This is a genomic window from Microcoleus sp. N9_A2, assembly GCF_036701775.1.
In the GTDB taxonomy this organism is placed as follows: Bacteria; Cyanobacteriota; Cyanobacteriia; order Cyanobacteriales; family Microcoleaceae; genus Microcoleus.
Genome location: NZ_JAUBRH010000048.1, coordinates 1 through 52,407 on the forward strand (window position 1 = coordinate 1; position 52,407 = coordinate 52,407).

A 52,407-nucleotide genomic window follows, 5' to 3' on the forward strand; every position below is an offset into this window, starting at 1 on the left:
TTGTTGACTGCTGCCTAATTTTATTTTTTGATTTTGGGGGTGGTTTTTCGTCTTCTTTATACCCCCTGAACGCTTACTCAAAATCACAGGCTTAAATTTGATTGATTCTAACTCTGCCAACTCTTGAGCCGACTCTTCTAAAACATCGATCGCGTGATTGATGATATTCAGAAAAGCTTGATTGAGCAGACCTGCGTAACACTCAATCTGTGGCAAATTGCCGAATTGTTTCATCACTTTGATGTCTCGCCTTCCCTCGCGAGCCGGCAAGCGGTGCTGCAACAACAACAGAGTATTTTCTAAACCGTCGGAAACATCAAATAACTGCCAGCCCGATCGATCGCTGCGGGAAAAATCCTGTAGCGACAAGATTATTTGGCGGATGCGATCGCTCCCGGTACGCATGGAACTCACAATTTTTAATAAATCGTCGAGTACGAATTCCACATCCATATCTTGTTGTTTTTGCAGAATTTCCGATCCGGGATTGACTAGCTCTTTTTGATACAATCGCAGCAGTTCAATTAAATCGGTTGTGTAGCTTTGGACGTGAGTTAGATTGCTGTAAATAAAAGTAATTGGGTTGTTAATTTCGTGGGCTATACCCGACACCAATTCGCCCAAACTAGACATTTTTTCTGTTTGCAGAATTCGATCGCGCGACAGATCCAATTCTTGCTGGGTGAACTCCAACCGCGCCCTCAACTCGTGCGATCGCTTAGACGCGCGCACCCGCGCCAATAATTCCTGCTTAACAATCGGTTTAAACAGAAAATCGTCAAAGGGCGCATCCAATTCTTGGATTTCATCAAATTGCTCCGGTGTTGTCAGCAGAATAAAATAGGCTGTTGCCAATTCTCGTGAAGCGAAGCTATCCCGTAGGGAATCGACTTTCACCAGCCGGCACACCTCCAAAAAGTTGATTTGAGGGGAAGTCCCGTCGCAAATTATCGCATCGGGGGAAAATTCCCTCGCCAAGTCTAAACCCTCCTTGTCGTCGGGAACGACTCTCACCTGATGTCCCTCTTGGCTGAGTAACTCTTGCACAACTTGAAAAGTCACAGTATCCCCGATGATCGCCAGAATCTTTGCCATACTTCTACCAACTCTACAAATTACTTTTTAGGATACAACCGCCAGAATTGCGCTGACAGATTTAAAATTCCAAAATAGTTCAATTACATCAAAAAACAACCGATGCCCGCTTCCTCAAAACCCCAAATCGCCCATACCATTTTAGATTTTATATTTTAGATCAAAAAATTGGGAATGATTTACTGTATAATAGTTGGGAGCTTGCCTAAAGTTGCAAATTTTTTGGGGAATGGTATCACTAGAAGGTATAATTTTAGACGGGCAATGCAAAAATGCAAATTTTCTCCTTCGTAATTAATGGTACATCAGAGCTTTCTGCCGAAAGACTGCTGAGGGCGATCGCAGATACTTTCTCAAATTGCGCCAGGAAACAATAAAAAACTTTAAAATCAATTAATAGTATCGTTAAATTCACCTTCTCGGTCAGCGCCTGAGAATGCCAATTACCAACACCACCTCAACTTTGATTCAAGCCGAAACACTAGAACTATTAGAATGGCCGCGCCTGTGTCAGCACTTGGCTACCTTCGCGGCCACCAAACTCGGCGTTGCCGCCGCCCTCGACCTCGAAATCCCGGCAACTCAAGCTCAAACAGCAGAACTCCTAGCCCAAACTCAGGAAGCTTATCAGTTAGAGAGCCGCGCTGGCGGTGCTTTGAGTTTTGAAGGAATCCAAGACATCGGCACTTCCCTGCAGCGAGCCGAACTGCAAGGTTTGCTCAGCGGCGAAGAATTGCTGGCAATTGCTACTACCCTCGCTGGAGCAAGGCAATTGCGCCGGATAATTGACTCTCAGCCAGATGTGCCGACGCTCAAAGAACTGGCAGCTCAATTGCGGACTTATCCCGAACTAGAGCAAGAAATCCATCGCTGTATAGACGATCGCGCTCAAGTAGCAGACAGAGCCACTCCTAAATTAGCAGGAATTAGAGTTCAAATGCGACAGTTGCGCGATCGCATTTATCAAATATTGCAGGGGATTTTGCAGCGCCAATCCAACGCCGTACAAGAACAGCTAATTACCCAAAGAAGCGGACGCTTTGTCATTCCCGTCAAAGCTCCCCAAAAAGATGCCATACCGGGCATCGTTCACGACTCCTCGGCCAGCGGCGCGACACTGTACGTAGAACCCCACAGCACAGTCAATCTTAACAACCAAATGCGGCAGTTGCTCAGGCAAGAACAAGCCGAAGAAGAAGCAGTCCGCCGCGCCCTCACGGAGCAAGTCGCAGCAGTAAAACCAGATTTAGACAGATTGGTGGTGGTAGTTACAACTTTAGATTTAGCGGCCGCTAAATCGCGTTATAGTTTTTGGTTGCAAGCAAATCCGCCGAAATTTATCGAATTGGGAGAGCCAGAATTAGCACCAAAAAATCCCGAAACAGAAGATGAGGAAAAAGAAGATGAGGAAAACTCAGAAAACAGTCAATTATTAATTCGTAACCTGCGATCGCAAATTACCCTGCGCCAGTTGCGCCATCCTTTATTAGTTTGGCAGCAACAATACGAGCAAGGCTTTCCAGTCGTGCCGGTCGATTTAACGATCGGGCCGCACATCCGCGTCGTCGCCATCACCGGCCCCAACACCGGCGGCAAAACTGTCACCCTCAAAACCTTGGGATTGGCAGCTTTAATGGCGAAAGCAGGAATGTTTGTCGCCGCCCGCGAACCCGTAGAATTGCCTTGGTTCGACAACATTCTTGCCGATATCGGCGACGAACAATCTTTGCAGCAAAGTTTGTCTACTTTCTCCGGCCACATCCGCCGCATCAGCCGCATTTTAGAAGTTTTGACTAATAAATTGCAGCCTGAAAAGGCAGAAAATTCAAACGTCCCAATTCCGAATACTTCGGCTACTTCGGATTCTATCAATACAAATACGCTCAGTACAAATTCCCCAGCCCCCATACTTCGGCTAGGCACTTCAACGGAGCTCAGTACAAGCTCAGCACAAGTGCCCCATGCCCCATGCCCCATTCCCAAATCTTTAGTTTTGTTAGACGAAGTAGGAGCGGGGACAGACCCCTCAGAAGGCAGTGCATTGGCGATCGCCCTGTTGCAATACCTCGCCCAACATTCCCTATTAACAGTTGCAACTACCCACTTTGGCGAACTCAAAGCCCTCAAATATCAAGACTCCCGCTTTGAAAATGCCTCAGTAGAATTTGACGACAATTCTATGCAGCCAACCTATCGGTTGCTGTGGGGAATTCCCGGACGTTCCAACGCTCTCACTATTGCCAAAAGACTCGGTTTGCTAGCAGAAATTGTCGAAGAAGCTCAAACCTATGTCGGGGGAGCCTCTCAAGATGTCAATCAAGTAATTGCTGGACTCGAAGCACAGCGCCGGAAACAGGAAACCAAGGCCAGAGAAGCAACTCAACTGCTACACCAAACCGAAAAACTGCACAGAGAGGTTTCTCAAAAAGCAGCCGCTTTGCAAGAACGGGAGCGAGACCTAAAAATAGCTCAGGAAGTGGCAGTAAATGAGGCGATCGGGTCGGCAAAATCAGAAATTGCTCAAATTATTCGGAAATTGCAAGCGGGCAACCAAACGGCTCAAAATGCCCAACAGGCGACAGATACTTTAAATCAAATTTCCCAAAAACATCTCCCCTCGCGCCAACAACCGGCTAAACCCAAACCGAGTTTTATGCCGAAAGTGGGCGATCGCATCCGCATTCCCAGCTTGGGCCAAACCGCCGAAGTCCTCAGCGGCCCCGATGCTAACGAAGAGTTGAGCGTTCGGTTTGGGATTATGAAAATGACTGTCAAACTAGGAGAAATTGAATCCCTCGACGGTCAAAAACCGGAAACTAAAGCTCAATTAGCCAAGGCGGCCGCCCAAGCACAAGCACTCGCTACGGCTAAAGCTAAGCAAGCAGCGGCGGAACCTGCAAAACCCAATCCCGAAATTGCCATTCGCACTGCTAATAATTCGATCGACCTCCGGGGTGCGAGAGTCTCAGACGCAGAAATCGAAATAGACAGAGCTCTTTCCAAGGCCGTGGAATACGGAGTTCTGTGGATAATTCACGGCAAAGGTACGGGACAGTTGCGGCGCGGGGTTCACGAGTTCCTCGCGAATCACCCGCAGGTTTCCCGCTTTGAGTTGGCTAGTCAAAAAGAAGGGGGTGGAGGTGTAACGGTGGTTTATTTGAAATAATCAAAATTTACGCATTTCCGGTTGACTCGTAATTATAGCAATCCTCGCATCATTGGTGAATTTCTTACTCCCTCCCCTTGGTAAGGGGAGGGTTGGGGTGGGGTAAAAAATTTACGAGTCATTTAGGATTGCTATATATATAGTTCTATGCAGCCAAACAAGTCGCAACGAACATATCATACTGATGCAACCGGAATGGATACTATACTGCAAATGTGGAATAATTAAGAGTTTATTTCCCACTTTATTAACTGCCTGACTAATGAAAAAAACTCCCTCAAATGAAGTTTTGGTTGGCGACTGTCGTGAAGTGATGAAGACATTGCCAGAAAATTATATTTCTGCTTGTATCACTGACCCACCTTATAATTATGAATTTATTGGTCATAAATGGGATGACTCAGAAATTCAAAGGCGTATTGAAAGAGTCAATGGCAAGGGAAATAAAACCCTTGTTAAAAACATTCCCTATGGCAGTGGTTTAGCAGGTGGAGTCAGAAACGAAAAATGGTATCAAAGGAATCGTAACAACACTCTGGATTATGAAAAGTGGTGCTTGGAGTGGGGCGAGCAGCTTTTTCGGATCTGCAAACCGGGTGCGACAGTTTTAGTTTTCAACAGCACGCGGACTGTTGCTCACGTACAAGTAGCACTTGAAAATGCCGGTTTCTATGCGAGAGATATTCTTGTTTATAAAAGATCGAGCGGTATCCCTAAAGGTGTCAATATCAAACAACAGTTCGAGAAGAAAGGATATGAAAATCCTGAACAATGGGATGGTTGGCACAGTTGTCTGAGGAATGAATGGGAAGCAATCTGCGTACTTCAAAAACCACTGATCAATAATTACTTGGAAACTCTACAGGAGTATGGTACTGGTGTATTTTATACTAAAGATCAGTTTGGTGGTTTTCAATCAAATATTTTAGAAGGTATACAGCGTGAGAAAACCGAGGAGTTTAACGTCCATTGCACAGTTAAACCAATCGCTCTCATGAGAAAGCTAGTTGAAATATTTGTACCGCGTTTGGAAAATTCTATTCTAATCGATCCTTTCGCAGGATCGGGAACCACATTGCTGGCGGCGCAAGAATTTGGCATTAGGTATGTTGGTATTGAAATAGTACCTGACTACATAGAGATTATCAACAAGCGCCTTGATAGTTTCAGCGGTATACAGGGAATTCTCCCACTTTTTCAATAAGAAATGACTTTAAATCAAACCCGCTTATTGTTTGTATAAACTCAAACGAATCGTCCCCTGTGTAAACTTTCCAAGTCCCTGCTTGGCACGCTGTAATAGCTGCAGGCAAATTATCTTGTCTAATACCAATTTTAAAAAAGAATGCAACAGTATTCTTGTTCCCCCCCTTTGCAAGGGGGGGCTAGGGGGGGTCGAAGATTGTTGCACGATTTTAGAGAAATGGTCTAAGTATTAAAAAGACGGGCTCGTAATTAAGATTACGAAGTAGTGGGCCATAAGATTTGAACTTCTTCAGTGTTCCCGAGTCTCCTGAGCCAATACGATATTTTGTATCTATTGCGTACCCATCAACAATCAGATCGCACGGCTCATCGCTTCCAACTTTAAATGCTGGCTGAAAGCTACTGCAATATGTTTTACACGTTTCAGTAACTAACAATTGCCAACACATACCTAACTCACGTCCCCAATATTGCCTATTTTCTTTTTTTATTATTGGAGCAATACCAAACACATCCATTAAAACATCGTGTTCTTCATTCTCTTCTGCATAAACTTTCTCGGTAAATGAGTTTTGGTATCTTGCTAAAATTTGCTCTAGTCTTCTTTCAGTCATCATCAGTTACCAGTTCAGCTAGACTAACGGATAATGCTTTGGCTATTTTGTTTGCATTAAGCAGCGTTATATTCCTTTCTCCTCGTTCAACTGAGCCAATATAGGTGCGATGTAATTCAGATAGTTCTGCAAGCCGATCTTGGGAAAGATTTCTGAGTTTTCTGAAATGTCTAACTTTTTTACCAAATTGCTCCGTAATATCCATAGATTGCGGCAGATTAAGCAATGACAACTATAATCTGACAGACTATAAGTAGCGACAGACTATAAGTAGCATTAGAAAGCGCTAGGATCTTTGCATTGATATAAGTCCCGATAGTTTCAAAGCACTGATTTGATTTCGGTCACTCTGTGGCGTAGCATGGTTAGGGGTGAAAATCTATGGGTTTTGCTGCTGGGGATCGATCGAACTTTTCACCCGCAACTTTTCACCCGCAACTCCGTCCAGCAGTTAGGATTGCCGGAATCAAAGCAACGAGCTATGGAGACAAATTAACAGATGTGCTGTTGCCCACAGGCCGCAAAGCTTTAATCACTGCATACTGTTTGATATCCTGCCTCAACCAGTCTTAATTTCCCGTGCTGAAGCCATGCGCTCGACCGTAAAGTCCTCCGCTCCCACAAACGAAACGGGCCCATCTCCCAACTGGGAAGAATTGACCCAAAAAGCACCAGAACCTACCCAGTTGGACAACATTAAAGCCCAACTGGATTTAGTGCTGTTAGCCCTAGAAGCACTGGCAGAAATTGGCTCAGAGGCGATGCTCAAGGTAGCAGCCGAACTGAATTTAGAGCCAATGGTAGCCGATCGGGTAGCTTTGTGGCGGCTGCGCCAATCTAACCCGCTGCGGAAAGGGCACGGAGGGCGCAAAAAACTCGATGTGGAGGAAGCTCGATCGCTCGTTTTGATAAGCTGTCATTTGGCAAAACAGCACCAAGCTTTAATCCGGCGCGCTGTTGCTTTGCTGGAACAAATGGCTGAGCAAAACCGCGAACCTCACACAGTCGCTTTGCTGGGAGACTATATTGATAGGTTCAGCAACACTTATGCCGATCGTATGGAAGATGCAGAAAATTTATCCGCCCGAGAACTGACTAATTTGGCGCTCAAACTCCTGATCGATTTGCTATTTTACAGCAGTCCCGGCGGTCACAGGCGACTCTGGCTGGCTCTTCTAGACCGCGCTAAGAATTAAACAACAGTCATTAGTCATTAGTCATTAGTCATTAGTCATCAGCCAACAGTCAACGGTCAACAGTCAACAGTCAACAGTCAACAGCCAACAGCCAACAGTCAACAGTCAACAGTCAACAGACTTCCTGCTATGGTTCTCAAACGGTTCACGCCCCCCACTTGCACGCTGGAAATTACAGCCAAAAGTTCGCCTCTATCTCGCTGGGCGGGCCAACCGGTGTTTAAATCTTTAAGTTTCGAGCTGCGACTCGACGACCCCAGGCTGCCAGATACCCAACACGTTACGCTTAGGGGCGATCGAATTCAACTCGAAACCCTCCACGAAGCTGTCAGCAACTACGTCCAAAACTTGCTCAGCGAATCCCGCGATTGGGAAAGCAACCTCAACTCTCAAACCGGGCTTACCGCAGCAGGCCCAGACTCGCCAGAAGTCGCGCGTAATGCCGTTATATTCGATCGAGCCGTCAACACCTCCGAACTAGCAACTTCCAACCCCTACTCTCTCCCAACTTCCTACCTTCCGGTTCCCCCCCGCTTAGAGCCCCGCGGCTTGCTCGCCCACAACTTGTTTTTAGGATCTTTGAGCGCCGTAGAATCCGGGCCAGTAGTTCCCTTGAGCACCCTGCAACTGTTTGACTTGGCCACAGCACTAGATGACTGCGCCGCCGAAGTGATGGCGCTTCCCAACCTCAACCGCGAGTCCCGAAGGCCACTGTCCTCACCCTGGCTCAAGGTGGCAGCAATGCTTGTCGCCAGCGCCGGTTTGACGACGGGAATTGTTAAAATGCTCGATCGGGCCGCCACCTCCCCGCAAACCGCCTCAGTCCCCGCCACCGCCCCCGCCAATCCACAATTCGCCCCCGTTCCTGGAAACCCCCAGCTAGCTGCAGGCGTTTCCCCCAGTCCAGTTCCCGCCCTACCGACACCCCCAGCACCAACACCCCCAGCCACACCCGGTTTACCGCCCCTGCCGCCCCCACCCATCAACACCGCCGCCTCCCCCAGCCCCAGCTTGCCCCCCATCGCCATCGCCCCAACCTCCCCAACCAACAAACCCAGCCCCATCCAGCAGCCACCCCTGCTATTTCCCGCCAACGGCAGCGCACCCAGCGCCCCACAGAGCGCTCCAGCATTCCCTCAAGGACAAACAATCACTATTCCCGCCCCCCAAGAACCGCCCATTTCCGACCTCCAAGCACCCGCACCAGTACCCTACCTGCTGCCCCCCTTACCGCCGAGACTAGCTCCCGCCGTACCGCCCCCCCTGCCGCCCTCCCTGTCTGCTTCCCGATTTCCCGTTCCCCCGCTGCCGCCCTTCCCCCGCTCCATCGAGCCGATTGTCCCCCCCGCCAGTACCGAACTCCCACCCCTTGAGGACGCTCAACCAACCACCGAGTCCGAGGACAACAACCAGGCTGCGGCGAGCAAAAAAAACCGCACTTTATTTGATACAATTCCTCAAGTTTCAGAAGCTAGAACTTACTTTGAGGAACGCTGGAAGCCTCCAGAAGGAATGGAACAAACTTTGGAATACAGCGTGCTGATCGATGAAAATGGGTCAATTCAAAGTATTGTGCCGATGGGAAAAGCAGCAGCAGATTATATCGAGCAAACTAATATGCCATTAGCCGGCGAGCCGTTTGTTTCTGCCGTTTCCAATGGAAAAAACCCGAAAATTCGAGTTGTTTTGCGACCCAACGGTCGAGTACAAACCTTTTTGGAAGAGAGTGATTAAACGCTCTCAAACACATTGTCGAGATGAGAAATCCCGGTAAATTGCTAATCTTAAACAAGTTCAAAAAAAATTAAATTTTAACTGCGGCAGCAGCAGCCAGCATATTGACAGTTGCTCCAGTTTATGCTACCCATATCTCTTTACCCATGCGGGCAGAGTCACCATTGACAAAAGTTGCTGACACTCGTCAACCGATGCTCATTGCACACCCTACAAACTTCCTTCTTCCTTCTTCCTGACATCCGTTACATCCGTTACAGAATCCGTTGCCGAACTTCCTTCTTCCTTCTTCCTTCTCTATCATCAATGCCCTTTTGTTCTATCCCAAACTTCTCCAATCCAATAAAAAACTGCAATCCCGCAAAAACTAAATAAAAAATCTTCAATACTAGCAGTACGATTTGGTAAAATCGCTTGCAGCATTTCTTCCGCCGCAGTGAACATAGTAAAAATTGCGGGTCCGAAAGGAATAGAATAATTAAACAAATTCATCTTTTTTTTGCCAGTTGCTCTATGGCACAAAAAAGATGCTATTCCGTACAAAATGAAGTGGCCGAGTTTGTCATAAGGCGGATGAGCGAGAGGAAAGTTGACTAAATTCCCCGTATCTGCTAAAAGCATGATACTGAGAAGAATTAAAACGTACAAAACACAGGCGATAATCCACAGTTTGCGTGATGGTTTCATCTTCTTAAAAATCAATTCTCTCTGTCGAACTCTTGATTCGGTTAAAACTGACATCTTGCACCATTCTCAATTACTTGTTTAGGAACAGGCAAGATGCCTGTTCCACAAGGAAATTTATCTCTTGTGTAACAGGCATCTTGCCTGTTCTTGACAATGGTGCAACATCTCAGTTTTAACCGACTTGCAGCTCTGATGCGGGGGTTTAAACCCCTCCGGGCTGAGGAAAAACGCGCAGTTTTTAATATCTCCTATAAAAACCTAAGTCTTTCAAAAAACCGACTAATTTTTAATGTTCAATTTTCCTGAGTTTTCACTGTCAAAACTTGCGGCGGTGACGCATCGGGCGGATAAATAAAATCCACTTCTACCAGCCGCTTTTCTCCCGATTTCATCTCTAATTTTACCAAAGGTTCCCCCTGCTGTCCCCGCCGCTGCACTAAATGCACGTAGCGAGTTTGAGGCACTTTATTGTCATCAGTATACCGCACTCTGACCGTCCCCCTAAAAAAAGTTTGAGGTGCCGGAGGTTCTAAAAAACTCAGTCCTCCTGAAGTTAATTTGTCTGTCTTAATTGGAGTTTGAATTGCGACAGTTACAGTTTGGTTGTTGCGGGTAGAATTGTACAGCGGCAAGCTGAGACTGTATTGAATTCCGTAATTGCCGTGGGCGCGGTATGCTGTATCTGGGTAGCGGACTAGCATTCTCGCACTTTGCACTTGATTTGTGCCCAGCATTCCGCGCGGAAGGGTGCTTAATGGGTAGGAAAATGCTGTTCCGGGTTGGGGAATTGCTAGGTTTGAGGTGGCTGGGTTGTCTGAGAGAAGTGCTCGCCATTCTGAACCTAATGCTACACCGGCAACTCGGCCGTAGATTATTTGACCTTCGGTGATTTCTGGTGGTGTGGGAGTTCGATCGCGCGGCCCGGCTATATTACCATTGTCTAATAAGTTTTGCCATTCTGTCAAATTGGGCGATCGCTCGTTTCCCTGTGCGTCAACTCGGGCAAACATCGCCAGACTGGCAACATAGACTATACCATCGCTCTGCAACCGCATCAAGGTCGATCGACCGTTAAGCGGCGGTACCAATCCCCGCACCGGTATCGGATGATTCATCAACAGTTGGCTTTTTCCCGGTGGAATAATTAACCCCGGCCCAAAGTCAGACTGTCTCCTTCCTCTCAGAATATCATTCACAGCGCGGCTTCCCGGCCCCGCGTAAATATTGCTATCAGAATTATCGACTTGCGGCGGCAATTCAATAAAAGGTGCATCGGGTTGACTGAGATAACTCGCAGCTTGCAATATATCTAATTTTACTGGTTTATTACCTGGATTATAAACAATTACTCCTTGATATAAGGTTCGCAAATCTTCCGGCGAAGGTGCGCGGGCGATGTGGTGGGTAAATATGTCGAAACGTCCTTGAAACGGAAAGTTTAAATGTGCCGCCGGAAATCTTTTACCATCCGGGGCAAATGTCGAAAGCAAAATTCCTTCTTGCAGCACTAATTCTGGACTGTTGCTGTTAAATACTGGTATGTTGTCTAACTGTCCGGGGAGATGTCGCACTTCTTGGATTTGGAGGATTTCTTGAGGTGCGGGAGGGGTTTGGGCTAAGGGGATAATTGATAGAATTGGCAGCATTTTTGAGAGGAGTTTTTTTTACCGCAGAGGGCGCAGAGGGCGCAGAGGAAGAGAGGGAAGAGAAGGGCCCGCAAATATTCGCGTTAGGGTGGGTTTTGTACGGAGATTTTGCTCGCTTATAGCAGATATTGTGATTTTTACCTCGCCCACTGTTGTAATATGTATTTGTAAAATTGGGCGGTGTCTACTTGATCCATTGCTTGAATTTTTCGACCTCCCGTTTTAACTTTTGTGCGTCCTTGGCTGATGCCTTCGGTGATAATTTCTGTTTCCCATTCTCGCAGTTGGTAAAATTCTGGATGCGCTAAATAAGCAGTTGCCAAAATGTCCCAAAAATAGTAATCTTGAGATATTGCTAGGGCATAACACTGTCCTGCTAAGTCGGAAATTGGATATTTGCGCTGTTTTGCTAAGAGATTGGAAAATTCTACAGTCAGCGGTACATTATTGGTGATATCTAAAGGACACATGACCACGGGAATTTGGGTTTGCCAAATTCTCTCGATTGCTATCGGGTCCCAGTAAGCATTCCATTCCGCCGACATATCTTGTCCGGGTTCCATATCTTTGCTAACATTGCCGATAACATTGAGGGCGCCTCCCATCCAGACAATTTCTTGAATTTTGCTTTCAATTTCTGGCGCGATATCTAAAGCTTGCGCTACTGTTGTTAAGGGCCCCGTTACCATTAATGTGACTGGTGCGGCTGCATCCCGCAAAACTCGCACCATAAAGTTTTGTCCGGGTTCTGATATTAAAGGCGTGTCAATGGTTCCTTTTTCATTTAGAATGGGAAGTCGATCGCACGCAAAGGAATCTCGCCGAAACAACACCGGAAAAGGGTTCAGTCCCCGCACCGTACTCGCCGCCACCGGAACTTCAGAACGCCCCATCAAATCAAGGATTTTGCGCGTTGCACTCACGGCTGGTTGAATGTAGCAGTCGGCGGGAGTGACAATTACTCCCAGAGTTTCCACTTCCTCCATTGTCATCAGCAACACGACTGAGAGATAGTCGTCAACTGCACCGTCGTGATCCATTAGTACGAGTTTTTTAGACATTTTGCTTCCCCGGTGACTGAATTACTGTAAACTACAAATATTAATTTTTTTGTTCGAGAAACACAACTGCCTCAACTATATGAATACAGTATCACCTTACGGCTCTTGGAAATCACCTATTTCTTCTGATTTAATTGTTTCTGGAACTGTCGGACTCGGACAAATTGCGATTGACGGCAATGATATTTACTGGGTTGAGGGAAGACCTTCGGAAGCGGGGAGAAGCGTCCTCGTGCGGCGCACTCCCGATGGTAAAATCAGCGACGTGACACCGCCTCCTTTTAATGTTCGCACTCGCGTTCACGAATACGGCGGCGCTGCTTTTGCCGTTGCTGGCGGTGTTGTCTATTTTTCTCATTTTGCCGACCAACGTATTTATTCTCAAGCGTTAGATTCTCAACCCAAACCTCTGACACCTGCTGCTAATTCTTGCTATGCAGATGTGATAGTTGACAAGCAAAGAAATCGCCTGATTTGCGTGCGCGAAGACAATGCAGGTGAGGGCGAAGCTGTCAATAGTATTGTTAGCATTAATTTAGATAACGGCGAAGATATTCAAATCTTAACTCAGGGCAATGATTTTTATGCTTCCCCTCGTTTAAGTCCAGACAATTCTCTACTTTCCTGGATTTGTTGGAACCATCCAAATATGCCGTGGGATGGCACAGAATTGTGGGTTGCAGAAATTAATGCTGATGGTTCTTTAGGTGAAAAATACTTAGTTGCTGGCGGTGTTGAAGAGTCGATTTTTCAACCGGAATGGTCGCCCGATGGAGTTTTGTATTTTGTTTCTGACAAGTCTAACTGGTGGAATTTCTACCGCTGGCAATCTAGAACCCCCCTCAATCCCCCCTTGGTAAGGGGGGAAGCAGAGATAAAAACCAGCTTGTGCGAAATGGCGGCTGAATTCGGACTTCCTCAGTGGGTTTTTGGAATGTCTACTTATGCCGTTGTCTCGGAAAGCAAAATTATTTGCACCTACACTCAGCAAGGCCAGTGGTATTTAGCGAGTCTTGATTTAACGACAAAGCAGTTGACAACAATTGAAACGCCTTACACTGATATTTCGTCGGTCAAAGCGCGGGGAGAAACTGTTGTTTTTCTCGCAGGTTCGCCGACTGAATCTACGGCTATTGTACAACTAAATTTAGCAACAAGTCAACTACAAATTTTGCGGAAATCGAGCGATTTAAGCATCAATTCTGGTTATTTATCTGTACCGGAACCGCTCGAATTTCCCACGGAAAACGGTTTGACTGCTTTCGGTTTCTTCTATCCCCCAAAAAATCAAGATTTCGCAGCACCTACGGGTGAAAAACCGCCGCTTGTCGTCAAAAGTCACGGCGGCCCAACTGCTGCTACTTCTAGCAGCATGAATTTGAAAATTCAATATTGGACGAGTCGCGGTTTTGCCGTGCTCGATGTTAATTACGGCGGTAGCACTGGTTACGGCCGAGAATACAGAAGAAGACTGCAAGATAGTTGGGGAATTGTCGATGTTGACGACTGCGTTAACGGTGCTAAATATTTAGCTCAAAAGAATTTAGTTGATGGCGAAAGAATGGCGATCGCCGGAGGCAGTGCAGGGGGGTACACTACTCTGTGTGCTCTTACTTTTCGCGATGTGTTTAAGGCCGGTGCAAGCTATTATGGAGTTAGCGATTTGGAAGCTTTGGCAACGGATACTCACAAGTTTGAAGCGCGCTATCTGGATGGATTGATTGGGCCTTATCCTGAACGAAAAGATTTGTATGTAGCTCGTTCTCCCATTCATTCTGCCGAACGTTTATCTTGTCCTGTTATCTTCTTTCAAGGATTAGAAGATAAAGTGGTTCCGCCCAATCAAGCGGAAATGATGGTAGAGATATTGAAAGCTAAAGGTTTGCCGGTTGCTTATGTTGCTTATGAAGGGGAACAGCACGGTTTTCGCCGCGCTGAAAATATCAAAAGAACTCTTGACGGCGAATTCTATTTCTATTCCCGGGTGTTTAAGTTTGAGTTAGCTGAACCTGTGGAGGAAGTACAGATTTACAATCTTTAGAAAAAATTAAGTTTTCAGTTGTTCTGTTTGCGCTCAAACGCAACTGCAATCCTTAACATAATTGGGAAATATAAAATGTGATTTAGTTCACAATTTTTGCTGTTGGCTATCACAAATTTTTACTGTTTATTGTCACACCTTTTAAGGGAATATACTTACAAAATATAAGAGTGCGATCGCCCTCTGTTACCGCAGAAAAGACCGATCGCGCGATCGTCAAGTTGAGACTCAATCTCTATGCAAACTCCTGTCAACCTGATTCCATCTGCTTTGGGCGAGCTGTTTGCCGAAGTGAATCATACAGGCTACATTACTTTAGCTGATAGATACGGTTTGATGGCGGCTATTTTTGACGAAACTTTAACTGAGGAAGATAAACGCTCGATCGATCGCCTCCTGCGTTCTGTGTGCCGGGGAAGGATAAAATTAGTTAACGAACTGTCTAGGATCAGGTAAATGTCGATAATTTTCCTTAACTCTAATTTTAAACATCTCAATAATCAAAAAAAAGTCCCAATTGTCTCGTAATTGAGACTTGGAGCGAGGAAACTATTTTTAATTTTTTATCGAGATAGGACTAAGGCAAAAAAATAGTCTGACGCGCTACATAAAGTCGTAGGGTGCGCACTGCGCACCTTACATAATTAGGTTCCGCGTCCAGCACTGAACAAGTTTAACGTACAGACATAGCTGTAGCGAACTGCAACTTGCTCAAACTTTCTTCAGGCCCAAAATCCATCTGATAAGTGAGTGCCGAAGGAATCCCGAGCACGCAGCAGGGAAAATTATTGCCTAGTTCCCTAACCAGCCGATGGTTGCCAGAACCACAGCCCAAAAACAGTAAATTTGCTGATTCTAATTCAACCACATTTCTCAGTTCTGTAGCAACCCGCCCAATGCGTAAATGAGCTTTGAATAAACCGCGCCACTCCTCAGCCAAACAGCGCGCTTGCCACAGCAACTTATCTGCTACCTCGTACTCATTATTTTGACCATAAATTGCTTGGAAATAATGCGGATCGATCAAAGTTTTTTGCTGGGATACCGATGGGATTTCGGTTGGTAAGGCGAGCCCAGGCGCTGCACAATTAAGGGCGAATGTTTCCTCTAAATCAGACACTTTCTGCTGTGCGGCCAAGGCATTTGCTACAGCAAATTTGCAAGTATCTTCGCGGTAACTTTTTGGCGATTCGTCGATTACGTATACGACTTGAACCGTGACTTCTTTAGTTGTTACTAAACGAGTTTGATGCGCCATCCAAAGGGTAATATCTAGAGCTATTTGACTTTGGGGATAACTGTTGTAACCGACAATAAAATTGATTGTTTTTGCCTGTTTTGGCGATTTTGATTTCTTAGAAACTGGTAATGTTGGCTCCGGCAGCAACACCATTTGTTCTGCTAAATTTTGATATCCCAATGCACTTTCAAAACGCGCTAACATTGTTTTGAGCTTCACAGGCTTGACCTCTCTTAAGTGAATTGTTTGGTCTGTCCGTCGGGCGTTATTCGTCTTGGGTAAAGTAGCGATCGAGAAAATTCAAAGCATAGTTGCGGAGTTCGTAATAATCCTTCGATTCCCGCAACTCCTGGCGATCGCGCGGGCGCGCAAACGGCACTGACAAAATTTCACCTATCGTCGCAGCCGGCCCGTTTGTCATCAGTACAATGCGATCGGACATATAGATAGCTTCATCCACATCGTGAGTAATCATCATTGCAGCTTGTCTGTGATTTTCCCAGATGTCCAGCACCTGTTTCTGCAACTTGCCACGAGTCAGAGCATCCAGCGCTCCAAACGGTTCGTCCATTAATAACATTTTCGGTCGAATCGCCAAAGCTCGCGCAATCCCAACCCGCTGTTTCATGCCCCCTGAAATTTCGTCTGGATATTTATCGGCTGCCGATGTTAAGTTTACCATTGCTAGGTGTTCGTTGACAAGACTAATCTTCTCAGAACGGCTAAGACTTTGCAAAACTTCATCAACTGCCAGCCGAATATTTTCCCGCACCGTCAGCCAAGGCAGCAATCCGTAGTGCTGGAATACCATCATGCGATCGGCTCCAGGTTTGCGAATTTCTTTTCCTTCCAGTGTCACCATTCCGCCGCTCTGTTTTTCCAAACCCGCCACTATTTTTAGGAGCGTTGATTTGCCACAGCCAGAGTGACCGATTACCGAAATAAATTCGTTTTCTCCAATACTTAAGTTGATATTTTCCAAGACGCTAAATTCGCTGCCGTCAGGATTTTTATACGACTTGAACAAGTTGTCAATTTCCAGAAAATTAGGGTGATTCTTGACTGGGCTGCTGGCTTCGATAGAAGTAGAAAAGTATTGAGTCACGGTATTCTCCGATAAAGTAGTAAAGTGTTAATTTGATTTTCTTCCGGTTGCACAAGCGGTAAAGTGCAGCGTGCATCGCCCTACCTATAGAGGTTCTGCGTTCAGGAATGTAGAAATTAAGACTGAAAAAAAGACTGAGGGCGGTTTGCTCGAATTTCAAAACTATTCAAATAACCCACCGGATCGCTAGGATCAAATGCCTTTTTATCAATGAAAGCTTCCGCAGGTTCCACTTTGTAATCCTCCTGGGGACAATCGATCGCCATTTCGGCAACAATCTTGCGGTAAAGGTCGGTTTTCCAAGCTTTTTTAGCTAATTCCTCAGCATTTTTGGGAACTTCTTTAATCTGTCCCCAGCGAGCGGCTTGAGTCATCAACCACAGACTCTGAGACTGCCACATAAATGTTGAATGATTTCCCGGTATTTGAGGCAAATTATTAGGAATGTCATAGAAAATAGTTGCATCTTCCGATTCTATGGTGCGGTCTATTCCGTCAAACCCTCCATAGTTGTAGTCGCCAACTATGGAGGGTCGCGTAAATTTGTCGATCGCCCCTTTTTTCGGTTTCGCCCCCGTAAACGATCGCTCAGTCAGCAGCGCCGATATTTCACTGCGATTTTCCGGCTTGCTGCAATACTGACAAGCTTCCACCATTGCCTTAACCAGCGAGTAATAAGTCTTCGGATTTTCCTCAATGAATGATTGCATTACTCCCAAAAGGCGATCGGGATGTCCCAGCCAAACTTCCTTGCCTTGCACGAAGGTAAAACCCACTCCCAAATTGCCTTGAATTGCCCGCGTATTCCAAGGTTCGGCCACCATGTAAGCCTGCATAGCGCCAATCCTGATATTAGTTACCATCTGCGGCGGCGGCACAATAATTACCCGAAATTCTTTCAACGGATCGACACCGGCAGCCGCCGATATGTAGCGGACAAAGTATTCGTAAATCGCAGAACTGAGGACAACTGCCCAAACTCTTTTTTCCGACGGCTGACTGTCAAAAAAGGCTCGAAATTGTTTGCCAAATTCTTCAAAATTGCCGTTGTATTCGTGCCACGGCCGTAAACCGAAATCCCACATCGCTTTGTTCATGGTCATCGCGTTGCCGTGGCGGTGAATTGTCATTGCCGCGCACAGGGGTGCGTGGCGCGCTCCTTCTGCGCCAATTCGGGCGTTTGTGACGGCGCCGGATACGACTGGGGAGGCGTCGAGGCGGCCGAAGATGAGGCCGTCGCGGGAGGTTGCCCAGCTTGCTTCGCGGTTGAGTTTGACGTTTAAACCGTATTTGCGGAAAAAGCCTTTTTTCCAGGCGATCGCAAATGGTGCACAATCGTTAACTGGCACGTATCCTACGGTTAAATTTGGTTTTTCTAAGGTTCGGTAATCGACAACCGGCTTTACGGCTGAGGCTTCTTCTGTGAGTCCTTTTGCCGATCGATCCGCGCTAATTCCACAACCAGATAAAGCCATTCCCGCCACCGCCGAGCCCATTCCTTGCAAAAACTCGCGGCGCTTCCATTCATTGGAAAACTTGTCACTCATATTTAATTTGACTAATGACTGTTAACTGTTGACTGTTGACTGTTGACTGTTAACTGTTGACAACTGACAACTGCTTTCCTAACAACTGCAAACTGCAAACTGACTAATGATTAATAACCGATCGATGCGTTACCAATTCCTGAACTTTGTCAACAGCAGCGTCGAGCAACAATCCAGTTAAGCCAATTACCAACACCGCTAAAAATACCGAACTCAGGTTCAAACGGCTCCATTCATCCCACACAAAAAAGCCAATTCCCACACCGCCTGTCAGCATTTCCACCGCCACAATCACCAGCCAAGCAATCCCCAAACTAATCCGCAAACCTGTAAAAATGTATGGCAAACTCGCAGGCCAAATTATCTTGGTAATCCGCCTCCAGCGCGGCATTTCCAACACTCGCGCCACATCCAGATAATCCTGGGAAACGCTAGAAACTCCCAAAGCTGTGTTGATAATTGTCGGCCACAAAGAGGTAATGAATATGACAAAAATTGCCGACGGCTCTGCTAAATTAAAAATCGATAAAGCTATCGGCAGCCAAGCTAGCGGCGACACCGGTTTAAAAATTTGAATCAGCGGATTGAGCGCCATCATTGCCGGTTTCGACATCCCGATCAGAAATCCCACGGGAATCGCCACTGCTGCACCCATGAAAAACCCCACCAACACCCGGCGCAAACTCGCTAGCAGCAGCCAGCCAATGCCTAAATCTCCAGGCCCGCGCTGATAAAATGGATGGAATATGTAATCTAAATTAGCTATTAACGCCTGATACGGAGTGGGTATCAAATCGCTGTTGAAGCTGGCAACAATCCACCACAAGCCAAGAATTCCCAAAAAACCCGCAGCAGGTAACAAAACAGCATCTCGGATGACAACGGGTTTTACACGCTTCCACGTTGCAACTCCTGCAAGTGCGATCGCAGATAAATTAAGCTGTATGAACATTTCAATCTCCTTCAGAGTCAGGGCAGGTACAAGAATCTTGAACAATACCAACCTGAGACACTGACGAAGCCAAACTATCTTGTTCAGAAAGTTGGCTTTTCAGTCTCTTCTCAATGCCTGCGAAGTTAGCTGACGGGCTAGGACTGAGAGATGTCCTTCTCCTTAGATTTCAAAATCAAAAACTACACTCAAATTTGGCAATTTTTAACTTTGCTTTTTAATTCTGTAGAGATTCGCCCCGAAAATTGGTTCCTCCGCTCCCGCCAAACGCTTGGTTTTATCGCGCAGTGCTGGATTAGGCTTGACTTTTTAAGCCAATTTATTAAAATAAGCTAGCACGAGCTTATAATTTTGTCAATACGTCTTTAGGAGTAGCTATTGCTGCTCAGCGAAGCCCAAAAGTTGAAAGAAAATTCAAAAAGTTAATTATTAAATTAACCTAGAGAGATAAAATGCGATTGTTGAATTGATTTATATATTAAGGGCCATGATTGATTTTAGCCAAGCGCTACAAGCTCAAATTGACATAATTACCGAAAACTGGATCGAAGCTGTTCGCGCCGACGACCAAATCGAAACCGCCAAGCAACTCACCTACACTTCCGTGCGCGACAGCCTTCCCATTGTACTGCAAGCGATCGTAACTATGCTGTCCGAATCAGAAGAAAGCGATATTCGGACACTCATAGAAGAAAGTTTAGAACACGGAACTCTCAGGGCAAAACAAGGCTACGATGCTGAAGAAATTGCGCGGGAATACCGCTTGCTGCGGAGGGTAATTTTCGATGCTTTAGAGCCAGAATTGCTAAAAGGCTCAGCCGCTGAAGTGAGCCGAGCTTACCGCTTAATTGACACTGCCCTCGATGAAGTAATTGCTAAATGTTTCAAAACCTATACTCAGGAAAGATTGCAAGGACTACAGGATTTGCAAAACCAATTGCAGCTTACAAATCAAGAGCTGATTCGCTTGCTTAGCGCCAGTCAAGAGAATTTATCTCACTTAGCTCACGAATTGAAAACTCCCCTCACCTCTATTATTGGTTACTCAGAATTGTTTTTGCGTCAACGAAACAATCCTGGACTTAAAGATTCTGCTCCCAATTTGGCACATATTGATAAAGTCCTCAGCAACGGTAGACGGTTACTTAGATTAATTAACGATACTCTCGAAATCTCGCGGTACGACGCGGGACGCATAAAATTGCAGCTAACTGCGACAAATGTGCGATCGGCGATCGGGACTGTTGTCGAAATAATCGAGCCTTTGGCTAAAGAAAAAAATTTAGAGATCGTCGTTGAGTGCGCTCCGGTTCTCGATCAAGTTATGACAGATTACTTGCGCTTGCAGCAAATTGTCACCAACTTGGCGAGCAACGCCATTCGCTACACCGAAGCTGGTACTATTACCATAAAAACCGAATTATTGTCAGACAAACATTGGAGTATCTGCATCAGGGATACAGGAATTGGCATGGCTTCAGAAGACTGCGATCGGATTTTTCTGCCATATTTTAGAGCCGACAACTCCCTGAGCTCTGGCATTCCTGACAGTACCGGCTTAGGGCTAGCAATTGTCGCTCGATTAGTCAACCTCTTGCAAGGTAAAATCGAATTAGTTTCTGAATTAGGAGTTGGCTCCTCCTTCACTGTAATTTTTCCCTTAGAATTGGATGAATTTTAGATGACTGTTAACTGTTGACTGTTGACTGTTGACTGTTAACTGCTGACTGTTAACTAATGACTAATGACCAATAACTAATGCCCAATGCCCAATGCCCAATGACTAATGACTAATGACTTCTTCAAATCAGAAACCGAATCGTTACATAAACAGCCGCACTTATTAATTGCAGCGCCATCACAGGCAGCCCGTAATGCAGAAAAGTTTGAAAAGAAATCCGGCGCCCGTGCAGTTCAGAAATTCCCGCCGCCACTATATTAGAAGAAGCTCCTACCAAAGTGCCATTTCCGCCTAAAGTTGCTCCGTACATCATCGCATAAAACAGTGGCAGCACAGCAGGTGGAAACTGCCCTGCAAAATCCGGAGCCAGAACCTCTGTCGGCGCGAGCCCGATATTGACAACATACTGTTTTAGCAGCGGCACCATCGCCACTACCAGCGGAATATTTGGCACCACGCTCGACATCAAACCCACAAAAAATAACAAAACTAAAGAACCAAGAAAAATATTTTTACCTAAAATCACTGCTAATATTCCAGATATATTGCCGATTACTCCGGTTTTTTCCAAACCGCCAATCAGCACAAAGATAGACATAAAAAATAGCAGCGTGCTCCAATCTAAATCCCGCAAAATATTATTAACAGAATCAATTTGGGAATGGTGAGCTAAAAGCATTGCCAAAGCAGCCCCCAACAAAGCAACGGCTGCCGGTGAAATAGGCACGGGCAACGACTCTCCCACTACAAAAAATGTCAGCACGAAAGCTATAATTACACCGCCCACTGCTAAGACTCGCGGGTGATTGATTTTGGGCTGCGGCAAGTGTTCCAAATCGTCTAAGTTTTTGTGCCAAATTTCGCGGAACAACCAAGGCAACATAACTACTATCACTCCTACTGAAATTGCCCCGCCCAAACTTAACTTTACCAGGTAATCTGCAAAGCTCATGTTAATAGCATCGCCGACAATGAATGTCGCCGGATCGCCCACGATTGTCAGCAGTCCCGAACTGTTAGCGACAAATACCATTAAAATTAGCAGGGGCACAAAATCTACACCGACTTCTTCGGCTATTGGCGGAATTAATGGTGCTAGCAGCATGACTGTCGTGGCATTGGGCAAAACTGCACAAATTGGGGTAGTAATCGCAACAATACCCAGCAAGAGATTTTTGCCTTTGCCTTTAGCCAAAAGCACAATTTGAGTTGCCAGGTATTCAAATACTTTGGTAGGCTCAAAGGCTCTCACCATTACCATGACTCCAAAAAATAAGCCCAGCGTGGCGTGACTCCGACTGATATATTCGATCGCGTTGTTTAACGTCATCACGTGGGTAAAAACCAGAATCACCGCTCCCAGAAATGCCGCAACTGTGAGGTGTATCCATTCTGTAATTATTAAGAAAATTACACATATAAATGTTGTTGTAGCAATCACAGCTTGCACGTTTTCCATTTAGTCCCCTGAAAAAAATAAAATTTAAAAATTAAAAACTCTCGGTTCGAGTGACTATACTACTTTCTGGCTCTTCTGTCAATAAATTTAAGTGCTGATTTTGGCAGCAACAAGCTGGGATCGACCCCTAGAGAGAGATCCGGCACAGGGAAAAAATCACCTCAAAACTACTTCTTTTGGCAGGGTCGCGATCGCCCGAAGTTTGGTATGGCGATTGGGCGATCGCTCAACTACAATGAAGCATGGGCAATATCTGCCAAACTTCACCCCCACGCCGACATCATGGACTACAGCCAAGTGCTTGCCGACAAAACCGATACTATCGTCCAAAACTGGATTGAAGCAGTACGTCAGGATCGGAAAATTGAAACCGCTGCAGCCTTACCGCAGTCAGCAATCGAAAATCACATACCTTACCTGCTGGCGGCGATGGCCACAGTGCTTTCCCAATATCAAAACAGCGAAATAAAACTAATAATTGAAGCCAGTTTAGATCACGGATTTCTCAGAGCCGAACAAGGCTACGACGCCGCAGAAATAGCCCGCGAATACCATTTATTGCGTCAAGTAATATTCTCCCACTTAGAAGCCGAATTGCTAGCAGGAAGCGTCGCAGACGTATTCAGAGCTTTTCGGCTGATAGATGCCGTACTAGACGAAGCAATTGCCCAGTGTTTCAATAGCTACGTCGCTCAGAGGCTGCGGGAACTTCAACAAATCCAAACTCAGTTACAACTCACAAATCAAGAACTCTCTCGCCTTGTCAGCGTCAATCAAGAAAACGTCTACCATTTGGCTCACGAACTCAAAACTCCTCTCAACTCAATTATTGGTTATTCCGAACTATTCCTGCGAAAAGAAAAATGGCAATCTGAAGTCAAAGATACCCTCCCCGGCATCGAACACATCGAGCGAGTATTGCGTAACGGCAGACATTTGCTCCGCATGATTAATGACACACTAGAACTTTCTCGCGCTAATGCCGGAAAAATTAAACTTAACCTGCAGCGAACTAATGTACGATCGGTAATTAACACCGTAGTAGAAATGATGCAGCCAATTGCTGATGCTAAAGGACTAAAGCTCGCTGTTACCAGCGACTGCGGCCCAACACAAGTAATCTCGGACTCTGGGCGGCTGCAACAAATTCTGATCAACCTGCTGAGCAATGCCATTCGCTATACAGAATCTGGTAGCATCGAATTAAGTTGCCACCCTGCTGGAGAAGGAAATTGGGCGATCGCAATTACAGATACCGGCATTGGCATCGCCCCCGAAGATACAAACCGCATCTTTGATCCCTTCTTTCAAGCAGGAGAAGCCGGCAAACAGCTCTTTCCCACCGAAAGCACTGGCCTGGGATTAGCAATAGTATCGCGGCTCGTCACGCTGCTGCAAGGCAAAATAGAGCTAGTATCGGAAATAGGAGTTGGCTCAACTTTTACCGTGATTCTGCCGCAAGAAGTTAAAATACTCCAAGAAGTAAGCTAAACATTAAGTTCAAATTTTTACATCCGAAAATCCTATGCCCGCAGCCAACCTTAGCCCTTCCACCACAGCCTTTCCCCTCACCGCCGTAGTCGGGCAAGAAGCAATCAAATTAGCCCTGCTGTTAGCAGCAGTCGATCCCGGATTGGGAGGAGTTGCGATCGCAGGCCGCCGCGGGACAGCAAAATCAGTAATGGCCCGCGCCTTGCACTCCTTACTGCCACCCATTGAAATTGTTAAAGATTCTTTTTGCAACGCCGAACCCGATGAAAATATTGCAGAACTGGCATCTTTTCTATTAGAAGAAAACGGGCAAGATGCCAGTTCCACAAATACTAATTCCCCAAAAAATACTGAAATAATTCCCACACCATTCATTCAAATTCCTTTGGGTGTAACCGAAGACAGACTCTTAGGTTCAGTCGATGTCGAACAATCAGTAAAATTCGGCCAAACCGTATTTCAACCCGGACTCTTAGCCCAAGCAAATCGAGGCGTACTTTACGTAGACGAAATCAACCTCCTCGATGACAATATTTCCAACCAATTACTCACAGTATTAACCGAAGGTCGCAACCAAATAGAACGGGAAGGGATTAGCTTTCAACACCCTTGCAAACCTCTATTCATCGCCACCTACAACCCCGAAGAAGGGCCGTTGAGAGAACATTTGCTCGATCGCATCGCGATCGTACTTTCAGCCGACGCAGCACTCCAACTAGAAGAAAGAGTCTACGCAGTAGAACAAGCTTTATCCTACTCCAGCTCCCCCCAAGAATTCCTCAACCAATACGCCGAAGACACCGACAACCTCAAAACCCAAATCATCCTAGCCAGAGAATGGCTCAAAGATGTCAGCATTAAACGCGAACAAATTGCCTACCTAGTAGAAGAAGCCATCCGGGGCGGCGTTCAAGGACACCGCGCCGAAATATTCGCAGTGCGCGTCGCCAAAGCCGCCGCCGCCATCGAAGGACGCACAGAAGTTAACGCCGAAGACCTGCGCCGCGCCGTAGAATTAGTCATCGTACCCCGCGCCACCGTCATCCAAACTCCCCCAGACGAAAACTCACCTCCTCCTCCCCCGCCACCACCGCCACAAAAGCAGTCAGAACAAGAACAAGACGAACCCGAAAACGAGCAAGAAGACGAAGACAACCAAGAAAACGAAGACAACCCAGAACCTCAAGAAGAACCAGAACAAGATACCATTCCCGAAGAATTTCTGTTTGACCCCGAAGGCGTAATTCTTGACCCCAGCGTGCTTTTATTCGCCCAACAATCCGCCAACAAACAAGGCAAATCCGGCAGCAGAAGCACCATTTTCTCGGAAGATAGAGGCCGTTACGTCAAGCCAGTATTGCCCAAAGGCCCCGTCCGCCGCATCGCTGTAGATGCGACTCTCAGAGCCGCCGCACCATACCAAAAAGCCCGCCGCGACAGGAATTCCGACCAGCAACCCACCGCCAGCGAGAGCCCTAATCGAGAGAAGCGCGTATTTGTGGAACAGGGAGACATTCGGGCGAAGCGCTTGGCGAGAAAAGCTGGGGCTCTAGTGGTATTTGTTGTGGATGCTTCCGGTTCGATGGCCCTCAACCGGATGCAGTCGGCCAAAGGTGCAGTCATGCAGCTACTCACCGAAGCTTATCAAAGCCGCGACCAAGTGGCGCTGATTCCGTTTCGCGGAGAGCAAGCAGAAGTATTGTTGCCGCCGACTCGCTCGATAGCCTTGGCCCGCAAGCGTTTGGAACGGCTGCCCTGCGGCGGTGGTTCGCCCCTCGCCCACGGTTTGACGCAAGCGGTGCGCGTGGGAGTTAACGCGCGGCAGTCGGGAGATATTGGTCAAGTGGCGATTGTCGCTATTACTGACGGGCGCGGTAATATTCCTTTGGCTCGTTCTTTGGGCGAACCGATTTTAGATGGCGAAAAGCCGGATATTAAGAAGGAATTGTTAGAAATTGCTGCCAAAATTCGCGGCCTGGGAATGCAGTTGCTGGTGATTGACACTGAGAGCAAATTCATTTCGACTGGCTTTGCGAAGGAATTGGCCAAGACTTCTGGAGGGAAATACTATCATTTGCCGAAAGCTACCGAACAGTCGATCGCAGCTATGACTAAAAATGCTCTACGCGACGCGATCGGCTAAAATCCTGATAGCCGCATTCATCTGCGTTTATCTGCGGTTAAAAATCCCAAAATTAGACTTTTTGCCAAAAGCCAAAAGTCTAATTTTTAACTCTCACTCTCCGGCGACTCACCGCCAGCGAACCCGCAACTAAACCCAACCCTACCACCGTCGAAGGCTCAGGAATTCTCACGGGCAGAGGTACGCGGTTTGCCGTCCCCCGGTTCGGGGTTGAAGAATTTGTACTTTGGGGGAGTTGACCGGTCTGAGCCAGCAGCAAATTTTCTGAACCCTGCCGCTCAGCAGCGGTAGAAACGGCTCGGACATTAGCTGCAACGGCAGCTTGACCGCCGGAAATAATGGCTGCGGCTAATAAAATTCCGGCGGCAGGTGGCAATAATTTGCGATCGAAAAAGGTGTACATTAGATATTACCTATTTGGCATTTTGTCGATCGAACTCGATCTATTCATTAATTTTATTGGTATTCTCTGTCTGAGCTACCTTAGCAATTAACGGAACCGATTTTAGATTTTAGATTTTAGATTATTGAAGTTTCTGGTTCCTAGTTTCAACTAATTCGCAAATCAAAAACCCAAAATCAACTGTGGCCCCTGCCTCTAGCATATACTCCATAATCCCCAATCGTAAATCCCCCATCCAAAATTGATTGACTTCGGCTATCTGTGATTTGAGCGACTTTAAGCTAGCCCTTGGCCGCAGCGCCGGCCCTTTAAACTAAATTATAGCTTTGCCGCGAGGCGCAACGGTGCGAGACAGCTACACGGCACAGACCTGTACGCAGTCGATTATAAACAATCGATCCCCGCTTTGGAGTGATTTCACCCCCGTTCTTTATCAAATCTTTAAACTCTTTCAGGTTTTGCAAACAAAGTGTAAAGCTGTCAAAATGATAGATAGCAATTCTCAGCCAAAATTAGGTAAATCCTCGTGAGTAACACTAGCAATTTCCGCGAAGCCGTGCGCGAGGCCAAAAACCACGCACTGGTAGGCCCCAACGTCATCTCCAACGCTCTCCCCTTCGTGGGCGGCGGACTTGTCTTAACTGCTGTCGGCACCTACGGCGGCCTCGGAGTGATTCGTAACTATCCCGGGATCTTCTTTCCCACATTCATCGCCGCGATCGTCGTAGAATTAATTTTATTCTTCGTCGCCCGCGGTGCCGCCGAACAAGGCAACAAAAACACCGCTTTACCCCTGCTGGCAACCTACAGCCTGCTTTCCGGCTACACCCTTAGCGGATTGGTCTTTACAGCCCTCAGAACCCAAGGAGTCGGCATCTCCGGCATCGGTTTTGCAGCCCTCGGATGCGGTATTACCTTTATCGCCGCCCGCCAAATTGGCTCCAACCTTTCTGAACAAGACGGCATGGCTCTCACCAAAACTATCAGTTTAGGTGTGATTGCTTTGTTAGTCGTCGTTGGCGGTCAGTTTCTGCTCTCTCTTTTCGGCGTCTACACCCCAACCTGGTTGGAAATTGGCATTTCTGGCATCGGCGTGTTTATATTTGCTGGCGCTGCGATTGTAGACTTTTACATACTACCCCGCAGTTACCGCGATGACCAATATTTGCCAGCCGCTTTGTCGATGTACTTGACTTACATCAACTTGTTCATCTTCATTCTGCGCCTGATGATTGCTCTCAACGGCCGCGATTAATCAACGCAAGTTTAGCTTAAAAAGAACCGCAGCTCGATCGACATCCGGCTGCGGTTTTTGATTAAGATTTACAACCAAGATAGCGATCGGTCGATTTGAGATTTTATATTTGAGGTTGACTGCGCTAATTCTGTCGATCGCGATTTCAAAATTAATCACAAATTAATTGAATAACACTCATGTACTTAAAATATGAAGATATCAGGAGAGTCAGCGTAGAAATTACATCCCGGTGTAATGCAGCTTGCCCGCAGTGTCCCCGCACCGGCAACCCGATTTTGCCGGGGGCGGAATTAAAGATGGAGGATATTGAGAGAATTTTTCCACAAGAGTTTTGCTCTCAGTTGGATTTGGTGTATATGTGCGGCAACTACGGCGATGCTATGACTAGCAATACCACAATTCCTGCGATCGAATATTTGCACCGCATGGGAGTTCCTCATATCTGCCTGTACACCAACGGTAGCGGACGCAATCCAGACTGGTGGCAAGCCCTGGCACAGGCGATGACAGGAGAACATGATCGCGTAATTTTTAGTATCGACGGGTTGGCCGATACTAACAGCATCTACCGCCAAAATACCAACTGGGACAGGATAATGCAGTCTGTTAATTCCTTCATCCAAGCAGGCGGAAAAGCTGTATGGCACTACTTGATATTTGAACACAACCAGCACCAAGTAGAAGCAGCGCGGGATTTAGCCCAACAACTAGGATTTGTCGAGTTTGTACCGAAAGCTACCTCTCGTTTTGTGGCGAAAGAGATTTATGACAAAGAGTCCGCAAATCAACAGCCTGAAAAGGCAGAAAACTCTCAGGTAGATGCTAAGAGCGATCGCCCCAACCAACCAGCAACAACTAATGCGTCAGCCCCTCAAAATCAAACACAGACCGCTGTTGGGTTGCACCAACAAGCGGAGGATTGTTTGAAACAAGGACAGCTCTCAGAGGCGATCGCAGCCAGCCAACAAGCCCTAAAAATTCAACCTGATTTTGCAGCAGCCTGGAAAACTTTAGGCAATGCTGTTCAAGGTTTGGGGAAGATGCAAGCAGCAGCAGACTGTTACGCCAAGGCGCTTAAAATTCAGCCTAATTTTCCAGAAGTTTATGCTAATGTCGGCAGTCTTTATGCTCAACAGCAACAGTGGCAGCCAGCTAGTGCTTATTACCAAAAGGCGATCGAGCTTAAACCCAATTTTGCCGGAGCTTATCGCAATTTAGCTCAAGTTTTGACACAGTTGGAGCAACCAGAAAAAGCCAATTATGCTTGGTATCAAGCTATAGCTATTGAAACCTCTCAAACACCCGAACCAACTCGTTCTGTCCCATCAAAGCCAGCCAGCGAAGAACTCCAACCCCCATCGTTGGAACAATATAAAAATCCACAGGGAGACCAATTTATCCAAGCTGTAGAAACATTTGGTAGCCTAAATAATTACTACCGTAATGTAGAAATTAGCTGTCAAACTCAAGCCAGCAAAGATATTTTCATTTCTTTTGAAGCTGAACTTTGGCCTTGCTGTTGGGTAAGCCATACTAAATACGCTGTTTATAACCACACTTACAGACCGCAAATGCTGGCTTTACTTGAAAAGTACGGCGAGGGCTTTAATTCTCTCAGAACTAAATCTATCAAAGATGCGATCGCCTGTGATTGGTTTCGCGAAGACCTCACCAAAAGTTTTTCATGTTCCAAAAGGTTAGACGTATGCGCTCACGAATGCGGTAAAACTTTCAATTCAACAGGTTCGCAGTATATCTAGAAACATCTGCGTTCATCCGCGTTCACCAAAGCACAGGGGATTTAAGCCCCCACCTTTAGGTGGATTGTTTTTAGGCAGGGGCCTAAATCCTCTGCCTAAAAACTTCGCACTCCGAAGTCAACTGTCAACTGTCAACTGTCAACTGTCAACTGTTAACTGCGGTTTCAAAAAAATTCTTAGTATTATTGCCTGCCAAAATGCTAAAATCAAAAATACACCCCACAACGCCGGAGAACTGAGAGTGAAATTCTACACATCGAACACAATATCGAAACTTTGTGCGATCGCCTAAACCGCCTACAAGACTGTCTTTAGCTCATCAATAACCGCTGAAAGCCAAAAGTTACAACAGCTAACAGCACAGCCGGCATCGGGCAACAGAACCAACACAGTTGAACCCATACTCCAAGAACTAGACGCACTGCAATTCGATCGGGCAAAACTCAACCAGTGCCAAACTTGTTTAGCAGATATTAACGCAGCAGTCGAGTTGCTGGAATTTCAAGCAGACGACGAACTAGAGCAAGAACTTCAAACTAATTTAGCTGACCTAAACCACTTTCTAGAAGAGAGTGAATTACAGCAATTGTTGAGCGAACCTCGTGACAAAAATGGAGCTTACCTCATAATTAATGCAGGAAATAACGATATCGATGCTCAAGACTGGGCAGAAATGTTGCTGAGAATGTATACTATTTGGGGACACAACCGAGGCTATAAAGTTGCAGACGTTGAATATTCCCCAGCGCCAGAAGTAGGAATTAATTCTGCAACTTTGGAAATAGACGGACGTTATGCTTGCGGCTATCTAAATTCAGAAACCGGAATGCACCGACTGAAACGTAAATCGCCTTTTAACATTACCAGAAAGCGGGCGACTACAGCAACGGTGGAAGTTGTGCCAATGTACGTAGAACTAGATATTCCCCAGCAGGATTTAGAACTAATCTTGCCTCCTAGCGGCGGGAATTGTAACGGAACCAAAGTTTGGGTGAAGATTGTGCATATCCCGACTGGTATTTCCGCAAGATGTGACGGATGCCGCAGTCAAATGCAAAATAAAGACAAGGCTGTGGCGGTTCTCAAGAGCAAACTGTTTGCTATTATGCAAAGGCAAGAAGTTGCAGAAATTTCAGACATTCAGTGCGATCGCCTAACAACAGTCCTTAACCAACCAATTCGGGAATATCAATTTGCCAGCGACAGCGATTCCCGGGCAAAGTTCTGGATCTCCGTACAGGCATCCAAACAACAGCCGTCGCCGAGGTACTAGACGGCAAACTTGACTCATTCCTCAAAGCAGGTGTGCTGCTGAAAAATTGATTTGCACATTTAGATCAAAATTTCAGCTAAACTCAAAAGTACACCCCACAACTAGGAAAAGTAACAGTGGAAGTTCTAGACATCAAACATAATATCGAAACATTGTCCGATCGCCTGGGTACAACCCAGGACTATCTTTGACATCCCCGCACTCACAGCCAAAATCCAAGACTTAGAGCAAATCTGCGCCCAACCAGCATTCTGGGATGACCAAGATCAAGCCCAAGGAACCCTCCAAGAACTAAATGACTTTAAATCTCATTTAGACCAATACCACGGCTGGCAGACTAGCCTAGAAGACGCTAGAGCTATTTTAGAACTGCTGGAGTTAGACGCCGACGAGTCCCTATTCCAAGAAGCCTCAGCCAGTCTTTCCCAGTTAACCCGCGAACTCGACCAGTGGGAACTGCAACAATTACTATCCGGGCCCTACGACGAAGGTGGCGCAGTTTTGACAATTAACGCCGGGGCGGGCGGTACAGATGCTCAAGATTGGGCAGAAATGCTGCTGCGGATGTACACCCGCTGGGGCGAACGTCAAGGTTACAAAGTACATTTAACCGAGATTTCTGAGGGAGAAGAAGCGGGTGTTAAATCTGTGTCTTTGGAAATTGTCGGCCGCTACGCCTACGGCTACATGAGGTCGGAAAAGGGCACTCACCGTTTGGTGAGAATTTCGCCTTTTAACGCTAATGACAAGCGTCAAACCAGTTTTGCGGGCGTGGAAGTGATGCCAGTGCTCGATCGATCCGTTAAACTAGACATTCCAGAAAAGGACTTAGAAGTCACGACTTCCCGCGCAGGCGGCAAGGGTGGGCAAAACGTTAACAAGGTAGAAACGGCAGTCCGCATCGTTCACCTTCCGACAGGTTTGGCTGTCCGCTGTACCGAAGAACGCAGTCAGTTACAAAATAAGGAAAAAGCTCTCGCACTGCTGAAAGCGCGCCTGTTGGTGATTGCGAAGGAACAGCGGGCTTCGGAAATTGCCGAGATTCGGGGCGACATGGTAGAGGCGGCTTGGGGCCAGCAAATTCGGAATTACGTGTTTCACCCCTATCAAATGGTCAAGGATTTGCGGACTGGAGTGGAAACCACCGCCATCCTAGATGTGATGAATGGCGAATTAGAACCGTTCATTCAAGCTTATTTGCGGCAGGAAAATCAGTTGGTCAGTTGACTGTTGACTGTTGACTGTTGACTGTTGTGCGGAGTTCAGTGGGTAACTAAGAAGGACTAAAGTCCTCACTACGAACCTATTTTCTGGTATAATTTTAAGGTTTTTGGTCGATCGCCCGACATCCAACAGGTCGCGCCGCCAGAAACCTTGATATGATAAAACTTGATCTAACGAACCACAGGAGAAATAATGACCCAAGTTGTAATCGGCGAAAATGAAGGGATTGAGTCAGCCCTACGACGGTTTAAGCGACAAGTTTCCAAAGCGGGAATTTTTCCCGACATGAGAAAGCACCGCCACTTTGAAACCCCCCTCGAAAAGCAGAAGCGCAAAGCTATTGCCAGACGCACTAAGAGACGCTTCCACCGCAACAACAAACCCTAGAACTAGCACTAAATTGATTCGGCACATATAATGCCTTGCGATTCTAGTACCGCAGCGACTCGGAGAATCACCGCTTCGCTGTAGGGAGCACCGATAATTTGTACTCCCAAGGGCAAAGCGCCGGGCCGCTGTACGGGCACGCACAGAACTGGCAAGCCTATAAATGATAGGGGTTGAGTGAACAGTCCCAGATTGGGACGCACTAATATTTCTTGTCCGGCGATGACCATTTTCTCGACACCAATTTCAGGAGCGGCGATCGGAGTTGCGGGTGCGAGAATGATATCTGTATATTGGAATATTTCGCGAATTCGATCGCGATACCACTGTCTAAATCTCTGCGCTTGCACGTACCATGTCGCAGGAATCAGGGTTCCAGCCAAAAAACGATCGCGCGTGGCGGGATCGAAGTCTTGAGGGCGCGATCGTAAATTATCCAAATGCAAGTTTCCCCCCTCGCAGGCGGTAATGATAAACGCTGCGGCGCGCGCGCGATCGGATTCCGGTATGCTGACAGTCGCAAGCCCCCCTATTTTTGGGGGGTTTGTTGTTTTTTCCGTGCTATTACCACAATCCAAGACATTTGTCAAGGCTTTAGCAACTATTTCTACAGCATCCATTGCTTCCGGTTCGGCCCCTGTGGCGAAATACCCCTCAGCAACAGCAATTCGCAATCCTTCGATGCCTTGATTTAACTGTGGCGAACAAAGTTCAGGCGGGCGTTGAGTGCAAACTGGGTCACGAGAATCAGGGCCTTGCAGGATATCGTACAACAGCGCCATATCTCTGATCGATCGCCCAAACGGCCCCACACAATCCAAACTACTGGAAAATAAATAAGCGCCAGCCCTCGACAAACGGCCGTAAGTAGGCTTAAACCCAAAGACACCGCACAAAGCAGCCGGTACGCGGATGGAACCGTTAGTATCAGAACCGAGAGTGATGGGTACAAAACCGGCGGCGACTGCTGCTGCGGAACCGCCGCTGGAACCGCCGGCGATGCGCGTAGTATCGCGGGGATTGCGAGTCGGGCCGTAGTGGCTGTTTTCCGTGACGAAACCGTAGGCGTACTCATCCATGTTGAGCGTGCCTACGAGCACAGCACCAGCTTGTCTGAGTCGAGCGACCACCCCCGCGTCCTGGGTAGCCGGAGGATTGTCAGCGTTGATTTTTGACCCAGCCAGAGTAGTAATTCCGCCGATATCGAACAGGTTTTTGACTGCGAAGGGAACGCCTGCTAAAGGGCCGGGATTTTCGTTATTTGCGATCGAATTATCAATATTTTCGGCTGCTGCGAGTGCGCTGGATGCAGTGATTGCAGTAAAGCAATTAAAAGCTTTATCCTTAACAGCAATCCGTTCCAAAGCAGCACTTACCGCCTCTGTAGCCGTAACCTTACCACATTTAACAGCCGCTGCCGTAGCAACCGCATCCGCCTTATCTAAAAAACTTCTGCGTTCATCTGCGTTCATTTGCCCTCATCTGCGGTTAAAAATCTAAGGTTCAAACACCGGCGCGACTTCTACTTCTTGAGGTAAAGGGAATTCAGTAACCAGTCGGGCGATCGCAGCTATTCTCTCGAAGTTTACCACAACACCGGGCCGATGTTCCGGGTCTAACGGTAAGTTTATCAGTTCAGCGGTGCGATCGACATATTCTTCTACATTTACCATGAGTCCCTCCCAAACAACATCAGCGTTCATCCGCGTACATCTGCCCTCATCTGGGGTTAAAAATCTCAGGTTCAGATATAAGTGCGATGATTATTGTATTGTAATGGCGATCGGGAAGTCAGTTATTATTACTCAGCTTTTTATACTCCTCGGATTGTCTGATATCATCTAAAGGAGATTTGGGCTCTAGTGGTTCATCAGGACAAAACTTTATAGATGTCTGCGCTTCCCCTGACTTGAAATTTTTATTACAGCACTTTCCAGGTAAGTGAAGTACAGAGAAACCGGGTTTCTTGAATAAAACCGATTTCTGGCGAGAAATCCAGAAGAAACCGGGTTTCTGGGGTGTACTTCATAAACCTGGAATCCGCTGTATCAACTGTTATAGATAATAGATTGATTTTGTAACATATTTGTAGTGTTCACAATATTTCCTAAGCATTTATACTCATTACAAACCATCAAAAAACCCTTAACACATACAGTCAAAGGGTTTTACCGTTTTAATCGGTCGGAGCGGGTGTTGGTGAGTATTTATGCTTAGGGTACAAGTCGGAGCGGTCGGAGCGGTGACGGTCTAACTTTCTCTAGTCTCTAGTCCTATTACCAATTCCCAATTCCCAATTTCAAAGTTGAGTTATCGTGTGGTACAAGCCCAAGCAACTAGGCTTCCTGAACCCTCAAGTGCGCTCATTGCTTTGCTTTCAGCTTCGGCGCGAGAATCACCAAGTCCCCAACCAACATGAGTACCATTGTCCGATACAGCACCACAGCTATTCTTAAACCAGACTCGAACCGCGCAATCCTCTGCATTTTTAGAACACTCTGCCAATGCTTTATTTTGAGCCGCAGCACGAGTTGAGTGGTCGTAGCTAAAACCATAGGCACTTGTAGCATCCGATGTAGCGATCGCCCCAAAATTATCTGCCAAAGCAGCGCCACCGGATAAGCATTCTGCTAAAACCAGAAGTACAGCACCAACTCCAAAACGTTTAAGCATTGATTTTCTTCTTTTTGTACAGATATATTAAAAATATAACATAACCAATCTTGTTTAGACTATAGTAATAATACTGAAGTAAGTGCGATTCTTTTAGTCGAAACCCGTAAGGGGGATGACTAGCAGCGGTGGGGTAAACCCAATCGGTTAAGAGTTCGCACTTTAATCCCCCATCGTCTGACAACTTAACTATAGCAATTCGATGTGAGTCTCACAACACAGGTGTGAGTGTAACCAACACATACAGCGGATTCCAGGTTTATGAAGTACACCCCAGAAACCCGGTTTCTTCTGGATTTCTCGCCAGAAATCGGTTTTATTCAAGAAACCCGGTTTCTCTGTACTTCACTTACCTGAAAAGTGCTGTAACTTCGATTTTAACCTTTCCTTTTTCCCAACCCTTGGAACCAATTTTGAGAACTTGACAATCGATTCCTTCTTTAGGGGAGTTCCACTTTATATCCCCTGCCATAATTTTTGTTTCTTCGTTAATACACAATTCTTTCATCCAATACATTAGTGATATCTGGCGAGATTCCTTTTGTGCAGTAAGCCCAAGTATCTCACTAAACTTGCTAGCGGCTAGCTCTTTAAACCTTCGTACCAGAAAAGTTGCTTGATTGCCGACGAATAACAAAACATCATCATCACCCACTGTCTCATAGTTCTTATTGGTTTCAACTTTTTCGTCCATTTTTTTTGACCAAATTATGCTGCTTCCTATTTGATACCATTTGAAGGTATGTGAGTCAAGGTGGTAAGAAACAATTTGCGATCGCACTTGTCCACTCAAACACTGACAGTTTCGGGCAACTTCTCAACGGCAACATCCAGCGGAGGCAAAGCAAAATCCTCAGCATCCATCAATTCCTTAACCTTCTCAAAAATCTCAACCTCCGCCTCTTCTTGGTCTGTCAGCTTATCATAAAAATAAGGGTCAGTAAACCACTGTTCAAACGCTATCATTAACAATCCATTGGGCGAAAGTTCAAACCGCCAATACTTAGAAATTCTGCTGTCAACCACTTCAAACATCGGCGCCGGATTATGGATGGGATAATAGCTATAATTATCATTGCAGATGTAGTACCAAATAGTCCCTTTCCATTCTCGGATAGCATAAACAACATATTCCTTGCCTATAGTTAGCGGTAACTCAACCTTTCTAGTGTAACCGCGTGGCGGATCTATATATTCTTCAGGGAGAGATTCACCAGTATTAGCAATACAACGAATTTTCATAACTTGATTACCTACAGATTTTTAGGGGCTGTTTTGGGATACTGTCGCTTGAACTTAAACTCCACATCTTGAAGAGTCTGACTGTTCCGAAACCAATGGACTTGTACCGAAGCTCCATTAATTTCAAAAGCCTCAATACTTGTCATTTTATCCCAATCTTCAGAATTCCCGCCATAAACCTCAATAAGTCGGGTGCATCTCACTTTTGCGAATATGTCAAAAAAGGGTTAAAATGAAAAAGCTAGTAAAATCGTTAAATAAAAATGAGGTAAAGAAAATGACACCCTCAGACCAACAACAGCTAAAAGCCCACTTAAAAGCGGCAGCAGAAATTCTTTACAGAAATACAGCTCCAACCGAGTTAAAAAGTTTTGAAAGTATAGAAAAATCAGTTCGTCAGCAAATGTTATCAGAAGTTGGTCCAGAACTAGGTAGCTTTTTTTTTCAGCAGTATCAGGAATTAAAACAGGAAAACCCCGAAAAATAAAATCAATAATCGGCTCGCTCGATATTACAGATAATCAGGCAAAATATTTTGGCTTAAAAGCTTACAGTCAATTTAGTCCACTGATGGAAAATTGCTGTCTTTTAATCAGTGCCAACGAATCTTATCAAACGGCAGAAAAAGATTTGGAAAAACTTACGGGGATCAAAATTTATCACAGTACATTACAAAGATTAGTCAAGAGACAAGAATTTGAATTACCTACATCTAAACAAGGAGTCAAAGAAATTACATTAGATGGCGGCAAAGTCAGACTACGCAACGAAACTAAGGGCGAGAGATGTTACTGGAAAGACTATAAAGCCGTGTGTTTAGATAATGTTTATTCTGGAGCATTTTTTCAAAATAATCAAGATTTAATTGATTGGAGTAATAGCCAAAAATTACTACACCCTATGTATTGCCTAGGAGATGGTCATGCGGGGATTTGGAACATATTTAAAGAAATTGGAGACAATGAACAAAGACAAGAAATCTTAGATTGGTATCATCTGAAAGAAAATCTCTACAAGGTAGGGGGTTCAACAAAACGATTAAAATTAGCAGAAACTATGTTGTGGCAAGGCAAAGTTGATGAAGTTATAAGTTTATTTAAAGACTTTAAAGGTCAAGCATTTAAAACGTTTTGCAATTATTTAGAGACCCATCGCTGCCGAATAGTTAATTACCAATACTACAAAGAAGAATCCATAAGCTCGATAGGTTCTGGAACAGTTGAATCCATAATTAAACGCATTGGATTAAGGGTGAAAATATCGGGAGCGCAATGGAATATTGAGAACGTTTCCTCTATCCTTGCTCTTCGCTGTGCCTATCTCAACGGTCAACTTTCAATTTGATGTATTTGCCAAAGTGAGATGCACCCAATAAGTCTCGGTGCATCCCCCAACAATCTATCTGTGCCGCAATGAATTACTATGCAATTACCCGCCTTAGCATCTTGCAACAGAAGTTGCTCCGGCAAATTTCTCGGACTCTCATCGGGAATAGCACCTTGATTCACAATTTAACAGCTTCAAATATTGTTTGTCAAATACCATAAAAACTAATCTTAGTAGGTGCAGTTTCCGCCAACAACTTACCCCGCGAAATCACATACCGAACCGCAGCGCGCCTCCTAATTGCATCATAACAATCCTCAGCATCCAACACAATCAAATTTGCAGGTTTCCCCACCTCTATCCCATAATTATTATCTCCCAGATTGAGAGTTTTAGCACCGTTGACAGTCACCATATTAAAACAAGCTGCAATCTCAGCCATTCCCGTCATCTGACAAACATGAACCGCCATATGAGCGACATCCAACATATTTCCCGTACCTAAACTATACCAAGGATCTTGCACGCAGTCGTGACCAAAACTCACATTCAATCCCTGCAGCCACAACTCCTTAACTCGCGTCACCCCACGGCGTTTGGGATAAGTATCAGCGCGGCCTTGCAGGGTGATATTAATTAAAGGATTGGCAATGAAATTAATTCCCGATTTTGCCCAACTTCCCATCAGCTTAAAAGCATAAGCATTGTTATAAGAACCGAAGGCCGTCGTGTGGCTAGCTGTCACCCGCGAACCAGCCCCAGTTCTAATCGCACAAGCTGCTACCACCTCCAAAAATCTCGACTGTTCATCATCGATTTCATCGCAGTGAACATCTATTAATCTATTGTATTTTTCAGCAAGTTCAAATATTCGCTCAACCGACTTCACCCCATCTTCCCGCGTCAACTCATAATGTGGAATCCCGCCCACAGCATCCGCACCCATATCCAGAGATTTCTCTAAAAGTTTGTCATTTTCTGGACTTCCGTAAATCCCGTCTTGGGGAAAGCCACAACTTGCAGAGTCATCCAATCTTTGACTTGTTCTCGAACTTCCAAAAGTCCTTGCAAAGCAGTCAGCGTCGGTTCGCTAACATCAGCATGACTCCTGACAAACAAAATCCCTTGAGACGCTTGCAGCCTTAAAGTTTCAACAGCCCGTTTTTTGACTGACATCATCCAGAGTTAAACATTGCTTTCGTTCCCCCCAAATTTGAATTCCCTCGAACAAAGTGCCGCTTTGATTCCATCGCGGTTCCCCCGCAGTCAAAGCCGAATCGAGATGAATGTGCGACTCCACAAACGGGGGACTAACTAAATTGCCTTGAATGTCGATTTCGCGTTCGCCAAGTTCCCAGATGCGAGGCGAAACGGCTACTATTTGGTCATCCTCGATAGCAATATCAACCGTTGGGCGATCGTCGCCCGCACCTAACAAACGACATTCGCGCAGAACTATGCTATACTTTTGCTCAGGCATGACAATTGCACCTAATTTTAACACTTGTAAACGTGATCCTTCCTAGTTGCTACTCAGTCTAGTGAGACCCAAAAAAATCTCCAATCACTTGCGAACCCCCTCCCTCTCCTCCTCTGCGCCCTCTGCGCCCTCTGCGGTAAAAAAAATCTTACTCAAACAACAAACCTATAACCATAATCACCAATAACAAAGCGCAAATATCAGACAATCTCAAACTCCAGATTGTGATTTTTGACCAAATCAAAGCTAAAATGGTCAACGACATTCGTATTGCTCAATTCCAGATTGTAAAAATCAACAAAATCCTCATCAAAATACGGCCCAGCGTGCCAAGTCCCCACATCTAACTTAATAAAACAATTGCCAGGAATCCGAAAAGCAACAATATCATCTAAACTCGGTTTATCGCTATCCCCAGGAGGCGCAACCGCCATCAACCAATCCTTCCCATCCAGAGAACCCAAACACTGAGTACATTCAACGTGCCGCGTAATTTTGCCAAACTTGCGACCTTTCTCCTGCAGTCGCATAATGTAAAATCTAGGAATACCATTTTGCAAGTTTAAGTGAGCATCCTCAGCATCAAAAGACTTACCATCAAAACTCGCAAAAATAACTTGACCGTAACTCCGAAAATTCTCCGATGTCACCCACTGTGCCGACAACGGCTTAGTTGAAAGTGATTTGCTCATAAATCAGAACATCCCTAGCTTTCTCGGTCATAAATATTGTAATATAAATATTAAGACCACTTGACTTCTACCTTGGGCGCAGCTAAAAACCAACCTTTCGAGTTATCCCACAAAAAAATAGACAAGCTTGCTTTAATTCGATTGCCCTTCTTGAAATTTATCTGCGTTAATCTGTGTTTATCTGCCTGACATCTGCGGTTTCTGTATCAACCTTACAATCACGCATCAGCACACTGCTGCAAAAAACGAGCCGGAATATCAGGGCGAGCACCCCAGTGCAAATGCAAATAAGAAGCGTGCACCTGACAAACTCCCCAACCTTCAGCAACCGCCTCAACTTCCCCCCGTTTCCCATACCTCCAACTGTGATAAACTGGATTAGTCGGTTCCACAGTTAAATGCGATCGATGAAACTCATGTCCCCAAACCACATCCCCCGCAGTTAACACCGAACTATCCCTCACCGCCACAGCTTCTCGGTATCCCAAAGTCAAGCGCTTTCCCATCGCAGCAGCAGCCTGCAACACTCCCACCCCTTGCCAAGAATTGCCCTCGAAGTCTACAATAGAATCGCATAAGTACATCAAACCCCCGCATTCGGCATAAGTCGGCATTCCCGCAACGATCGCACTTCTGACAGCATCCCGAATTAAAACATTATTGCTCAACTCCTTCGCAAAAACTTCAGGGAAACCGCCGCCAAAATACAACCCTTGCACATTGTCAGGAAACACAGCATCATCAAGCGGGCTCCAAAATACTAACTCCGCACCCAACTCTGCCAACAAATCAAGATTGTCCTGATAATAAAAATTAAAAGCCCGATCGCGCGCAACTGCAATCCGCACCCCAAATTTACCCTCCAAACTGTTGACAACATCATTTTTTTTAGTTACAATAACCGAAGGGAGACTGTATCTACCCAAAAGTTGCTCAGACCCCTCACCCCCCCGATTTGAAGTTGCAGCCAGCATTGGCAAAAGTTTTTCCCAGTCAAAAGCCACAGCAGCCAAATCAGCCAACTTATTGATCGCAGCCTCAAGATTCGGCAACTCCTCAGCAGGAATCAGGCCCAAATGCCGATCAGGAATAGTAACAGCCTCATCCCTACGCAAAACCCCTAAAATCGGTAAATTGAGCGGTTTGAGAGCATCTGTAAGCAACTCCAAATGTCGATCGCTAGCCACCCGATTCAACACCAAACCAGCGAAATCAAGATTTGGGTTAAAAGAACGAAAACCGTGGGCAATCGCAGCCACAGAACCAGAAAGCCTGCTGCAATCTATCACAAACAATACCGGCAAATTCAGCAAACAAGCAACATGAGCCGTAGAAGCAAAAGCAACAGAATAATCTAATTCTTCTTTCCCCGCCTTCAAGCCATCCGCTACATCCGCTACAAAATCCGTTGCCGAACTTCTTTCTTCCTTCTTCTGAGAAACTCCATCAAATAGCCCCATTACCCCTTCAACTAAGGCATAATCGACATCTTGAATATGACGCTCAAAACACTGTTTTACATAAGATTCAGACGTTAATACCGGGTCTAAATTTCGACAGGGGCGACCGGTCACAAAAGCATGAAACATCGGATCGATGTAGTCCGGGCCCACCTTAAAAGATTGCACGTTCAAGCCGCGGCGGATTAAATAAGCTAAAAGGGCGATCGTAACAGTAGTCTTTCCCGCACCGCTGCGTTCGCCAGCAATTACTAAACTCATAGTTCTACTTAGTTACAATAAATAATAGATAAGATTACTGGCGTTGCTGATTTACGGTATGAACGGCTAAATATGCAAATCATAAAAACCATTTTCCACAAAACTTCTGGATTTTTGCCTAGTTCTTTTTCATACTCTGATTAAGCAACGCCAGATTACTAAAGTCGCTTTCCAATCATAAAATTATCTGCGTTAATCTGTGTTAATCTGCCTTGCATCTGCGGTTTCTGTATCAATCAAAGATTTATGCAATCTTTCCTCATAAAAATAGACAGTTGATAAAGTTATGAGTATTGCTCTCGAACCGCTCAAATAATAACTATTTAACGACAGCAAGAAGACGCTAAGGACGCTAAGGAAGAAAAGAGAAGAATAAAAGTAGGGCAGACATTGCCTACCCCACTGAATATTAACTCAATCCTTCTTCCTTCTTCCTTCTTCCTTCTTCCTTCCTTTACCGCTTAGCCAACTTCAGCATCCGGGCCGTCACCGCCAAACTTTCCTGATAAAGCACATCCCTGCCCCAACTCTTCAAGTGCTGGCCGAGCAACTGTTCCGTCACCTGGTCAAACAGAGGAGTCACCTGGTTAAATCGAGCGGTCTGAGCACCACCTTTCGTTTCCATCCGCATACAGCCGCCGGTTTCGGAACACAGAACCGTACCGCAGTCAGCGTTTTCGTTCGTAGAATTCAGACGCAGAGCAATCAAATCGCCGGGGACATCGCCTGTATCAGCAGTTGGAATCGCCGCTAACTCAGCTTCTACAACACGTTCGTCGGCACCCGCAAATTTAATTCGCTTGATTTGATAGTCGCCCTCTTCCTGTTTGAAAGCAACCGGACGCCACCCAAGCCGGCTCGCCAGCCAGCCCAAATACATCAGTGCTTGACTAGAATTGCCCTTTTCATAATCTATCGTCACTCGATCGATCTCTTGAATTGCCGCCCGACGTTCCGGCGGATCGAAAGCCTCCGCAGCCAATTCCTGCCACGCCGCCAGCCTGCGCCAATTCAGATCCGCGATCGGAATTCCTTCCTCTATTAAACTTTGCATCAACAGCAACTCCGCCTCCTCCTCAGCAAAGCTGCTAGAGTCGATAATCACAGAACTGCTAGTTTCCGCCAGCCGCTGAAACAAACCTCGATCGGCATCGGGATGAGCCTTCCACCACAGCAGTGTCGGCAAATCCGAGATCGTCAGCGCCGTCACGATCGCGCTCACCCGTTCCAGAGCAGCTTCCGTACCCCGGAGCGTAATATACTCGCAGCAGATCAGATTGCCGCTGTCCCGCTTGTGAACCGGACAATAAGCAGCCACTTGAGCCTGCACGCCCGTGTCTTCCCCCGCCGTCGGACACAGAGCAATAATCCGGCAGGGATTCGCAGCTACGATCGCGTCTGCCACCCCAGAGCCCCCCGAACCGAAGCCAGTAGGGCCCAAAAGCTCTCCCTGGGAATTTTTGCGAGCCACTTCTTCCCGCAAAGTCGCCAGCAATTCAGCGCTAGGCTTGCCAGTTCTCGGCATTCCGTAAGATTTTTGAGCCGCCCTGATGCTTGATGCCGTCATCGGCCCTGTAATACCGTCAATCGGCCCTTCGTAAAATCCTAGATCCGCTAATAAATGCTGAGTTTCTTCCGGTTCGTAGACTACAAAAGTAAAAGTTGTTGCCCTAGTCGCGATCGGAAAATCGCCCTTTGACCCAGCTTCTTTATAACTTTCCCAGATTTGACTCAGTTCTGCCTCTATTTGGTCGATCGACACATCTTTAGGATTTTGCAGCGAAACCAAAGGCGGAGCTTTCATCGGTGTCATCGTCATAAATTTTGTCTCCTTTGTTATTAGTCATTAGTTATTAGTCATTAGTCATTAGTCATTAGCTATTAGTCATTAGCTATTAGTCATTAGTTATTAGTCATTAGTTATTAGTCATTAGTCATTGTTCATTCTTCATTGGTTACTAATTAAGAATTATCAATTACCAATTACTAGCTAATGACTACTGACTGCTGACTAATGACTAATGACTCTTACTATTTACTCCTAGCTAATGACAACTAACAACTGACAACTGACAACTGACTCTTAAAGTCGTCGCCACTTGCGGCCGTCTCTGTTAATTAGCTGTTCTGCTTCCGTCGGTTCCCAAGTACCCGCTTCGTATTTAGGCACCAAACTTTGGTCGTTGGACGATTCCCAAGCCATCAGCGCCGGAGTTACCACCCGCCAAGCTTCTTCTACTTCATCAGAACGAGTAAACAAAGTTTGGTCGCCTAGCATACAATCAATCAAAAGGCGATCGTAAGCATCCGAAGATGTCACCCCAAAGGAAGCACCGTAACTGAAATCCATATCCACCGTCCGCGTCCGCAAATCCGGCCCCGGCATTTTCGCCTCAAACCTCAGCGAAATTCCCTCGTTGGGATGCACCCGCATAGTCAAAACGTTAGGAGCAGTTTGTTGGGCGGCAGACTGAAAAATTAACAGTGGCACTTCCCGAAACTGAATCGCAATTTCGCTAACTTTTTTCGGCAACCGCTTACCGGTACGCAGGTAGAAAGGCACTCCCTGCCAGCGCCAGTTGTCAATCATAAACTTCATCGCCACAAAAGTCGGCGTTGTCGAATTGGGAGCAACCCCCGGTTCTTCGTGATAACCTGGCACGGGTTTGCCCTTCATCCATCCTGCGGAATATTGACCGCGAATCGCGGAAAACTCCAAGTTATTCAAATCCGCCAAGCGAGTTGCTTGCAGAACTTTCATCTTTTCGGTGCGGATGCTGTCGGCGTCGAGGGAGTTCGGCGGTTCCATCGCCGTCAAACAGAAAATCTGCATCAAGTGGTTTTGCAGCATATCCCGCAGAGCCCCAGAGGATTCGTAGTAACCCGCCCGGTCTTCTACGCCCACTGTTTCTGCAACCGTAATTTGTACGTGATCGACAAATTGCCGGTTCCACAGCGGCTCAAAAATCGCGTTGGCAAACCGGAACACCATTAAATTCTGAACCGTTTCTTTACCCAAATAATGGTCGATCCGGTAAACTTGCTGTTCTTGGCAAACCTTCTGTACGACTCGGTTGAGAGCTTTTGCCGAACTCAAGTCGCGACCGAAGGGTTTTTCAATTACCAAGCGGTGTTTTACTGGATCGGCCAGCATTTGAGCCTCCCCCAGTTGTCGAATTGCTTCTGGGAAAAAGTTCGGGGAAACTGACAGATAAAATATGTGATTGCCGCGAGTTCTCCTTTCTTCGTCGAGTTCCGCTAAGAAAGTTTTGAGTTTTTGATAGCTTTCGGGGTTGTCAATGTCGCCGGGACAGTAGTACAAACCTTTAGCGAAATCTTGCCAAAATTCTTCGTTGCCAATGCCACCGCCAAATTCTTCAATGCCTTCGCGCATTTGCTCTCGGAAGTAATCGTGACTCCAAGGGCGGCGGGCCACACCTACGACGGTAGTTTCCGGCGGCAAGCGTCGATCGCGCTTCATCTGATAAATTGCAGGTACCAGTTTGCGCTGGGTGAGATCCCCAGAAGCTCCGAAGATTACCAGAATTTGTGGTTCCGGGACCCGTTCTTTTCGCAAACCGACGCGCAGTGGATTTTCAAGTAGCGTTACCATTATTTATTTTCCTTGTTCTAGTGCTGTTAACCCTGCCAAGACACCATGATAGTTTGCGGTCATTTCTGCTAGTTAGTGGGTGAGAGAGTTAATCGCTTCTTCATACTGCTAGAGGAGGCAGATGATTTTGCTCTCTAGGAACTCTGAGAGGCATTAATCTCAAAAATCCTAGAGAGGATTTAAAACTCAGCATTTAAGAAGCCAAACAATTATCTATTCCGACTCCTAAATGCTTCTGCCTTCAAGGATACAGATATCTGTCTAGGCGACGGGTGACAACTTCTGCACTTTCTCTTGCAAGGAATCCATCAGGGATTGGAACGGGGTGACGAATTTATCAATCCCGTCCAAGAGCAAGTCTGTCATCACTTGGTCCAAGTTGATGTCGATGTCGGGATCTTTGAGACTTTCGATCAGCGTGTAAGCTTCTGCAACGTTGTTCTCAATCCGGGGTGCGACATCGCAGTGATCGAAACAAGCTTCAACAGTGTTCGGCGGCAAAGTGTTAACGGTGTCGGGGCCGATTAGTTCATCGACGTACATGACATCGCTGTAGTTGGGGTTTTTGGTGCTGGTGGAAGCCCACAGCAAGCGCTGTACTTTCGCTCCCTTGGCCGCTAAAGCTTGCCAGCGATCGCTCGCTACGATCTCTTTATACTTCTGGTAAGCTATCTTCGCATTGGCGATCGCAATTTTCCCCTTCACCGCTTCCAGTTTTGCTTTTGTGGAAATATCTGTGACATTTTTGAGTTTCTCGTCAATCTTGCCATCGATATTGATGTCGATCCGGCTCAAGAAGAAACTGGCAACAGAAGCAATATTGCTCACATCCAAACCTTTAGCCACCCGCGCTTCCAAACCGCGAATGTAAGCCCAGAAGGTTTCGACGTAGCTGTCAACGGAGAACAGCAAAGTCACATTAACGTTAATCCCTTCGCTGATGACTCGCTCGACTGCGGGCAAACCTTGAGCGGTTCCGGGAATCTTAATCATCACGTTTTCTTTGCCGAGGGCTTGGTAATAGCGTATGGCTTCGCTAATAGTGCTTTCTGTGTCGTTGGCGATCGTCGGTGGCACTTCGATACTGATGTAACCGTCCAAACCCTTCGACTCTGCATAAACCGGGGCGAAGATGTCGCAAGCGTTGCGGATATCTTCAAATACCAGAGATTCGTAAATCTCCATTACAGATTTACCCGCCCGGATGCCCGCTTCGATATCCGCGTCGTAAATCACATTACCCGCGATCGCTTTCTCAAAAATAGCCGGATTAGATGTAATCCCGCGCAGTCCCCGAGTTTCAATCATCTGTTTGAGTTCGCCGGACTCGATCAGATCCCGAGTCAAATTGTCCATCCAGATACTTTGGCCAATTTCTTTGATTTCTAACAGGTGATTCGTTGGTGTTGCTGTCATTACTGTAACTCCTACAATTTGATAGCTGTTAATTGGGACTTTAGGATCGGGTCTAAAAGCATTGGGCCTTGCTTAGTTGTTAGTTGTTAGTTGTGATTTTTTGGTTCTAATCATCAATAACTAATCACCAATAACTAATGACTAATAACTAATGACTAATGACTTCACTCTTGGACTGTTCTAGGATTGCGCGATCGATCTTGAATAAAAGACTCGACCATCGCTACATTTTCTTTACTGCCGATAATTAAGGGCGATCGCTCGTGCAGTTTGGTCGGCACAACGTCTAAGATGTCTTGAATACCGGTACTGGCGCGCCCGCCGGCTTGCTCCATCAAAAACGCCAAAGGAGCCGATTCGTAGAGCAAGCGCAATTTGCCCTCCGGTTTTTTCAGCGTTCCGGGGTACAAAAACACACCTCCCTGAAATAAAATCCGGTGGAAATCTCCCACCAAAGCCCCACCGTACCGGGCGGTGTAGCCTTCGCTGCGGTGTACGTAGCGAATGTAATCGCGAAAAGATTCTTCCCACTGCCAAAAGTTGCCTTCATTAACGCTGTAAGTCGGGCCGCTTTCAGGCGTCTGAATGTTTTCGGTTGCCAGAATAAATTCGCCCAAACTGGGGTCTAGGGTGAAGGAATGAACGCCCTGCCCGATCGAATAAACCAGCATGGTACTCGGGCCGTAGAGCACGTAGCCCGCGGCGATTTGTTTGTGTCCGTGTTGCAGCAAGTCTGAGGCCGATCCGTCTGCATCATCTCCCTCTTGCTTGCGGATGCTGAATATGGAACCGACATTGAGATTGGTGTCAAGATTGGAAGAACCGTCTATGGGGTCGTAGAGCAGACTGTAGCGCCCGATCGGACAGTTTTCGGGAATGTAGTAGGGTTTTTCCATTTCCTCCGAAGCCAAGCGGCAGACCAGTCCGCTTTGCTGGAATACCGAGATAAACACTTCATTGGCATAGATATCCATCTTTTTGACGGATTCTCCCTGCACGTTCGTAGCCCCTGTAAACCCCAAGGCATCTGCCATTAATCCGGCTCGGCTGAGTCGCCTAGCGATCAGCTTGGCAGCTAGTCCGATGCGATTCATCAGGGCACTGAGATCCTGAGCATCTGCTGAAAAGCTGTGAAGTTGCTGGAGTACGTGACGGGATAGGGTTGTGCAATCGCGGTCTAAGGATTGTACCTGCTCGATCGGGCCCAGGCGGGCTTCCCCTGTCGGCGCGTTTACCATGATTTTGATGTCCTCCCTGTCTTGCTGCTCTGGATTTGGGTTCGATGGAGTCCTTGACACTTGCCCCTGAATCGGCTATGAGACCGATCGTCCCCTAACTTCTATCTTAGGGAGGGTTTGGCGATCGGGCGTGGAACTTTAGGTGAATTTTAGATCCGCATCGAAAATTGAGGAGTGCGATCGGCTGTTTAGTCGGGAATTGTATCCAAAATCACTACTTTTTTTGATTAACCGCAGAGGACGCAGAGGGCGCTGAGAGAAAAAGTGGCGATAGAGAAGCCTACGAACGTTGGCTAGCATCTCAAAAAGACCGACAACTTCCTTTGCGCGAAGAAGATGTAGAACCTATTGTTAATTTGCCGGAATTGCTTGCAGGCATTTACGATCGCGCCGGCTATGATTATCGGCTCGATTACGATCAAGATCCCGTACGTAAATTTTCGCCAAAGGTGATATGACACTCCAAAATTCTGGGTAAGGTATCCATAGAAATACGGTAATTGAAATTTAAGCAAATATACAGAGTCCGTCATTGACTTTTCTATTGACTTGTTTGAAATATACTCAAACACTCAACTTACCTTGCATAAATTTTTCAAGACTTGGGTTACAAAAACCCAAATATAAAATGTTTCTTGGTACTCATCACCCCAAAATAATGCTATGGATATTATTTCACAAATTCCCCATAACTTAGTCAACCACTATCAGATTAAAAATCTGCTTGGAGAAGGCGGTAGTAGCACAACTTACGAAGCCATTGACCTCAAAACCAATCAGCGAGTCGCACTCAAAGCTTTGTCTTTACAGAAGATGAATGACTGGAAAGTCCTGGAACTATTTGAACGAGAAGCCAATGTTTTATCAAAATTGAATCATCCGGGAATTCCGCGTTATTTGGATTATTTTTATGTCGATACTCCCGATAACCGTTGTTTTTATATAGTACAAGAACTGGCCCAAGGGCAATCTCTAGCAAGTTTAGTCGAAAGTGGCTGGCACGCTAGCGAAGCCGAAATTCAACGCATTGCCACACAAATTTTGGAGATTTTAGTTTATCTCCATTCACAAACACCACCTGTTATCCACCGGGATATTAAACCCGAAAATATTGTTTTCAAATCCCCCATTAATTCCCACCAACCAAAAGATTGGGAAGTTTGCTTAGTAGATTTTGGAGCCGTGCAAAACACTTATTACAATACCTTAATGCGAGGAAGTACCGTAGTTGGAACCTATGGTTATATGGCTCCAGAACAATTTCTCGGACAAGCCGTACCTGCAACAGATTTATATGGTTTAGGAGCGACCTTGTTGTATTTACTAACCCACCGTTCCCCCGCCGAATTACCAACAAATATACTAGAAAGAGATTTTCGCTCTCAAATTCAGATTTCTTCAGCATTTGCCGATTGGTTAAAAAAGATGATAGCGCCTGATTTAGAAAACCGCTTTAACTCGGCAAAAGAAGCGCTTGAATCTCTTCGCAATCCTCGAATAGTTAACGTTAAATCCAATCCGACGCAATGGAAAAAACGCCTCAAAATAGGAATTGCTGCTATTGCTACTGTTGCTGTTTTCAATCACTTTAAATATCCCATCCTCAACCGGATTGGATTTACACCCAATGCAGTTGTCGAGGCTGTCGAACAGGGAGATACTCAAACTGTTAGGCATTATCTGGATCTTGGCATTAATGCTAATAGCAGGGTAAATAATCAGAATTTACTACACTTTGCTGGCTCAAAAGAGGTGGCAGAATTGTTAATTGCCAAAGGTGCAGATGTCAACGCTAAGAGTGCATATGGCTGGACCCCATTACACATGGCTGCTGTGTACGATCACATAAAAGTGGCACAGACGCTAATTGTTAAAGGTGCAGATATTAACGCCTGGACAGGAAGTCAATATTTTGATGGAACTCCTCTGTTCTTTGCCCGATCGCCTGAAATGACCAAGTTGCTGATTGCTAAAGGTGCGGATGTCAATGCCAAAAACAAAAATGGCTTGACTCCTCTACATAGGGCGCGATCGAAGGCGATCGCAAAGATACTACTCGCCGCAGGCGCAAAAATTAACATCAAAGAAGACAATGCCCGAAATGGCAAGAGTACAGCTTTATTACATAACGCAGCCAAAATAGGCTTTAAGGAGTTGGTACAACAGCTAATTAAAGACGGTGCAAATGTGGCGATCCGCGATGACTATCGAAGAACTCCACTGCACTATGCAGCCACAAAAGAAGTTGCTGCTTTGCTAATGCTGGATATCAACGCTATAGACCAATCTGGAGATACTCCGTTACACCTAGCTGTCGATCGAGGATCTCAAGATATCGCTGAACTGCTAATTGCTAATGGCGCCAGGGTTAACGTTAGAAATGCGAAGGGTCAAACTCCATTGTATCGAGCGATCGCGATCGGACACAATGAGATTGCTGCACTGCTAATTAACAACGGTACAGATGTCAATAATATAGATGGATCTGGCACAACTCCACTGCACAAAGCCGCACATTATGGCACGGTAAAAATCTTAAAATTGCTGATTGCTAAAGGTGCAGAAATTAATATCCAGGATAATCAAAGAAAAACTCCACTGGATATCGCCGTAGACCTGAAACTTCAGGATACAGTGGCGCGGCTAATTAGTAAAAACCCAGATGTTAATAGTGAAGACAAAGAAGGCAGAACTTTACTGCATATCGCTGTCGATTTCAAACTTGAGGATGTAGCCAAAAAACTCATTGCCAAAGGTGCATTCGTTAATGCCAAAAATAACTTGCTTCAAACTCCCCTGCATCTTGCTGTTGCTCAAGGCTCTCAAGATATCGCTGAACAGCTAATTGCTAATGGCGCCAGGGTTAACGCTAGAAATGCGAACGGTCAAACTCCATTGTATCAAGCGATCGCGATTGGACACAATGATATTGCTGCACTGCTAATTAAAAACGGTGCAGATGTTAATAATAGAGATATGTGTAACACAACTCCACTCCACAAAGCAGCACATTATGGCACTGTAGAAATCTTAAAATTACTGATTGCTAAAGGTGCAAAAATTGACGCTACCAACTGCGATGGCGACACGCCGCTCAAGATAGCAGAAACCAACTGGAACCCCGACCAAGAAGCAGCAGCCAAAATACTCAGATCTCGCGGCGCAACAGACTAATTATCCCAAATAACCCCACGCATAAAAATATGGAAACACTAGAACAATCGGAAAAAATCATTGCTGAAAGATATCGCATAATCGGCAAATTAGGACAGGGTGGAGTTGGAATCACCTATGCTGCTGTAGATTTAAACAGCAATCAAAAAGTTGCACTCAAAGCTTTATCCCTGCGCCTGACAACTGAATGGAAGAAAATCGAGTTATTTGAACGAGAAGCAAAAACTTTATCGGGATTGAATCATCCGGGAATTCCTCGCTACATTGACTACTTTCAAGTGGATACTTCCCAAGATCGTTGTTTTTATATCGCCCAACAACTCGCACCGGTAAAATCTCTCGCACAGTGGATAGAAAATGGCTGGAAACCAAATGAAGCTCAAGTTCGTCATATCGCCTATCAATTGCTAGAAATTCTAGCTTATCTGCAATCGCTGTTACCTCCTGCAATCCACCGAGATATTAAGCCACAAAATATTATTCTGCAAAAAAATGGGCGAGTCTTCCTAGTTGATTTTGGCGCAGTTCAAAATACTTACCACCATACCGTTACTGGAGGCAGCACCGTTGTCGGAACCTACGGTTACATGGCACCAGAACAATTCAGAGGAAAAGCTGTATTATCAACAGATTTGTATGGATTAGGAACGACGCTGCTTTTCTTGTTAACCCAGAAATTTCCATCGGATTTACCCAGAGAAAAGCTGAAGGTAAAATTCCGCGAGATTGTCTCTATTTCTACAGAGTTTGCCGACTGGTTAGAGAAGATAATTGAACCCGCAATTGAAGATCGATTTCACTCAGCAAAAGATGCTTTATCAGCATTGCGAGGGGAACAGCCAAAAGGGATTAATCCCGAAAAATGTTTAAGCGATCGCCCCAATCCCGAATTACGTTAATTGACGCTAAACGGTGGTTATTCATTAAGATATACCCCGATCGTTTCCCCAGCAAACTCAAATGTTTTTTCCAATTCATCTGAGTTATAAATTTTTACTTCCCTTCTCTTTGATTTGGGTATTTTTTGTAGGTCTACTGGACATATTTAAATACGCTGCAGCCGACTGGCTAAATACATTATACGATCGATTTTTCTTTATATCAATTCAAGCTATAATAATATTTACCGTATTTTATGCTTTGATGTGGTTGTGTAGGATTGATTCTCTTCTATTCACCAGACCAATTCAAATCAGCCCTCAAGATATCCAGCGGGTAAAGTTGAGCGGAATTCATCTGCCATTGCTCAAAAAATCGATAACTTTTTGCCTGATTCGCACCAAGTCGCGTAACTATTGTTTTGGCTTATTTTTGCCGCAAGCTGAGAAAGAATGGTTGGTAGGGGAATTGAGTGATTGTTTAAGTTTAAGTAAGTAGGTAGGCGGAAAAAAACATATCTATGTAACAAAACATTAAGTTACCTAATTGGAGTTAAACTTAAGACGTTGTGTAGTGTAGTTTCC

General features: G+C 45.8%; 47 protein-coding genes and 1 riboswitch. Of the genes, 20 read left to right on the forward strand and 27 right to left on the reverse strand.

What is annotated here, in order from left to right; translation table 11 throughout:
• The coding region (locus tag QUA44_RS22515) for a response regulator (protein ID WP_333254616.1) at positions 1–1,095 on the reverse strand (1,095 nt) is incomplete at its 3' end.
• Between the two features lie 463 nt (positions 1,096–1,558).
• Here QUA44_RS22515 and QUA44_RS22520 point away from each other — a divergent pair.
• The gene (locus QUA44_RS22520) at positions 1,559–4,261 is read left to right on the forward strand and encodes an endonuclease MutS2 (RefSeq protein WP_333254621.1); all 2,703 of its coding nucleotides are present in this window, start codon (positions 1,559–1,561) and stop codon (positions 4,259–4,261) included.
• Positions 4,262–4,523: 262 nt separating this feature from the next.
• On the forward strand, positions 4,524–5,465 hold the full coding sequence (locus QUA44_RS22525) for a site-specific DNA-methyltransferase (RefSeq protein ID WP_333254613.1): 942 nt from the start codon (positions 4,524–4,526) through the stop codon (positions 5,463–5,465).
• A 211-nt stretch (positions 5,466–5,676) separates the two neighbouring features.
• Here the strand turns inward: QUA44_RS22525 and QUA44_RS22530 are convergent, their stop codons facing one another.
• Both QUA44_RS22530 and QUA44_RS22535 read right to left on the reverse strand, forming a co-directional pair.
• Positions 5,677–6,084 (reverse strand): hypothetical protein, encoded by a 408-nt coding sequence (locus tag QUA44_RS22530; RefSeq protein ID WP_333254611.1) that lies wholly within the window; start codon positions 6,082–6,084, stop codon positions 5,677–5,679.
• Positions 6,074–6,286, reverse strand: a complete 213-nt coding sequence (locus QUA44_RS22535; protein WP_333254609.1) for a helix-turn-helix transcriptional regulator — start codon at positions 6,284–6,286, stop codon at positions 6,074–6,076. Before QUA44_RS22535 ends, QUA44_RS22530 begins: the two co-directional genes overlap by 11 nt.
• Before the next feature lie 156 nt (positions 6,287–6,442).
• On the opposite strand from QUA44_RS22535, the gene QUA44_RS22540 reads away from it, so the two are divergent.
• From QUA44_RS22540 to QUA44_RS22550, 3 genes are all read left to right on the forward strand, one after another.
• A complete protein-coding gene (locus tag QUA44_RS22540; protein WP_333254607.1) occupies positions 6,443–6,577 on the forward strand; it encodes a hypothetical protein in 135 nt (44 codons plus the stop codon).
• 94 nt (positions 6,578–6,671) lie between these two features.
• Positions 6,672–7,277, forward strand: a complete 606-nt coding sequence (locus QUA44_RS22545; RefSeq protein ID WP_333254605.1) for a DUF3038 domain-containing protein — start codon at positions 6,672–6,674, stop codon at positions 7,275–7,277.
• 129 nt (positions 7,278–7,406) lie between these two features.
• Entirely contained in the window at positions 7,407–9,011 is a 1,605-nt protein-coding gene (locus tag QUA44_RS22550; protein WP_333254603.1) for a DUF4335 domain-containing protein, read from the forward strand.
• A 303-nt stretch (positions 9,012–9,314) separates the two neighbouring features.
• Here QUA44_RS22550 and QUA44_RS22555 read toward each other — a convergent pair whose 3' ends face one another.
• From QUA44_RS22555 to QUA44_RS22565, 3 genes are all read right to left on the reverse strand, one after another.
• Positions 9,315–9,698, reverse strand: coding sequence for a VanZ family protein (locus QUA44_RS22555; protein WP_333309939.1), 384 nt, complete (start codon positions 9,696–9,698; stop codon positions 9,315–9,317).
• Between the two features lie 293 nt (positions 9,699–9,991).
• On the reverse strand, positions 9,992–11,344 hold the full coding sequence (locus QUA44_RS22560; RefSeq protein ID WP_333254600.1) for a DUF3370 domain-containing protein: 1,353 nt from the start codon (positions 11,342–11,344) through the stop codon (positions 9,992–9,994).
• Positions 11,345–11,481: 137 nt separating this feature from the next.
• Positions 11,482–12,405 (reverse strand): nucleoside hydrolase, encoded by a 924-nt coding sequence (locus QUA44_RS22565; protein WP_333254598.1) that lies wholly within the window; start codon positions 12,403–12,405, stop codon positions 11,482–11,484.
• Positions 12,406–12,484: 79 nt separating this feature from the next.
• On the opposite strand from QUA44_RS22565, the gene QUA44_RS22570 reads away from it, so the two are divergent.
• Both QUA44_RS22570 and QUA44_RS22575 read left to right on the forward strand, forming a co-directional pair.
• Positions 12,485–14,446: a S9 family peptidase gene (locus QUA44_RS22570; protein WP_333254595.1), complete on the forward strand. Its 1,962-nt coding sequence runs from the start codon at positions 12,485–12,487 to the stop codon at positions 14,444–14,446.
• A gap of 237 nt (positions 14,447–14,683) precedes the next feature.
• Positions 14,684–14,902 carry a hypothetical protein gene (locus tag QUA44_RS22575; protein WP_333254593.1) on the forward strand — a complete coding sequence of 73 codons (219 nt, stop codon included), beginning with the start codon at positions 14,684–14,686 and terminating at the stop codon, positions 14,900–14,902.
• Positions 14,903–15,119: 217 nt separating this feature from the next.
• On the opposite strand, the gene QUA44_RS22580 is transcribed toward QUA44_RS22575, so the two are convergent.
• The 4 genes from QUA44_RS22580 to ntrB form a co-directional block, all read right to left on the reverse strand.
• Entirely contained in the window at positions 15,120–15,905 is a 786-nt protein-coding gene (locus QUA44_RS22580; protein ID WP_333254592.1) for a universal stress protein, read from the reverse strand.
• A gap of 46 nt (positions 15,906–15,951) precedes the next feature.
• A complete protein-coding gene (locus QUA44_RS22585) occupies positions 15,952–16,791 on the reverse strand; it encodes a nitrate ABC transporter ATP-binding protein (RefSeq protein WP_333254589.1) in 840 nt (279 codons plus the stop codon).
• 116 nt (positions 16,792–16,907) lie between these two features.
• The gene (locus QUA44_RS22590; RefSeq protein ID WP_333254587.1) at positions 16,908–18,338 is read right to left on the reverse strand and encodes an ABC transporter substrate-binding protein; all 1,431 of its coding nucleotides are present in this window, start codon (positions 18,336–18,338) and stop codon (positions 16,908–16,910) included.
• Positions 18,339–18,441: 103 nt separating this feature from the next.
• Entirely contained in the window at positions 18,442–19,290 is an 849-nt protein-coding gene (ntrB, locus tag QUA44_RS22595) for a nitrate ABC transporter permease (RefSeq protein WP_333254586.1), read from the reverse strand.
• Between the two features lie 99 nt (positions 19,291–19,389).
• Positions 19,390–19,602, reverse strand: a riboswitch (cyclic di-AMP (ydaO/yuaA leader).
• Positions 19,603–19,777: 175 nt separating this feature from the next.
• Between ntrB and QUA44_RS22600 the strand changes: the two genes are divergently transcribed.
• Entirely contained in the window at positions 19,778–20,971 is a 1,194-nt protein-coding gene (locus QUA44_RS22600; protein ID WP_333254584.1) for a sensor histidine kinase, read from the forward strand.
• A 121-nt stretch (positions 20,972–21,092) separates the two neighbouring features.
• Here the strand turns inward: QUA44_RS22600 and QUA44_RS22605 are convergent, their stop codons facing one another.
• On the reverse strand, positions 21,093–22,430 hold the full coding sequence (locus QUA44_RS22605) for an ArsB/NhaD family transporter (protein ID WP_333254581.1): 1,338 nt from the start codon (positions 22,428–22,430) through the stop codon (positions 21,093–21,095).
• A gap of 207 nt (positions 22,431–22,637) precedes the next feature.
• On the opposite strand from QUA44_RS22605, the gene QUA44_RS22610 reads away from it, so the two are divergent.
• Both QUA44_RS22610 and bchD read left to right on the forward strand, forming a co-directional pair.
• Positions 22,638–23,921: a HAMP domain-containing sensor histidine kinase gene (locus QUA44_RS22610; RefSeq protein ID WP_333254578.1), complete on the forward strand. Its 1,284-nt coding sequence runs from the start codon at positions 22,638–22,640 to the stop codon at positions 23,919–23,921.
• 34 nt (positions 23,922–23,955) lie between these two features.
• Positions 23,956–26,064 carry a magnesium chelatase ATPase subunit D gene (gene bchD, locus QUA44_RS22615; RefSeq protein ID WP_333254575.1) on the forward strand — a complete coding sequence of 703 codons (2,109 nt, stop codon included), beginning with the start codon at positions 23,956–23,958 and terminating at the stop codon, positions 26,062–26,064.
• A 79-nt stretch (positions 26,065–26,143) separates the two neighbouring features.
• Here the strand turns inward: bchD and QUA44_RS22620 are convergent, their stop codons facing one another.
• The gene (locus QUA44_RS22620) at positions 26,144–26,467 is read right to left on the reverse strand and encodes a PEP-CTERM sorting domain-containing protein (RefSeq protein ID WP_333254572.1); all 324 of its coding nucleotides are present in this window, start codon (positions 26,465–26,467) and stop codon (positions 26,144–26,146) included.
• A 526-nt stretch (positions 26,468–26,993) separates the two neighbouring features.
• Between QUA44_RS22620 and QUA44_RS22625 the strand changes: the two genes are divergently transcribed.
• Positions 26,994–27,722, forward strand: a complete 729-nt coding sequence (locus tag QUA44_RS22625; protein WP_333254569.1) for a Bax inhibitor-1 family protein — start codon at positions 26,994–26,996, stop codon at positions 27,720–27,722.
• Here QUA44_RS22625 and QUA44_RS22630 read toward each other — a convergent pair whose 3' ends face one another.
• The gene (locus tag QUA44_RS22630) at positions 27,723–27,881 is read right to left on the reverse strand and encodes a hypothetical protein (RefSeq protein WP_333254567.1); all 159 of its coding nucleotides are present in this window, start codon (positions 27,879–27,881) and stop codon (positions 27,723–27,725) included. It lies immediately after the preceding gene.
• A gap of 20 nt (positions 27,882–27,901) precedes the next feature.
• Between QUA44_RS22630 and QUA44_RS22635 the strand changes: the two genes are divergently transcribed.
• The 4 genes from QUA44_RS22635 (at position 27,902) to rpsU (ending at position 32,369) form a co-directional block, all read left to right on the forward strand.
• The gene (locus tag QUA44_RS22635) at positions 27,902–29,485 is read left to right on the forward strand and encodes a tetratricopeptide repeat protein (RefSeq protein WP_333254564.1); all 1,584 of its coding nucleotides are present in this window, start codon (positions 27,902–27,904) and stop codon (positions 29,483–29,485) included.
• A gap of 322 nt (positions 29,486–29,807) precedes the next feature.
• On the forward strand, positions 29,808–30,758 hold the full coding sequence (locus tag QUA44_RS22640) for a PCRF domain-containing protein (RefSeq protein WP_445243691.1): 951 nt from the start codon (positions 29,808–29,810) through the stop codon (positions 30,756–30,758).
• Positions 30,759–30,874: 116 nt separating this feature from the next.
• A protein-coding gene (prfB, locus tag QUA44_RS22645) for a peptide chain release factor 2 (protein WP_333254562.1) occupies positions 30,875–31,985 on the forward strand; the annotation gives its coding sequence in 2 pieces (ribosomal slippage) (positions 30,875–30,946 and positions 30,948–31,985; 1,110 coding nt in all).
• A gap of 189 nt (positions 31,986–32,174) precedes the next feature.
• Positions 32,175–32,369, forward strand: a complete 195-nt coding sequence (gene rpsU / locus QUA44_RS22650; protein ID WP_006632476.1) for a 30S ribosomal protein S21 — start codon at positions 32,175–32,177, stop codon at positions 32,367–32,369.
• Positions 32,370–32,377: 8 nt separating this feature from the next.
• On the opposite strand, the gene QUA44_RS22655 is transcribed toward rpsU, so the two are convergent.
• The 5 genes from QUA44_RS22655 to QUA44_RS22675 form a co-directional block, all read right to left on the reverse strand.
• Complete coding sequence (locus tag QUA44_RS22655; protein ID WP_333254559.1) at positions 32,378–33,841, reverse strand: AtzE family amidohydrolase; 1,464 nt, start codon at positions 33,839–33,841, stop codon at positions 32,378–32,380.
• A gap of 24 nt (positions 33,842–33,865) precedes the next feature.
• Positions 33,866–34,042: a DUF4089 domain-containing protein gene (locus QUA44_RS22660; protein WP_333254619.1), complete on the reverse strand. Its 177-nt coding sequence runs from the start codon at positions 34,040–34,042 to the stop codon at positions 33,866–33,868.
• A 637-nt stretch (positions 34,043–34,679) separates the two neighbouring features.
• Entirely contained in the window at positions 34,680–35,042 is a 363-nt protein-coding gene (locus tag QUA44_RS22665) for a DUF4189 domain-containing protein (protein WP_333254556.1), read from the reverse strand.
• Positions 35,043–35,391: 349 nt separating this feature from the next.
• On the reverse strand, positions 35,392–35,736 hold the full coding sequence (locus tag QUA44_RS22670; RefSeq protein ID WP_333254554.1) for a KGK domain-containing protein: 345 nt from the start codon (positions 35,734–35,736) through the stop codon (positions 35,392–35,394).
• Between the two features lie 95 nt (positions 35,737–35,831).
• The gene (locus QUA44_RS22675; protein WP_333254552.1) at positions 35,832–36,284 is read right to left on the reverse strand and encodes a hypothetical protein; all 453 of its coding nucleotides are present in this window, start codon (positions 36,282–36,284) and stop codon (positions 35,832–35,834) included.
• A gap of 277 nt (positions 36,285–36,561) precedes the next feature.
• On the opposite strand from QUA44_RS22675, the gene QUA44_RS22680 reads away from it, so the two are divergent.
• A protein-coding gene (locus QUA44_RS22680) for an ISKra4 family transposase (RefSeq protein WP_333254618.1) occupies positions 36,562–37,628 on the forward strand; the annotation gives its coding sequence in 2 pieces (ribosomal slippage) (positions 36,562–36,730 and positions 36,730–37,628; 1,068 coding nt in all).
• A gap of 190 nt (positions 37,629–37,818) precedes the next feature.
• Here QUA44_RS22680 and QUA44_RS22685 read toward each other — a convergent pair.
• The 9 genes from QUA44_RS22685 to fbp all read right to left on the reverse strand — a co-directional run bounded on the left by QUA44_RS22685 (position 37,819) and on the right by fbp (position 47,770).
• Positions 37,819–38,643, reverse strand: a complete 825-nt coding sequence (locus tag QUA44_RS22685) for an amidohydrolase family protein (protein WP_333254550.1) — start codon at positions 38,641–38,643, stop codon at positions 37,819–37,821.
• Positions 38,571–38,789, reverse strand: a complete 219-nt coding sequence (locus tag QUA44_RS22690) for a hypothetical protein (RefSeq protein ID WP_333254548.1) — start codon at positions 38,787–38,789, stop codon at positions 38,571–38,573. The genes QUA44_RS22685 and QUA44_RS22690 overlap by 73 nt, the downstream gene beginning before the upstream one ends.
• Positions 38,761–39,090: an amidohydrolase family protein gene (locus QUA44_RS22695; RefSeq protein ID WP_333254546.1), complete on the reverse strand. Its 330-nt coding sequence runs from the start codon at positions 39,088–39,090 to the stop codon at positions 38,761–38,763. Before QUA44_RS22695 ends, QUA44_RS22690 begins: the two co-directional genes overlap by 29 nt.
• Before the next feature lie 200 nt (positions 39,091–39,290).
• Positions 39,291–39,782, reverse strand: coding sequence for an ureidoglycolate lyase (locus tag QUA44_RS22700; protein WP_333254544.1), 492 nt, complete (start codon positions 39,780–39,782; stop codon positions 39,291–39,293).
• 218 nt (positions 39,783–40,000) lie between these two features.
• The gene (locus QUA44_RS22705) at positions 40,001–41,503 is read right to left on the reverse strand and encodes a cobyrinate a,c-diamide synthase (RefSeq protein WP_333254542.1); all 1,503 of its coding nucleotides are present in this window, start codon (positions 41,501–41,503) and stop codon (positions 40,001–40,003) included.
• A gap of 454 nt (positions 41,504–41,957) precedes the next feature.
• Positions 41,958–43,322, reverse strand: a complete 1,365-nt coding sequence (gene opcA, locus QUA44_RS22710; protein ID WP_333254540.1) for a glucose-6-phosphate dehydrogenase assembly protein OpcA — start codon at positions 43,320–43,322, stop codon at positions 41,958–41,960.
• Positions 43,323–43,586: 264 nt separating this feature from the next.
• A complete protein-coding gene (gene zwf / locus QUA44_RS22715) occupies positions 43,587–45,116 on the reverse strand; it encodes a glucose-6-phosphate dehydrogenase (RefSeq protein ID WP_333254538.1) in 1,530 nt (509 codons plus the stop codon).
• A 261-nt stretch (positions 45,117–45,377) separates the two neighbouring features.
• Positions 45,378–46,532 carry a transaldolase gene (gene tal / locus QUA44_RS22720; RefSeq protein ID WP_333254536.1) on the reverse strand — a complete coding sequence of 385 codons (1,155 nt, stop codon included), beginning with the start codon at positions 46,530–46,532 and terminating at the stop codon, positions 45,378–45,380.
• Between the two features lie 164 nt (positions 46,533–46,696).
• A complete protein-coding gene (gene fbp, locus QUA44_RS22725; RefSeq protein WP_333254534.1) occupies positions 46,697–47,770 on the reverse strand; it encodes a class 1 fructose-bisphosphatase in 1,074 nt (357 codons plus the stop codon).
• A gap of 323 nt (positions 47,771–48,093) precedes the next feature.
• Here fbp and QUA44_RS22730 point away from each other — a divergent pair, with 323 nt between their 5' ends.
• The 4 genes from QUA44_RS22730 to QUA44_RS22745 all read left to right on the forward strand — a co-directional run bounded on the left by QUA44_RS22730 (position 48,094) and on the right by QUA44_RS22745 (position 52,321).
• Complete coding sequence (locus QUA44_RS22730; RefSeq protein WP_445242804.1) at positions 48,094–48,228, forward strand: DUF4058 family protein; 135 nt, start codon at positions 48,094–48,096, stop codon at positions 48,226–48,228.
• Between the two features lie 205 nt (positions 48,229–48,433).
• Positions 48,434–50,944 (forward strand): ankyrin repeat domain-containing protein, encoded by a 2,511-nt coding sequence (locus tag QUA44_RS22735; protein ID WP_333254532.1) that lies wholly within the window; start codon positions 48,434–48,436, stop codon positions 50,942–50,944.
• Positions 50,945–50,973: 29 nt separating this feature from the next.
• Positions 50,974–51,843, forward strand: coding sequence for a serine/threonine-protein kinase (locus QUA44_RS22740; protein ID WP_333254530.1), 870 nt, complete (start codon positions 50,974–50,976; stop codon positions 51,841–51,843).
• Between the two features lie 61 nt (positions 51,844–51,904).
• The gene (locus QUA44_RS22745; RefSeq protein WP_333254528.1) at positions 51,905–52,321 is read left to right on the forward strand and encodes a hypothetical protein; all 417 of its coding nucleotides are present in this window, start codon (positions 51,905–51,907) and stop codon (positions 52,319–52,321) included.
• The last annotated feature ends 86 nt before the right edge of the window (positions 52,322–52,407 follow it).

What these genes read in the sequence shown, in the direction of transcription:
- QUA44_RS22695 (WP_333254546.1), bottom strand. Translation starts at nt 39,090, where the DNA reads ATGCCTGAGCAAAAGTATAGCATAGTTCTGCGCGAATGTCGTTTGTTA.
- QUA44_RS22660 (WP_333254619.1), bottom strand. Translation starts at nt 34,042, where the DNA reads ATGGTAAATGTAGAAGAATATGTCGATCGCACCGCTGAACTGATAAAC.
- QUA44_RS22610 (WP_333254578.1), top strand. Translation starts at nt 22,638, where the DNA reads ATGGCGATTGGGCGATCGCTCAACTACAATGAAGCATGGGCAATATCT.
- opcA (WP_333254540.1), bottom strand. Translation starts at nt 43,322, where the DNA reads ATGACGATGACACCGATGAAAGCTCCGCCTTTGGTTTCGCTGCAAAAT.
- fbp (WP_333254534.1), bottom strand. Translation starts at nt 47,770, where the DNA reads ATGGTAAACGCGCCGACAGGGGAAGCCCGCCTGGGCCCGATCGAGCAG.
- tal (WP_333254536.1), bottom strand. Translation starts at nt 46,532, where the DNA reads ATGACAGCAACACCAACGAATCACCTGTTAGAAATCAAAGAAATTGGC.
- QUA44_RS22600 (WP_333254584.1), top strand. Translation starts at nt 19,778, where the DNA reads ATGATTGATTTTAGCCAAGCGCTACAAGCTCAAATTGACATAATTACC.
- QUA44_RS22670 (WP_333254554.1), bottom strand. Translation starts at nt 35,736, where the DNA reads ATGGACGAAAAAGTTGAAACCAATAAGAACTATGAGACAGTGGGTGAT.
- bchD (WP_333254575.1), top strand. Translation starts at nt 23,956, where the DNA reads ATGCCCGCAGCCAACCTTAGCCCTTCCACCACAGCCTTTCCCCTCACC.
- QUA44_RS22550 (WP_333254603.1), top strand. Translation starts at nt 7,407, where the DNA reads ATGGTTCTCAAACGGTTCACGCCCCCCACTTGCACGCTGGAAATTACA.
- QUA44_RS22570 (WP_333254595.1), top strand. Translation starts at nt 12,485, where the DNA reads ATGAATACAGTATCACCTTACGGCTCTTGGAAATCACCTATTTCTTCT.
- QUA44_RS22705 (WP_333254542.1), bottom strand. Translation starts at nt 41,503, where the DNA reads ATGAGTTTAGTAATTGCTGGCGAACGCAGCGGTGCGGGAAAGACTACT.
- QUA44_RS22540 (WP_333254607.1), top strand. Translation starts at nt 6,443, where the DNA reads ATGGTTAGGGGTGAAAATCTATGGGTTTTGCTGCTGGGGATCGATCGA.
- QUA44_RS22740 (WP_333254530.1), top strand. Translation starts at nt 50,974, where the DNA reads ATGGAAACACTAGAACAATCGGAAAAAATCATTGCTGAAAGATATCGC.
- QUA44_RS22735 (WP_333254532.1), top strand. Translation starts at nt 48,434, where the DNA reads ATGGATATTATTTCACAAATTCCCCATAACTTAGTCAACCACTATCAG.
- QUA44_RS22700 (WP_333254544.1), bottom strand. Translation starts at nt 39,782, where the DNA reads ATGAGCAAATCACTTTCAACTAAGCCGTTGTCGGCACAGTGGGTGACA.
- QUA44_RS22675 (WP_333254552.1), bottom strand. Translation starts at nt 36,284, where the DNA reads ATGAAAATTCGTTGTATTGCTAATACTGGTGAATCTCTCCCTGAAGAA.
- QUA44_RS22555 (WP_333309939.1), bottom strand. Translation starts at nt 9,698, where the DNA reads ATGAAACCATCACGCAAACTGTGGATTATCGCCTGTGTTTTGTACGTT.
- QUA44_RS22690 (WP_333254548.1), bottom strand. Translation starts at nt 38,789, where the DNA reads ATGATGTCAGTCAAAAAACGGGCTGTTGAAACTTTAAGGCTGCAAGCG.
- QUA44_RS22605 (WP_333254581.1), bottom strand. Translation starts at nt 22,430, where the DNA reads ATGGAAAACGTGCAAGCTGTGATTGCTACAACAACATTTATATGTGTA.
- QUA44_RS22575 (WP_333254593.1), top strand. Translation starts at nt 14,684, where the DNA reads ATGCAAACTCCTGTCAACCTGATTCCATCTGCTTTGGGCGAGCTGTTT.
- QUA44_RS22545 (WP_333254605.1), top strand. Translation starts at nt 6,672, where the DNA reads ATGCGCTCGACCGTAAAGTCCTCCGCTCCCACAAACGAAACGGGCCCA.
- QUA44_RS22560 (WP_333254600.1), bottom strand. Translation starts at nt 11,344, where the DNA reads ATGCTGCCAATTCTATCAATTATCCCCTTAGCCCAAACCCCTCCCGCA.
- QUA44_RS22525 (WP_333254613.1), top strand. Translation starts at nt 4,524, where the DNA reads ATGAAAAAAACTCCCTCAAATGAAGTTTTGGTTGGCGACTGTCGTGAA.
- rpsU (WP_006632476.1), top strand. Translation starts at nt 32,175, where the DNA reads ATGACCCAAGTTGTAATCGGCGAAAATGAAGGGATTGAGTCAGCCCTA.
- QUA44_RS22565 (WP_333254598.1), bottom strand. Translation starts at nt 12,405, where the DNA reads ATGTCTAAAAAACTCGTACTAATGGATCACGACGGTGCAGTTGACGAC.
- zwf (WP_333254538.1), bottom strand. Translation starts at nt 45,116, where the DNA reads ATGGTAACGCTACTTGAAAATCCACTGCGCGTCGGTTTGCGAAAAGAA.
- QUA44_RS22535 (WP_333254609.1), bottom strand. Translation starts at nt 6,286, where the DNA reads ATGGATATTACGGAGCAATTTGGTAAAAAAGTTAGACATTTCAGAAAA.
- ntrB (WP_333254586.1), bottom strand. Translation starts at nt 19,290, where the DNA reads ATGTTCATACAGCTTAATTTATCTGCGATCGCACTTGCAGGAGTTGCA.
- QUA44_RS22620 (WP_333254572.1), bottom strand. Translation starts at nt 26,467, where the DNA reads ATGTACACCTTTTTCGATCGCAAATTATTGCCACCTGCCGCCGGAATT.
- QUA44_RS22655 (WP_333254559.1), bottom strand. Translation starts at nt 33,841, where the DNA reads ATGAACGCAGATGAACGCAGAAGTTTTTTAGATAAGGCGGATGCGGTT.
- QUA44_RS22745 (WP_333254528.1), top strand. Translation starts at nt 51,905, where the DNA reads ATGTTTTTTCCAATTCATCTGAGTTATAAATTTTTACTTCCCTTCTCT.
- QUA44_RS22635 (WP_333254564.1), top strand. Translation starts at nt 27,902, where the DNA reads ATGTACTTAAAATATGAAGATATCAGGAGAGTCAGCGTAGAAATTACA.
- QUA44_RS22590 (WP_333254587.1), bottom strand. Translation starts at nt 18,338, where the DNA reads ATGAGTGACAAGTTTTCCAATGAATGGAAGCGCCGCGAGTTTTTGCAA.
- QUA44_RS22530 (WP_333254611.1), bottom strand. Translation starts at nt 6,084, where the DNA reads ATGATGACTGAAAGAAGACTAGAGCAAATTTTAGCAAGATACCAAAAC.
- QUA44_RS22665 (WP_333254556.1), bottom strand. Translation starts at nt 35,042, where the DNA reads ATGCTTAAACGTTTTGGAGTTGGTGCTGTACTTCTGGTTTTAGCAGAA.